The 57,432-nt window shown below is 60.9% G+C and carries 47 protein-coding genes (1 of these 47 only partly in view); 21 read left to right on the top strand and 26 right to left on the bottom strand.

Going from position 1 to position 57,432, the window contains the following annotated elements; all coding sequences use genetic code 11:
• The 6 genes from G5287_RS00235 to pdxY form a co-directional block, all read left to right on the top strand.
• A protein-coding gene (locus G5287_RS00235; protein WP_227342119.1) for a LysR family transcriptional regulator crosses the window boundary here: on the top strand, positions 1-704 show its 3' portion. It extends 196 nt beyond the left edge of the window; the window shows 704 of its 900 coding nt (coding positions 197-900); the start codon falls outside the window, past its left edge; it ends in the stop codon at positions 702-704.
• A 101-nt stretch (positions 705-805) separates the two neighbouring features.
• Entirely contained in the window at positions 806-2,086 is a 1,281-nt protein-coding gene (gene yjeH, locus G5287_RS00230; protein ID WP_158111217.1) for an L-methionine/branched-chain amino acid transporter, read from the top strand.
• A gap of 392 nt (positions 2,087-2,478) precedes the next feature.
• Positions 2,479-4,032 (top strand): lysine decarboxylation/transport transcriptional activator CadC, encoded by a 1,554-nt coding sequence (gene cadC / locus G5287_RS00225; RefSeq protein WP_158111218.1) that lies wholly within the window; start codon positions 2,479-2,481, stop codon positions 4,030-4,032.
• A 747-nt stretch (positions 4,033-4,779) separates the two neighbouring features.
• Complete coding sequence (cadB, locus tag G5287_RS00220; protein WP_005338486.1) at positions 4,780-6,114, top strand: cadaverine/lysine antiporter; 1,335 nt, start codon at positions 4,780-4,782, stop codon at positions 6,112-6,114.
• A 77-nt stretch (positions 6,115-6,191) separates the two neighbouring features.
• Complete coding sequence (locus G5287_RS00215; RefSeq protein ID WP_058059046.1) at positions 6,192-8,324, top strand: lysine decarboxylase CadA; 2,133 nt, start codon at positions 6,192-6,194, stop codon at positions 8,322-8,324.
• Between the two features lie 92 nt (positions 8,325-8,416).
• A complete protein-coding gene (pdxY, locus tag G5287_RS00210) occupies positions 8,417-9,277 on the top strand; it encodes a pyridoxal kinase PdxY (protein ID WP_421172080.1) in 861 nt (286 codons plus the stop codon).
• A gap of 76 nt (positions 9,278-9,353) precedes the next feature.
• Here the strand turns inward: pdxY and G5287_RS00205 are convergent, their stop codons facing one another.
• Positions 9,354-9,791 (bottom strand): PliI family lysozyme inhibitor of I-type lysozyme, encoded by a 438-nt coding sequence (locus G5287_RS00205; protein ID WP_058059044.1) that lies wholly within the window; start codon positions 9,789-9,791, stop codon positions 9,354-9,356.
• A gap of 58 nt (positions 9,792-9,849) precedes the next feature.
• Positions 9,850-11,883, bottom strand: coding sequence for a M13 family metallopeptidase (locus tag G5287_RS00200; RefSeq protein ID WP_421172079.1), 2,034 nt, complete (start codon positions 11,881-11,883; stop codon positions 9,850-9,852).
• A 180-nt stretch (positions 11,884-12,063) separates the two neighbouring features.
• On the opposite strand from G5287_RS00200, the gene tilS reads away from it, so the two are divergent.
• Complete coding sequence (gene tilS / locus G5287_RS00195) at positions 12,064-13,422, top strand: tRNA lysidine(34) synthetase TilS (RefSeq protein ID WP_421230602.1); 1,359 nt, start codon at positions 12,064-12,066, stop codon at positions 13,420-13,422.
• An 88-nt stretch (positions 13,423-13,510) separates the two neighbouring features.
• Here the strand turns inward: tilS and G5287_RS00190 are convergent, their stop codons facing one another.
• The gene (locus G5287_RS00190) at positions 13,511-14,413 is read right to left on the bottom strand and encodes a GGDEF domain-containing protein (RefSeq protein WP_064337057.1); all 903 of its coding nucleotides are present in this window, start codon (positions 14,411-14,413) and stop codon (positions 13,511-13,513) included.
• 118 nt (positions 14,414-14,531) lie between these two features.
• On the opposite strand from G5287_RS00190, the gene G5287_RS00185 reads away from it, so the two are divergent.
• Positions 14,532-16,484 carry a monovalent cation:proton antiporter family protein gene (locus tag G5287_RS00185; RefSeq protein WP_227342126.1) on the top strand — a complete coding sequence of 651 codons (1,953 nt, stop codon included), beginning with the start codon at positions 14,532-14,534 and terminating at the stop codon, positions 16,482-16,484.
• A gap of 28 nt (positions 16,485-16,512) precedes the next feature.
• On the opposite strand, the gene G5287_RS00180 is transcribed toward G5287_RS00185, so the two are convergent.
• From G5287_RS00180 to G5287_RS00165, 4 genes are all read right to left on the bottom strand, one after another.
• Positions 16,513-17,658: a patatin-like phospholipase family protein gene (locus G5287_RS00180; protein ID WP_005347843.1), complete on the bottom strand. Its 1,146-nt coding sequence runs from the start codon at positions 17,656-17,658 to the stop codon at positions 16,513-16,515.
• Positions 17,659-17,769: 111 nt separating this feature from the next.
• Entirely contained in the window at positions 17,770-18,648 is an 879-nt protein-coding gene (locus G5287_RS00175) for an alpha/beta hydrolase (RefSeq protein ID WP_421230601.1), read from the bottom strand.
• 82 nt (positions 18,649-18,730) lie between these two features.
• Positions 18,731-19,327 (bottom strand): TetR/AcrR family transcriptional regulator, encoded by a 597-nt coding sequence (locus G5287_RS00170; RefSeq protein WP_227342129.1) that lies wholly within the window; start codon positions 19,325-19,327, stop codon positions 18,731-18,733.
• A gap of 113 nt (positions 19,328-19,440) precedes the next feature.
• Positions 19,441-20,085: a response regulator gene (locus G5287_RS00165; protein ID WP_005347836.1), complete on the bottom strand. Its 645-nt coding sequence runs from the start codon at positions 20,083-20,085 to the stop codon at positions 19,441-19,443.
• A 170-nt stretch (positions 20,086-20,255) separates the two neighbouring features.
• Here G5287_RS00165 and G5287_RS00160 point away from each other — a divergent pair, with 170 nt between their 5' ends.
• The gene (locus G5287_RS00160) at positions 20,256-20,882 is read left to right on the top strand and encodes a glutathione S-transferase (protein WP_421230600.1); all 627 of its coding nucleotides are present in this window, start codon (positions 20,256-20,258) and stop codon (positions 20,880-20,882) included.
• Positions 20,883-20,957: 75 nt separating this feature from the next.
• Here G5287_RS00160 and G5287_RS00155 read toward each other — a convergent pair whose 3' ends face one another.
• The 5 genes from G5287_RS00155 to G5287_RS00135 all read right to left on the bottom strand — a co-directional run bounded on the left by G5287_RS00155 (position 20,958) and on the right by G5287_RS00135 (position 26,451).
• On the bottom strand, positions 20,958-23,069 hold the full coding sequence (locus G5287_RS00155) for an alpha-amylase (RefSeq protein WP_421230599.1): 2,112 nt from the start codon (positions 23,067-23,069) through the stop codon (positions 20,958-20,960).
• 227 nt (positions 23,070-23,296) lie between these two features.
• Positions 23,297-24,463, bottom strand: coding sequence for a hypothetical protein (locus G5287_RS00150; RefSeq protein ID WP_139432736.1), 1,167 nt, complete (start codon positions 24,461-24,463; stop codon positions 23,297-23,299).
• A complete protein-coding gene (locus G5287_RS00145) occupies positions 24,463-24,834 on the bottom strand; it encodes a GtrA family protein (protein ID WP_005338463.1) in 372 nt (123 codons plus the stop codon). Before G5287_RS00145 ends, G5287_RS00150 begins: the two co-directional genes overlap by 1 nt.
• The gene (locus G5287_RS00140) at positions 24,831-25,850 is read right to left on the bottom strand and encodes a glycosyltransferase family 2 protein (protein WP_219296042.1); all 1,020 of its coding nucleotides are present in this window, start codon (positions 25,848-25,850) and stop codon (positions 24,831-24,833) included. Before G5287_RS00140 ends, G5287_RS00145 begins: the two co-directional genes overlap by 4 nt.
• A 55-nt stretch (positions 25,851-25,905) precedes the next feature.
• Complete coding sequence (locus tag G5287_RS00135; RefSeq protein ID WP_041202288.1) at positions 25,906-26,451, bottom strand: hypothetical protein; 546 nt, start codon at positions 26,449-26,451, stop codon at positions 25,906-25,908.
• Between the two features lie 316 nt (positions 26,452-26,767).
• Between G5287_RS00135 and G5287_RS00130 the strand changes: the two genes are divergently transcribed.
• The 4 genes from G5287_RS00130 to G5287_RS00115 all read left to right on the top strand — a co-directional run bounded on the left by G5287_RS00130 (position 26,768) and on the right by G5287_RS00115 (position 30,119).
• The gene (locus G5287_RS00130; protein WP_040066665.1) at positions 26,768-27,532 is read left to right on the top strand and encodes a substrate-binding periplasmic protein; all 765 of its coding nucleotides are present in this window, start codon (positions 26,768-26,770) and stop codon (positions 27,530-27,532) included.
• Between the two features lie 92 nt (positions 27,533-27,624).
• On the top strand, positions 27,625-29,109 hold the full coding sequence (locus G5287_RS00125) for a L,D-transpeptidase family protein (protein ID WP_421230598.1): 1,485 nt from the start codon (positions 27,625-27,627) through the stop codon (positions 29,107-29,109).
• Positions 29,110-29,274: 165 nt separating this feature from the next.
• Positions 29,275-29,820, top strand: coding sequence for a DUF882 domain-containing protein (locus G5287_RS00120; RefSeq protein ID WP_033136140.1), 546 nt, complete (start codon positions 29,275-29,277; stop codon positions 29,818-29,820).
• A 47-nt stretch (positions 29,821-29,867) separates the two neighbouring features.
• The gene (locus G5287_RS00115) at positions 29,868-30,119 is read left to right on the top strand and encodes a DUF3862 domain-containing protein (protein ID WP_219594582.1); all 252 of its coding nucleotides are present in this window, start codon (positions 29,868-29,870) and stop codon (positions 30,117-30,119) included.
• Positions 30,120-30,204: 85 nt separating this feature from the next.
• On the opposite strand, the gene G5287_RS00110 is transcribed toward G5287_RS00115, so the two are convergent.
• Positions 30,205-30,819, bottom strand: coding sequence for a trimeric intracellular cation channel family protein (locus G5287_RS00110; protein ID WP_005338456.1), 615 nt, complete (start codon positions 30,817-30,819; stop codon positions 30,205-30,207).
• Between the two features lie 146 nt (positions 30,820-30,965).
• On the bottom strand, positions 30,966-31,730 hold the full coding sequence (gene cysZ / locus G5287_RS00105; RefSeq protein WP_421230597.1) for a sulfate transporter CysZ: 765 nt from the start codon (positions 31,728-31,730) through the stop codon (positions 30,966-30,968).
• A gap of 214 nt (positions 31,731-31,944) precedes the next feature.
• On the opposite strand from cysZ, the gene G5287_RS00100 reads away from it, so the two are divergent.
• From G5287_RS00100 to ligA, 3 genes are all read left to right on the top strand, one after another.
• The gene (locus tag G5287_RS00100; protein ID WP_263084402.1) at positions 31,945-35,319 is read left to right on the top strand and encodes an AAA family ATPase; all 3,375 of its coding nucleotides are present in this window, start codon (positions 31,945-31,947) and stop codon (positions 35,317-35,319) included.
• A gap of 15 nt (positions 35,320-35,334) precedes the next feature.
• Positions 35,335-36,504: a cell division protein ZipA gene (gene zipA, locus G5287_RS00095; RefSeq protein ID WP_206874796.1), complete on the top strand. Its 1,170-nt coding sequence runs from the start codon at positions 35,335-35,337 to the stop codon at positions 36,502-36,504.
• Between the two features lie 99 nt (positions 36,505-36,603).
• Positions 36,604-38,616 (top strand): NAD-dependent DNA ligase LigA, encoded by a 2,013-nt coding sequence (gene ligA / locus G5287_RS00090; protein WP_421230596.1) that lies wholly within the window; start codon positions 36,604-36,606, stop codon positions 38,614-38,616.
• A gap of 198 nt (positions 38,617-38,814) precedes the next feature.
• Here ligA and ygjK read toward each other — a convergent pair whose 3' ends face one another.
• The 4 genes from ygjK to G5287_RS00070 all read right to left on the bottom strand — a co-directional run bounded on the left by ygjK (position 38,815) and on the right by G5287_RS00070 (position 44,292).
• Positions 38,815-41,295 (bottom strand): alpha-glucosidase, encoded by a 2,481-nt coding sequence (gene ygjK, locus G5287_RS00085; RefSeq protein WP_421230595.1) that lies wholly within the window; start codon positions 41,293-41,295, stop codon positions 38,815-38,817.
• Between the two features lie 195 nt (positions 41,296-41,490).
• Positions 41,491-42,291: a helix-turn-helix transcriptional regulator gene (locus tag G5287_RS00080; RefSeq protein WP_042082583.1), complete on the bottom strand. Its 801-nt coding sequence runs from the start codon at positions 42,289-42,291 to the stop codon at positions 41,491-41,493.
• 11 nt (positions 42,292-42,302) lie between these two features.
• On the bottom strand, positions 42,303-42,839 hold the full coding sequence (locus G5287_RS00075; RefSeq protein WP_005353872.1) for a YbhB/YbcL family Raf kinase inhibitor-like protein: 537 nt from the start codon (positions 42,837-42,839) through the stop codon (positions 42,303-42,305).
• Between the two features lie 196 nt (positions 42,840-43,035).
• On the bottom strand, positions 43,036-44,292 hold the full coding sequence (locus G5287_RS00070; RefSeq protein WP_005334922.1) for an adenylosuccinate synthetase: 1,257 nt from the start codon (positions 44,290-44,292) through the stop codon (positions 43,036-43,038).
• Positions 44,293-44,462: 170 nt separating this feature from the next.
• Between G5287_RS00070 and G5287_RS00065 the strand changes: the two genes are divergently transcribed.
• Positions 44,463-45,377 (top strand): LysR family transcriptional regulator, encoded by a 915-nt coding sequence (locus G5287_RS00065; RefSeq protein ID WP_042658174.1) that lies wholly within the window; start codon positions 44,463-44,465, stop codon positions 45,375-45,377.
• A 104-nt stretch (positions 45,378-45,481) separates the two neighbouring features.
• Here G5287_RS00065 and G5287_RS00060 read toward each other — a convergent pair whose 3' ends face one another.
• Complete coding sequence (locus G5287_RS00060) at positions 45,482-46,894, bottom strand: TAXI family TRAP transporter solute-binding subunit (RefSeq protein ID WP_421230594.1); 1,413 nt, start codon at positions 46,892-46,894, stop codon at positions 45,482-45,484.
• 81 nt (positions 46,895-46,975) lie between these two features.
• The gene (locus G5287_RS00055) at positions 46,976-48,118 is read right to left on the bottom strand and encodes a MalY/PatB family protein (RefSeq protein WP_088868703.1); all 1,143 of its coding nucleotides are present in this window, start codon (positions 48,116-48,118) and stop codon (positions 46,976-46,978) included.
• A gap of 182 nt (positions 48,119-48,300) precedes the next feature.
• Between G5287_RS00055 and G5287_RS00050 the strand changes: the two genes are divergently transcribed.
• Positions 48,301-49,473 (top strand): MFS transporter, encoded by a 1,173-nt coding sequence (locus tag G5287_RS00050; protein WP_103250803.1) that lies wholly within the window; start codon positions 48,301-48,303, stop codon positions 49,471-49,473.
• Positions 49,474-49,487: 14 nt separating this feature from the next.
• Here G5287_RS00050 and G5287_RS00045 read toward each other — a convergent pair whose 3' ends face one another.
• On the bottom strand, positions 49,488-50,402 hold the full coding sequence (locus G5287_RS00045) for a LysR family transcriptional regulator (protein ID WP_374879154.1): 915 nt from the start codon (positions 50,400-50,402) through the stop codon (positions 49,488-49,490).
• Positions 50,403-50,534: 132 nt separating this feature from the next.
• A complete protein-coding gene (locus G5287_RS00040) occupies positions 50,535-51,290 on the bottom strand; it encodes a YciK family oxidoreductase (RefSeq protein ID WP_040069067.1) in 756 nt (251 codons plus the stop codon).
• A gap of 222 nt (positions 51,291-51,512) precedes the next feature.
• On the opposite strand from G5287_RS00040, the gene sohB reads away from it, so the two are divergent.
• Both sohB and G5287_RS00030 read left to right on the top strand, forming a co-directional pair.
• Positions 51,513-52,520 carry a protease SohB gene (sohB, locus tag G5287_RS00035; RefSeq protein ID WP_421172062.1) on the top strand — a complete coding sequence of 336 codons (1,008 nt, stop codon included), beginning with the start codon at positions 51,513-51,515 and terminating at the stop codon, positions 52,518-52,520.
• Between the two features lie 180 nt (positions 52,521-52,700).
• Positions 52,701-53,924, top strand: coding sequence for an MFS transporter (locus G5287_RS00030; RefSeq protein WP_421172061.1), 1,224 nt, complete (start codon positions 52,701-52,703; stop codon positions 53,922-53,924).
• Positions 53,925-53,960: 36 nt separating this feature from the next.
• Here the strand turns inward: G5287_RS00030 and G5287_RS00025 are convergent, their stop codons facing one another.
• Positions 53,961-54,314, bottom strand: a complete 354-nt coding sequence (locus G5287_RS00025; protein ID WP_005334901.1) for a DsrE/DsrF/TusD sulfur relay family protein — start codon at positions 54,312-54,314, stop codon at positions 53,961-53,963.
• Positions 54,315-54,472: 158 nt separating this feature from the next.
• Between G5287_RS00025 and G5287_RS00020 the strand changes: the two genes are divergently transcribed.
• Positions 54,473-54,868 carry a DUF1090 domain-containing protein gene (locus G5287_RS00020; protein WP_421172060.1) on the top strand — a complete coding sequence of 132 codons (396 nt, stop codon included), beginning with the start codon at positions 54,473-54,475 and terminating at the stop codon, positions 54,866-54,868.
• A gap of 168 nt (positions 54,869-55,036) precedes the next feature.
• On the opposite strand, the gene G5287_RS00015 is transcribed toward G5287_RS00020, so the two are convergent.
• The 3 genes from G5287_RS00015 to G5287_RS00005 all read right to left on the bottom strand — a co-directional run bounded on the left by G5287_RS00015 (position 55,037) and on the right by G5287_RS00005 (position 57,220).
• A complete protein-coding gene (locus tag G5287_RS00015) occupies positions 55,037-55,285 on the bottom strand; it encodes a YfhL family 4Fe-4S dicluster ferredoxin (RefSeq protein ID WP_005334896.1) in 249 nt (82 codons plus the stop codon).
• Between the two features lies 1 nt (position 55,286).
• Entirely contained in the window at positions 55,287-56,651 is a 1,365-nt protein-coding gene (gene yegQ / locus G5287_RS00010; protein WP_216953099.1) for a tRNA 5-hydroxyuridine modification protein YegQ, read from the bottom strand.
• 278 nt (positions 56,652-56,929) lie between these two features.
• Positions 56,930-57,220, bottom strand: a complete 291-nt coding sequence (locus G5287_RS00005) for a hypothetical protein (protein WP_227342151.1) — start codon at positions 57,218-57,220, stop codon at positions 56,930-56,932.
• Positions 57,221-57,432 lie beyond the last annotated feature (212 nt).

Raw genomic sequence — 57,432 nt, 5'->3', positions numbered from 1 at the left:
TCGCTCGCTGCCAGCGGGTACTGGAGGAGCTGGCACTGACCGAGTCGCTCACCCAGAACCTGCTGGCCGAGCCGGCCGGACGGCTGCGCATCGCCGCTCCCCTCAGCTTTGGCCACCACCGGCTGGTGCCGCTGCTGCCCGCTTTTCTCGACCGCTACCCCAAGCTGGATCTGGATCTGCAGCTCACCCCCCGCTGGGTCGATCTGGTGGAGGAGGGATTCGATGCCGCCATTCGCACCCTGCGCCCGCAGGATGAGGCATTCATTGCCCGTCCGCTGCTGACCCAGCACTACCGTCTCTGCGCGGCCCCCGACTACCTCAATCGCCACGGCGTACCCCGTCATCCGGCCGATCTCGCTCGCCACCAGTGCCTGCACGGCAACTGGGGGGAGCACGAGCGCTGGCAGTTTGTCGGGGGCGATGGTCAGAGCGAGGAGGTGCGGGTAGCCTCGCGCCTGCGCATCAATCACTGGCCAGCCTTGTTGACGGCTGCGCTCTCGGGGGCTGGCATCACCTTGCAGCCCGCCGAACAGGTGCGTGAGCATATCGCTGCGGGGCGTCTGCTGCCGCTGCTTGGTCGCTATCAGAGCCCGGCCAAGACCCTCTACTTCATCTATCCGGCGGCGCGGCGGCAGGTGCTCAAGATCACCCTGCTGGGGGATTTTCTGGCCGAATCTCTGCAAGCTGAGTCCGAGCCTGAATAAAAGGCTGCATATTTTCGCCGCCACGCTTAACCATCGTGCTTAACAAAGGGGCGGAGCAGGCCTAACATGGCGGGATGTTTTTCTAGTCGGGACAAAAGGATATGTCTGGGTTGAAAAAGGATCTCGGGCTCTGGCAGGGGATGGGGCTGCTCGCCACCTCGCTGCTCGGCACCGGGATCTTCGTGGTACCGGCGACTGCCGCCTCGCTGGCGGGCGGGGCCTCGCTCTGGGCCTGGTTGCTGCTGATTGCGCTGGTGCTGCCCATCGCCTTTACCTTCGCTCGCCTCGGCCGTCGCTATCCCCATGCGGGCGGCGCGCCGCACCTGATTGGCCTCGCCTTTGGCAACGGCGCCGAGCGCTTCTCCGCCTTCCTGTTTCTGGCTGTGCTGCCGGTGGGGCTGCCTGCCGCCCTGATGATTGCCGCCGGCTTCTGGCATGCCCTGTTCGAGATGGGGGAGTGGACCCTCTGGGCCATCCAGCTGCTGACCCTGCTCGGGGTATTCCTGCTGGGGCTGCGCGGGGCGCGCTCCTCCGGCAATCTGCAACTGCTGATTGCGCTCGCCATTTTGGGGCTCACCCTGCTGATCTGGTTCAAGGGGGAGGTGAGCTGGCGCGATGCGGCACGGCCGCTGCCGAGCGCGGATGAGTGGCCTCCTATGGCCACTGCGCTGGCGGTGATGTTCTGGTGTTTCGTCGGGCTGGAAGCCTTCGCCCATATGGGTGAGGAGTTCAAGCGGCCGGAGCGGGACTACCCCATCGCCCTGCTCGGCGGGGTGCTGCTGGCGGGGCTTATCTACTGGGTGCACTCGCTGGTGGTGCTCAAATATGGCCTCTACGGCGATGAGGCGAAAAACGCCACCGCCATCCCCTCCCTGCTGGCGCTGCTGTTCGGCCCCACCGCCAAGTGGCTGGTGGCGGTGCTCGGCTACCTCTCCTGTTTTGCCAGCATCAACATCTACATTCAGGGTTTTGCCCGGCTGATCTGGAGCATGGCGCGGGAAGGCAAGTTGCCCCCCTCGCTGGCCGTGCTCACCGCGCGCGGCGCGCCGCTGCGGGCGCTCGGTCTGGTGCTTGCCATCTGCCTGCTCTGCATCACCCTCATCATCTGGTTGCGACTGCCGCTCGATGAGCTGATCCGCTACGCCAACGGCAACTTCGTGCTGGTCTACCTGCTCTGCATGGCGGCGGGCTGGCGTCTGCTTGGCGGGGTGGGCAAGGGGCTGGCGGGGGTGAGCGTGCTGCTCTGTGCTCTGGTGCTGGTGGCGCTCGCCACTCAGGTGCTCTATGCGGTGGTGCTGAGTCTTGGCTACGGCGGCTTCTCGTTGTGGCGGCGTCATCTGCGCCGCAGTCGTCAGCAGGATGCGCTCCCGCTGGCGAAGTAACGTCTCCCCGATGGTCGAAGAAATGAGAAAGCCCTGATGTTCAGGGCTTTTTGATTGCGGCATATGGGATGTTCATATGAATACCAGTTGGCACGCTATTTGCTGAAAAGTGCGGTGTCGGATCAACTCAACGGCGATTTATAGCCAAAAAAAGTGGGATCCAGCTCCCGTTTTGCTTAAAGTGATCCCTTCCGATCCCGGTGGTCGGAATGCCCGCAAGGATGCCCTTCAGACGTAAACAGGATGGCCTGGCCAGACTGACTCTCAGAGATGTGATTGCTTCGGTTCTCTTTTTATCTGTCACCTGTGGTGATAGCGCCTTGTTCCGTTCAGTCAGCCCGGGTTTTGCGTCTCTCTCATCGTGCATTGTCACCATCTGCAGCGAGTGAATCATGAGCGAATCGGTTTTTGAGATCCACGACTGGACCCTGAGCGTTGACGACAACATGTTGTGTCGCCCCGACCGCGAGGTCTACCTCGAACCCAGACTGGTCAATCTGTTGCGGTTTCTTGCCCATAATGCCGGCACCGTGTTTGGCCGCGATGCCCTGATCAACGAGGTGTGGGATGGCGCCGAGGTGACCGATCAGGTTGTGACCCAGTCCATCTTCGAACTGCGCAAGATCCTCAAAGATGGTCGCACCGATGCGACCGACTATATCGTCACCGTACCCAAGCGCGGCTACAAGCTGGTGGCACCGGTGCGGCCGCTGCAGGTGGTTTCCGTGGTGATGGCGGACGAGCAACCCGTGCCCGCGGTCAATACCGCTCTCTCCGACAACCCGACGCTCTCCGATCTGAGCCCGCCCGCGGCTGATCAAGATGATGATGCACAGCCCAATGTCGCCCCTTTTCCCGCCGGGCCCCTGACCCGCGCCATCTCCACCCATGCCAAGGATGCTCGCAGCCGCTGGAAGATGGTGAGTTTCGATATCTTCGTTGCCATCGTGCTGATCGCTATTGTCAGCATGCTCAGCTACCAGCACACCAGTCCCCAGGTGCATGCCATGCTGGATCCCAATCTGCTGGTGTTCCGCTTCCACTCCGGCATGGATGACAACAACGAGAACGTGCGCCTCGCCGATGGCATTACCCGAGCCCTGATGGGGGAGGTGGCGGTGGCTACGCCGCTGCGGGTGCAGTACGGTGCCACCACTCTGATGGGGGGCATCATGCCTGGCAAGGAGCTGAGTGTGCGGGTCACCCGCCAGCCGCGCGGCACCTATCTCGATCTGGAGTATCGCAATATCAACACCAACCGGGTGCTGTTCAGCCATCAGTACCAGCTCAGTCGCCACAGTGTGCACGGCGTGTTGCAGGCGAGCAGCCAGGATCTGCTGCGCGCCCTCGACCAACCCGATGCCGAGCCGGGGATGGGCTGGCCGACCGATGATGCCTCCCTGATGGCGATGATGGAGGCGCAGTACTACATCAACAGCCGGGATCCGGTCGCCCTCAAGCGCGGCATCGATCTACTGGAGCAGGCGCTGATTGCCCATCCGGATCAGCCGCTGCTGTTGGCGGAGCGCTATCTGGCGGGCGAGGCGCTGGCCACCCTGGCGGGCAAATCCGAGAGCGAGCGGTTGCAGGGGATTGGCACCCATCTCGCCAGCGTGGTGCAAAACAGCGGCGCCCTGCCAGCCCGGGTGTGGGAGGCGTTGACCCTGCAGGCGATCCTCAACGGCCAGCAACAGCAGGCCAACTATCTGCTGGAGAAGGCGGCGAGTCGCGGCCGCTCGGTGCTCTATTACATACTGCAGGGCAAGCTGGCGGAGCTGGACGGTCGTCCCGAGGCGGCGGGGGATGCCTACAGTCAGGCCTTCCTGATGGAGGCGACCGAGCAGACCTATCTGCTCTGCCAGCAGCTCGGTTTCTACAGCAATATGGAGAGCCTCACTCCGGCTCTGTTCAATGCGCTGGGCCAGAGCAAGGTGAAGCTCTTCTAACACCGCAGTGTTGGTTTTCCCCCGGTCGGCGCGGTTGCCGACCTCATCCACAGGCTGCCTTCGGGCGGCCTGTGCGGTTTCTGCTTGTCTCAATCCTGCTTCTTTGCCACTGGGGATAGTCGCTCTGGTGCGGCCCGATTTATCCCCCGCAGCTCCCCACTTGCCTTTGTCTTGCCCGCGGCATTCGCGGCACTCGCGTTTGTTCGGCTTCACGCCGCGCACACAGCTTGTGACATCTGCTCATGGTTGGCGGCGGGATAAGCTGTCCGTCACGACCCATTTCTCATTGCTGACCGGTTATCGCCGTTGTGCTTTACCTCTGAGTTTGGATTGTGATGAGCCGAGCGAAGGGGAAAGCAGGAGGTGAGCGGCCACTCAGGGTGATGGTCAGCTGGGCGTTCGGATGGTTACAAGGGGAGGGGGCGCAATGGGAGCTGCTTTATCCCGGGTTTATCTGGCCAAAAATATCAAGACGGCGAGATAAGGGGGTTATCAAGGGGCAAGAATGGGGCAGAAGGATATCAAGGTTTTATCAAGACGGCTGTGTAATGTGATGTCAATGTACTGTTTTTAAATGGTTTTTATCAAAAGTGACGAGGCGGCGAAAAAAGTTGTCTCATATTTTTATCCGTTAGCTGGTCTTTATGTTTTCCGGGGATGAGAGGCCTAGTCTGTGCCCATTCTTTGGCGGGGCGTTCCGCCAAATGTGTATGTGACGACCCGACCTTTTATAGAACCGGAGATCTTATGTCCCTCGATACGAGCAAGAAGATTGGCCTTATCGCCTGTACAGGTGTGGTGGCCGGCAACATGATGGGGAGTGGCATCGCGCTGCTGCCTTCGGCACTGGCCACCATCGGCTCCATCTCTGTCTTTAGCTGGGCAATCTGTCTGGTAGGCGCCATGGGCCTCGCCTTCGTCTTCGCCCGCCTTGCTACCAAGAACCCGCAAGAGGGTGGCCCCATTGCTTACGCTGGCGAGATCTCTCCGGTGTTCGGTTTCCAGACCGGTGTGCTTTATTACCACGCCAACTGGATCGGTAACCTGGCAATCGCCATTACCGGCGTCTCCTACCTCTCGGTCTTCTTCCCCATTCTCAATAGCCCAATTCCGGCCGCCGCAGCCACCATCGCTGCCGTCTGGATCTTCACCTTCGTCAACCTGCTTGGCGGTAGCTGGGTGAGCCGACTCTGTACCCTGGGTCTGGTGCTGATCCTGCTGCCGGTTGTCGGTACTGCGGTGATGGGCTGGGGTCATTTTGATGCCACTGTCTACAGCCAGAACTGGAATACCACCAGCGGCAGCGATCTGCATGCGGTCATCAGCGCCGTGCTGATCTGCCTCTGGTCCTTCGTCGGTGTTGAATCTGCCGCCGTCTCTTCCGGCATGGTGAAGAACCCCAAGCGCACCGTACCGCTCGCTACCATGCTGGGTACCGGTATCGCGGGTGTTATCTACATCCTCTCTACCCAGGTGATCAGCGGCATGTTCCCGGCCGGTGAAGTGGCTGCTTCCGGCGCCCCGTTTGCCATGGCCTCTTCCGCCATCTTCGGTAGCTGGTCTGCACCATTCGTCTCTGCCTTCACCGCCCTGGCCTGCTTCACCTCGCTCGGTTCCTGGATGATGCTGGTGGGCGAGGCGGGCAAGCGTGCCGCCAACGACGGCAACTTCCCGAAAATCTACGGTGAAGTGGACAAGAACGGCGTGGCCAAGAAGGGTCTGATCCTGGGCTCCCTCAAGATGACTGCCCTGATGGTTGGCCTGACCGCCTTCACATCCCAGTCCGCCCACGCTGCCGATCTCTTCAACGTGCTGACCACAGATGCGGTGCTGCTGACCATGCTGCCCTACTTCTACTCCAGCATTAACCTGATCCGCTTTGAGGGCATGACCTCCCGCAGCATCGGCGCCATGATCTTCTCCGGTGTGGCCTGTGTCTTCTGTCTGGTGGCCCTGATGGGTGCCAAGGGTTCCAACCTTACCGCTACCTTCGTGGTGTCGCTCATCATCCTGATGTTCTACGCCAAAAAACAGGGTCTGCGTCAGCACGACGCCCTGCTGAGCGAACAGCCCAGCAACTAATTCCCCCTTTTATCTTCCGAGCGCTCTTCACTCACCATCCCTGATGGAGAGCGCCCCTTTACGTGTGGAGCATTACGATGAATATCATTGCCATCCTCAACCACCTGGGCGTTTTCTTTAAAGAAGAACCCATTCGCCAGCTGCAAGCCTCCCTCGAGCGCAAGGGTTTCGAGGTTGTTTATCCGGTCGATGTGGCCGACCTGCTGAAACTGATCGAGAAGAACCCCCGCGTTTGCGGCGCCATCTTCGATTGGGACAAATACTCTCTGGGCCTGTGCAAGGAGATCCACGATCGCAACGAGAAGCTGCCGATCTTCGCCTTTGCCAACGACCAGTCCACTCTGGACATTCACCTGACCGACCTGCGTCTGAACGTGCACTTCTTCGAGTACCGTCTTGGCATGGCCGATGACATCGCCCTCAAGATGGGTCAGGCCACTCAGGAGTATCAGGACGCCATCCTGCCGCCGTTCACCAAGGCACTGTTCAAGTATGTAGAAGAGGGTAAATACACCTTCTGTACTCCGGGTCACATGGGCGGTACCGCCTTCCAGATGAGCCCGGCCGGCAGCATCTTCTATGACTTCTACGGCCCGAACGCGTTCAAGGCTGACGTATCCATCTCCATGCCGGAGCTGGGCTCCCTGCTGGATCACTCAGGTCCGCACAAGGAAGCCGAAGAGTACATCGCCCGTACCTTCAACGCCGATCGCTCCTACATCGTTACCAACGGCACCTCCACTGCCAACAAGATCGTCGGCATGTACTCAGCGCCGGCCGGCAGCACTGTGCTGGTTGACCGCAACTGCCACAAGTCGCTCACTCACCTGATGATGATGAACGACGTGACGCCGATCTACTTCCGTCCGACCCGCAACGCCTACGGCATTCTGGGTGGTATCCCGCAGAGCGAATTCAGCCGCGACACCATCGCTGCCAAGGTCGCCGCGACACCGGGTGCCCAGGCTCCCCGTTACGCCGTGGTCACCAACTCCACCTATGATGGCCTGCTCTACAACACCGGCTTCATCAAGGAGGCGCTGGACACTCCTTACATCCACTTCGACAGTGCCTGGGTGCCTTACACCAACTTCAGCCCGATCTATGAAGGCAAGTGCGGCATGAGCGGCGAAGCGATGCCGGGCAAGGTGTTCTACGAAACCCAGTCCACCCACAAGCTGCTGGCGGCCTTCTCCCAGGCCTCGATGATCCACATCAAGGGTGACGTGGAGGAAGAGACTTTCAACGAAGCCTTCATGATGCACACCTCCACCTCGCCGCAGTACGGCATCGTGGCATCGACCGAGATCTCTGCTGCCATGATGCGTGGCAATACCGGCAAGCGTCTGATCAAGGACTCCATCGATCGCGCCATCTCCTTCCGCAAAGAGATCAAGCGTCTGCGTGATCAGAGCGAAGGCTGGTTCTTCGACGTATGGCAGCCGGACAACATCGATACCGTCGAGTGCTGGAAGCTGGATCCGAAAGATGACTGGCACGGCTTCAAGGACATCGATGACAACCACATGTACCTGGACCCTATCAAGGTCACTCTGCTGACCCCGGGTATGGGTCGTGACGGCCAACTGCTGGAGAAGGGCATCCCTGCCTCTCTGGTCTCCAAGTTCCTGGACGAGCGCGGCATCGTGGTCGAGAAGACCGGCCCCTACAACATGCTGTTCCTCTTCTCCATCGGTATCGATCAGTCCAAGGCGATGCAGCTGCTGCGCGCCCTGACCGAGTTCAAACGTGGTTATGACCTGAACCTGACCATCAAGAGCATACTGCCGAGCCTCTATCGTGAAGACCCGAGCTTCTACGAAGGGATGCGTATCCAGGAGCTGGCGCAGCGCATTCACGAGCTGACCAGCAAGTACCGTCTGCCGGAGCTGATGTTCAAGGCGTTCGACGTACTGCCGGAGATGAAGATGACTCCGCACGCCGCATGGCAGCAAGAGCTGGCCGGCAACGTGGTGGAAGTGCCGCTGCGTGACATGGTTGACCGCATCAGCGCCAACATGATCCTGCCGTACCCGCCGGGAGTTCCGTTGGTACTGCCGGGCGAGATGGTGACCCAGGATTCTCTGCCGGTGCTCGAGTTCCTCGAGATGCTGTGCGAGATCGGTGCCCACTACCCGGGCTTCGAGACCGACATCCACGGCCTCTATCGTCAGGCCGATGGCAGCTACACCGTCAAGGTGCTGCGTTAATCGACAGTGACAACCGTCGAAAGTGACAATAACGGGCCGCAAGGCCCGTTTTTCCCTCCGGAATTTCTCTTTTCTTGCGTGAGTCGCCAACCATGAAGCGAGTGCTCTCCATTCAATCCCATGTGGTCTTTGGCTGTGCCGGTAACAGTGCCGCCGTCTTTCCCATGCGTCGCCTTGGCATCGAGGTGTGGCCGATGAACACGGTGCAGTTCTCCAACCACACCCAGTACAGTGAGGGGTGGCAGGGGATGGTGATGCCCGGCGGTCATATCCGTCAGCTGGTAAACGGCCTGGCGGAGATCGGTGTGCTGGCTGAGTGCGATGCGATCTTGAGCGGCTACCTCGGCTCGGCCGAACAGGGGGAGGAGATCCTGGCTGCTGTGGCCCGGCTCAAGGCGCTCAATCCGGCCGCCCTCTATTTTTGTGACCCCGTGATGGGTCACCCCGACAAGGGGTGCATAGTGGCACCCGGCGTCGCCGATTTTCTGAAACATCGGGCACTGGCCTGCGCCGATATGCTGGCTCCCAATCTGCTGGAACTGGAACAGCTCACCGGCCGCGATATCCGCAATGTGCCGGAGGCCATCGAGGCGTGCCAGCAGCTGCGCGCGCAAGGGGTCAAGTTGGTGATGGTCAAGCATCTGGGCAAGGCCGGCTTTGCCATGGACCGCTTCGAGATGCTGCTGGTGTGCGAGGAGGGGACTTTTCACCTCTCCCGCCCGCTCTACCCTTTTGCTCGCCACCCCATCGGGGTGGGGGATCTGCTGAGCGCCACCATGCTGGCCAATCTGCTGGCCGGTTGTACCCCGGTCGCGGCGTTCGAGCTTACCAACGCCAGCGTGGATGCCGTGCTGGCTCGCACCTGGTTGGCGGGGGCCTACGAGCTGCAACTGGTGGCGGCCCAGCACGAGATGGCGCTGCCGCAGGTCTCCATTCGGGCGACCCGCCTCTGAGCTGTTTGCGCCAACAGCAAAAACAACAAAGCCCTGATCATCAGGGCTTTTTATATTTCAGAATCCGGGAGCGGGCTTAGTCTTGCGGGCTTTTGAGCGCCTTGACCACATCCTCTTTGGGCTCCAGCTCCTTGACCTGATTGAAGATCTCCAGCTCCCCTTGCGGGCTGACGGTGTAGGCATCGGCATCCTGATAGCTGCCGCTGCCGGCGCTCTCGATGATGACCACCAGCTCGGGCTGTTTGTCGCCATTCAAATCGACCAGTTTCAGCTCCCGGATAAAGCCGTTGCGGGCCATCACCTTGCCATCCTGAAACTCATCCAGTGGAAATTGGGCGTTCTGGCCCGAATAGAGCCGCACGTCATAGCTGCCGATGGAGGCGGGCTCACCGGCCCCCTGCTCCACCCGGATCACCTGCCCGGAGGGGAGGGTAAGTTGCTTGCTAAATCCCTCTTCGGCTTGTGCCGCCAGCGGCAGGGTCAGCAGCCCTGCCATCATCAATGCTCTGTTCATCTTGCAACCTCTTGCTGTCTGTTGAGTGCAGGCTCCCGGGGAGCCCGCCGTGATGCTGTTACCAGATCTTCACCCGCTTCTGGGGCGGCAGATAGAGCTTGTCCCCCGGCTGGATGTTGAATGCCTCGTAGAAGGCGGGAATGTTCGGCACCACGCCGTTGACCCGGTACTCTGGCGGCGAGTGGGGGTCGGAGCGCAGCAGCATCTGCATCAGCTCGGGGCGATACATCCCCTTCCACACCTGCGCCCAGCCGAGGAAGAAGCGCTGTTCGCCGGTGAAGCCATCCAGCACCGGCGCCTCCTTGCCATCCAGTGACAGCTCATAGGCTTTGTGGGCGATGGTGAGACCGCCCAGATCGCCGATGTTCTCCCCCAGGGTGAACTGGCCGTTGACGAACTGGCCGTTGATGGGCTCGAAGCGGTTGTACTGGGCCACCAGACGGCTGGTGCGGAATCGGAACTCCTTGAGATCCTGCGGCGTCCACCAGTCGCGCATCATGCCGTCACCATCGGATTTGGCCCCCTGATCATCAAAACCGTGGCCCATCTCGTGACCAATGACCCCGCCGATGGCGCCGTAGTTGACCGCATCATCCGCCGTCATGTCGAAGAAGGGGGGCTGCAAGATGGCCGCCGGGAAGACGATCTCGTTGTTGCTCGGGTTGTAGTAGGCGTTCACCGTTTGCGGCGACATGTGCCACTCGTCCCGGTCGACCGGTTTGCCGAGGCGCGCCAGACTGTCTGCGTATTCAAAGGCTTGCGAGCGTTGCAGGTTGCCCACCAGATCATCCGGTTTGATGGCGATGGCGCTGTAATCCTTCCACTTGTCGGGGTAGCCGATCTTGGGGCGGAACTTGGCCAGCTTCTCGAGGGCCTGCGCCTTGGTCTCGGGCGACATCCAGTCGAGCTCCTTGATGCTCTGGCCGTAGGCGGTGCGCAGGTTCTCCACCAGCTGCTCCATTCGCTCCTTGGCCGCAGGCGGGAAGTAGCGGGCCACATAGAGCTGGCCGACCGCTTCACCCAGATGATCGTTCAGCACCCCGAGCGCCCGCTCCCAGCTGGCGCGCTGCTTGGGCGTGCCGCTCAATGTGGTGCCGTAGAAGGCAAAGTTGGCGCGGTCGGTCTCGCTGTCGAGATAGGGGGCGTAGTCGGTCAACAGTTGCCACTTGAGGTAGGCCTGCCAGTCGGCGATGGGGGTCTGGGCCATCACCTGATCCAGCGCGCTAAGATAGGTCGGCTGACCGATAATGAGCTCCGGCTGGGAAGCAATGCCCGCGGCGTTCAGATAGGCCTGCCAGTCGAGGTGGGGGGCGAGCCGTGCCAGTTCGCTGGCGGGGCGCTTGTTGTAGTTCTTCTCCCGATCTCGCAGGGCGACGTTGTCCCACTGGATGGTGGCGAGCCGGGTTTCGAGGGCCAGAATCCGTTTGGCCTTGCCGCTCGGGTCAGATTCCCCGAGGCGGCTCAGCATGGCGGCGATATGCTGCTGGTACTTCTGGCGCAGGGCCTGACTGTCGGGATCCTGCTTGAGGTAGTAGTCCCGATCCGGCAGCCCCAATCCCCCCTGATAGAGGTAGACCGCATAGCGGTCGGGAGACTTGGCATCGGCGTCGATCCAGATGCCAAACGGCGCGCCGCCGCCCATGCGGCCACTTTGGGCAAAGGCGCGGGCCAGCGCGGCCTGATCACCGATCCGGTCGATATCGGCCAGCGCCGGTGCCAGCGGGGTGAGCCCCTTGGCGTCACGGCTAGCCTGATCCAGATAGCTGGCGTAGAGATCGCGGATCTGCTGGGTCGGCGTGCCGGTGGCGGCCTCCTGCTTGGCCAGCCCCTCGACCAGCACCCGCACATCGGCGAGGGATTTGTCCCGCAGCATGTAGAAGGCGCCATCGGCTGGGCGATCGTCGGGGATCTTGGCGGTGGCGAGCCACTTGCCATTGACGTAGCGGAAGAAGTCATCGCCGGGTTTGACCCGGGTGTCCATATTGGCCAGCGCCAGCCCGGAGTGTTTGGGGGAGTCTTGCGGTGCTTGACTGCAGCCAGCCAGCAGTGCCAGTCCAATCAGGCCGGCCAGTAAGCTCTTCTTATTGTTCATCTTGTTTGATTCCAATTCGGGTTGTTTGCTTCCCTGCCCATCTTCCTTGCTCCAACCGGTTGTGCGACCGCCTTGCGGCCAGCCTGGTGGAGAGGGCGGGCGAGCCTCACTCTAGCAGCAGGGTTGCAGCTTGATAAGCCCGACTCTGCTAAGATCGGCCGGTCCGTTTTGGGGAAGCCTATGATTTCTCATCTTTATTCTCGCTTTTGTCTGACTATGCCAGCGCCGGAAGGTTCCACCGGTCTGCTGGTGGCCTTCAGTGGCGGCCTCGACTCCACCCTGCTGCTGGTGCTGGCTGCGCAGTATGCTCGCGAGCACAGCCTGTCACTTCGCGCCCTGCACGTGCACCACGGCCTCAGTCCCCATGCCGATGAGTGGGTCGCTCATTGTGAAGCCGTGTGTCAGCAATTGGCGGTGGAGCTGCTGGTCGAGCGAGTGACTCTGGCCCGTGGCAATGGCGAGAGTCTGGAGGCGCAAGCCCGCACCGCCCGTTACCAGCGGCTGACCGCCCGGATGCGGGAGGGGGAGTGGCTGCTCACCGCCCACCATCAGGACGATCAGCTGGAGACCCTGCTGCTGGCCCTCAAGCGCGGCGCTGGTCTGCGTGGACTGGCGGGGATCCTGCCAAGCCAGCCCTTTGCCGGTGGCCTGTTGCTGCGTCCGCTGCTCGATATGAGTCGCGCCGAGCTGGCCGAGGCGGCGGCGAGCCTCCCCTTTGGCTGGGTGGAGGATGAGAGCAATCAGGATGTGAGCTATGACCGCAACTTTTTACGCCAGACGCTTATCCCCCAGCTCAAGGCGCGTTGGCCCGCCATGGCCCAGACCGCGGCGCGCAGCATGGCCCTGTGCGCCGAGCAGGAGGCGCTGCTGGACGAACTGGCAGAGAGTGACTGGCAGCTGGCGGGCGAGGAGGAGGCGCTCCATATCGGCCCGCTGCACGCCCTTTCACCCACCCGGCGCAACAACCTGCTGCGCTACTGGATCCGCCGTCAGGGGGGGGAGATGCCATCCCGTGAGCAGCTTGCCCGGCTCTGGCAGGAGGTAGCGCTGGCGCGCGGCGATGCCAATCCCCAGCTCAACTGGGGGCGCCAGAGCTGCCGCCGTTTTCAGGAGCGACTCTATCTGGTGAGCCCTGATCTGCAACCTTGCCATCAGGTGTTGCCGGTCACAGTGGGTGAGCCGCTGACCCTGCCGGACGGGTTGGGTGAGCTGGTGGTACGCATGGCGGAGCACGGCGAGGATCTGCTGCGTTCCCCCCGAGCGGATGAGCCTCTCTCGGTGCGTTTTCAGGTGGCGCCCGGGATCCCCCTCAAACCGGTGGGGCGAAGCGGCAGTCGGCGGATGAAGAAGCTGCTGCAGGAGTATGGCGTGCCTTCGTGGCAGCGAGGGCGCATTCCCATCCTCTACTATGGCGAGCAGGTGGCGGCGGTGGTGGGGCTCTTTGTCTGCGACGGTTATATGGCACAGAGTGCCGGGCTGGTTTGCCACTGGCAGGGAAACGGTGCCGCCCCCATCCTGCCCGAGCAGGATCTTGCCTGAGGTGATCTCGGTGTGAGGGAGGCTTAGCCCAAAAAAAGAAGCTCCGGTCACATGGCGCGCATGTGCCGGAGCAAAGAAGAGTTCGGGATTATTCGTTAGGGCTGGCCTTGCCTGCTTTCTTGCGGGCGTAGAGGTGACTGTCGGCCGCCTCGTAGAGGCTCGGCACATCGACCCCGGATTGCCAGCTGGCGGCGCCAAGGCTGCATCCGACCGAGAAGGTGCTGAGCTCCTTGTTGGTCATCAGCATGTGCTGCAGTCGCAGCCAGACCGGGCGCCACGCCTCGGGTTCGGCCGGTTGCAGCAGCAGGGCAAATTCATCTCCCCCGAGCCGGAAGGCTTGATCCGTGCTGCGAATGCACCCCTTGAGCAGCTGGGCGAAGCGACTCAGCACCAGATCCCCCACCGGATGACCCCAGGTATCATTGATCTGCTTGAAGCGATCGAGATCCAGCAGCACCAGCACCAGACCGTGGGGCTCGCGGCTGTGCTGTTCGATGGCGCGACCGATGGCCTCGTCAAAGTAGGAGCGGTTGCCAAGGCCGGTCAGGTGATCGAGCCGGACCAGCTGATCCAGTTTTTCCAGCCGCAGATAGAGGGGCAGCAGCAGGCAGAGCAGCTGATGGTATTGCATCAGTACCCGTTGCTGGCTGCCGCTCAGCGGATGTTCCAGCTCGTAGTGGAGCTGGCCGAGCAGCTGGCCGTGCTGGCCGCGCAGTTCGAACGGATAGTTGTGCAGGTTGAGGGTGGCCAGCGGCGGGTGCTGGATCAGCACATGGGGCTGGCCACAATCGAGGTAGAGACTGTGGATCCTGACAATTCTTGCCGCACGATCGGCAAAAGTTGTCAGCAGACCGCCGAGATCGCTCTGCCCCAACAACTGCTCGAGCAACTGGTTGCGTTCAACGCTGGGCAACGGCGTGAGCCGCTCCATCTGGCGAACCCACTGCTCGATGCCATGGCTAAAGCCATTAAGTGACGACGTATTTTCCATGGTCTTCCACCTGTAACACCTGACTACTGTCTCCTCCCTGCAATTGGCATGCCCAATATATCTTTCCTGCCCGCCAGATCGGCTGACTAAGCTTAAGTCGATAAAAGGAGAGGAAAATTTGTACACCGACCTGTTGATCCTGCTGTTCGCCGCCGTCCTGCTGGTGGCAACTTTCCGGCGCCTCGGCTTGCCGGTCATCCTTGCCTACCTGATTGCCGGCGTCTTGCTCGGCCCCCACGGGCTGGCGGTGATCACCGGTCAGTCGATCATGCAGACCATTGCCGAGCTCGGGATCGTCTTTCTGATGTTTTCGCTGGGGCTGGAGTTTTCCCTGCCGAAATTACTGGCGATGCGCCGGTTGGTACTGGGGGTCGGGATGTTGCAGGTGCTGCTCACGTCACTGCTCTTTTTCGCCATCGGCTGGTGGTGGGGGCTGGGTCTGGCCCAGTCGCTGGTGGTGGCGGGGACGTTGGCGCTCTCCTCCACGGCTGTGGTGATCAAGCAGCTCGGCGAGCAGAAGCAGCTCCATACCCGCCGCGCCCAGCTGGGGGTGAGCGTGCTGCTGTTTCAGGATCTGGCGGTGGTGCCCCTGCTGGTGATGATCCCGATCCTCGCCCAGCCGGAAGTGCAGGGGAGTGCGCTGGCCGCCGAGATCGCCTGGGCCACCCTCAAGGGGCTGTTTGCTCTATTCACCCTGTTGGCGGTGGGCAAGTGGTTGCTGCCGTTGTTGTTTCACGAGGTGGCGCGAGCCCGCTCCGACGAGTTGTTCGTGCTGAGTGCCCTGCTGGTGGCGCTGCTGGCTGCCTACATGACCCATTCGCTGGGGCTGTCGATGGCGCTGGGGGCATTTCTAGCGGGGATGATGCTGGGGGAGTCCCACTACCGTCATCAGCTTGAGGTAGACATCAAGCCCTTTCGCGACGTGTTGATGGGGCTCTTTTTTATCACTATCGGCATGGCCATGGAGTGGGAGCTGGTGGCGCGGGCTTGGTGGCAGGTACTGATCTGCGTGGTGCTGCTGGTGCTGTGCAAATCCCTGCTGGTGCTGCTGGCCGGGCGGCTGATGGGGGAGCGAAAGCGTGACAGCATGGCCGCCGGCATCATGCTCAGTCAGGTGGGGGAGTTCGGCTTCGTGTTGCTGGCGCTGGCGCTCCACCACGGCTTGCTGGATCAGCAACTGGTCTCCCTGCTGATCGGCATCGGCATCATCTCCATCGCCATGACCCCCTGGCTGGTGACCCAGGCCCATTCGCTGGCCCGCAGCCTGACCGATCCGGCGCTGCTGACCCGCTCCGAGGTGGCCCAGTCGGGCCTGAGCAAAAACCAGCATGTCATCATTGCCGGGTTTGGCCGGGCGGGGCAGACCTGCGCCCGCTTCCTCAAAATCGAAGAGATCCCCTTTCTGGCCCTCGATCTCGACCCCGAGCGGGTGAGCGAGGCCAAGCTGGCGGGGGAGCAGGTGGCCTTCGGCGATGCCAGCCGCCGCGATATTCTGCTGGCCGCCGGGCTGTTGCGGGCGCGGCTGGTGATCATCACCTTCGATGATCGTAAGCGGGTGGAGGCGATGCTGGCACTGATCCGCGAATTGGCGGGGGATCTCAAAGTGCTGGTGCGTACCCGGGATGACAGTTTTCTGGAGCAGTACAAGCAGGCGGGGGCCTTCGAGGTGATCCCCGAATCCCAGGAGGGGGCCCTGATGCTGGTCTCCCACCTGCTGCTCAATTGCGATATCCCCATCGGTCGGGTGATCCGCCGGATGGAGCTGGAGCGCAGCAGTCAGTATCGCTTTCTGCACGGCTTCTACTGGGGGGATCAGAGCGCCAGCAATCTGGAAGCGGATCAGCTGCTTGAACGTCTCCACCCGCTGTTTCTGCACGATCAGGCGTGGGCGGTAGGCCGTGAAGTGCGTGAGCTGCCGCTCGATGAGGTGCGGATCAAGGAGGTGCAGCGCGGCGATCAAAGTCTGGAACCCAGACCCGAGCTGGTGCTGGCAGCTGGCGATCGGCTGATCCTGTTTGGTACCGTGGTGGCGATGGAACAGGCGGAGCAGCGTTTGCTGGAGGGGCGCTGAGTCCCCTTGCACTCATCGGTTACCCCCTTTACTCCCGCTCTTTTGGTAGCCCTTCGATATCGAGGAAGGCGACGACCCGCTCCCGCTCCCTCAGGGTGTCCTGATAGCCCAGCTTGATCAGCTGCTGACAATAACCCGGATAGAACATCAAAAAGCTGGCCAGACTGCTGGTCTCATCCCCCTTCACACCCAGCACCCGCAACAGGCGGCGCAACTTTAGCGGCAGTTTGCGCAGGTAGGCCAGTGCGATGGTGTCGAGATCCTGACTCGGTTTCAGCACGCAGGTCTCCACCCGCTTCAGCTTGAGGCGATTGCGCTCCCGCTCAGGGATAAGATCCAGAGTCTGGTTGATGCGCCATAGCCGCTCCAGATCGGAGTTGAGGGTGTCGGTAAAGACCGTATCGAGCAGATGGCTGGCAATATTGGAGCTGGTGAGATGGCCGTGATGATGGGTCGGTGCCGAGTGGGCTGGCGGATCCAGGGTGATCAGCAGGATCCGCTCCGCCCCCAGATGGATGGCGGGGCTGAGCGGGCTCAGCTGGTGGATGGAACCGTCGCCGTAGAACTTCTCGCCGATCCGGGTGGCCGGAAAGACAAAGGGCAACGCCGAGGAGGCGAGCAGGTGCTCCGATGTAAGCACGGTGCGTACACCGCGCCGTCTGGCCCGCTCCCAAGGATGGTGGTCGGCTCGCCCCTGAAAGAAGGTGGTGGAGAGGCCGTCATCGTAATCCGACGCCGTGATGGCCAGCGCCTCCAGACTGCCGTAGAGGATGTTGTCATCGATGCGGTGATAGTCGATGAGCTGATCCAGCAGGCGGTGCAGCGGCGCGTTGTCAAAGAGGTGAAAGGCGTGGTTGGTGTGGGGATTGATCAGCCCCGCCGACCCCTCGTACATCAACCGCCACAGCAGGCGCCCGGGGTGAAAATCGAAGATGTGGTGAGTCTCGAAGCGGCGCCAGACCCACTCCAGCTTGCGTACCCCCAGATGGAAACAGGAGGCGTAGCAGGCGAGCGCGGTGACATTGATGGCCCCCGCCGAAGTGCCACACAGGATGGGAAAAGGGATGCCGAGATTGCGCGGGTAGAGCTCCGCAATCGCCTTGAGGGCACCGACCTGATAGGCGGCGCGAGCACCGCCACCGGTGAGCAACAACGCTGTATTGGGTCTGGCCATATGCTGGCGCCTTATTGTGTCCTGACAAGAATGTTCCCACTGACAAGTTAACTATAAGGCGCTGTATCAAATATAAAAACGGGCGCTCGCCCGTTTTTTCATGGCCCCATGTCAAAGGGCGCGGTGAGGATTTTCCGGCCGCGCCAGCTGATCGAAGGCGGCGAATACCGGAGCGCTGGCGAGGATGCGACCGTGGCCCAGTCCCCGGGTGCTCACCAGCCGGGTATGACCATCCTGACTGGCCCGCAAGGAATCGCCGTGCGGGGCAAATCTGTCCTCCTCGTCGTGCACGATCATCGCCGCGCCGCTGCGACTGGCGAGTCGGCCCAGCGGATCGACCGTGCTCAAGGGGTGCTGGTACTCCTGCTCAATCTCCTTGACCACCGCATCGAACAGCCGGATGGAGTAGCCGGAGCGTGCCACCATGCCGTAGAGCTGGGGCACATAGTCGAGCACCGGCGAAATCAACAGCAGCGGCAGGGTATCGATACCCGGCTGACGGCTGGAGAGGATGACGGCGCCCCCCATGCTGTGGGCGATGACCCCGTGCAGTGGGCCTGCTTCGCTGGCCAGCCTGGTTGCCAGCTCGTCGAAGGCACGTACGAAGCGGGGCAGGTGGCCTGTGTTGCCTGCGCTCTGGCCGTGGGCCGGATGATCGTAGGCAATGGCGGTGAAACCCTGCGCGGCGATATGGCTCATCAGCGGATAGAACTGGCTGGCGCTGCCGGACCAGCCGTGCATCAGCAGCCACAGTGGTCCCTGACCGAGCCGATAGCTCATCAATACCCCTTCGCTGGTATGGACGGCCTGCTTCACCAGACCGGCAGTTTCGTGGCCACCCCGCTGGTTGCGCTGGGGGGTGAGCAGCAACTTGCTAGCGGTACGCTTGGCATGGGTGGGGGCGAGTCTGTGGTGCAACCGGGTGCCTATCCCCAGCAGCCATTTGCTCGGGCTGAAGCGGCGGGTGTTGAAGTAGATCTTGCTGCTCATGGTCATCCTGTGGTTTTTATGTGCGAACGGTCGTGCTTTTTTATCGGTTTTTAAAAAGTCGTGTTGAACGGATGCCAAAACATCAGCGCCAGCTGCTCAGCAGAGCGTCCACCTCGGGCCAGAAGTGGTGGGCCGGATCCTGACACAGTTCGAGATCGTTGAACACCTGATCCGCCAGATAGAGGCCATAGAGGCGATAAACGGCGCGCCAGGGATCCATCTCCTGTCGCCACTCGCCTGCGGCCTGACCCTGTACCACCTGACGGGCCAGATAGTCGAGCCAGAAGCGCACCAGTTGCCGGGCGGCTTGCTGCACGGGGCTCTTTTGCTCATGGCCATCCTGCACCGAGGTCCAGGCGTCGAGGAACATGCAGCGTCCGGCAAAGCAGTGGTTCCACGCCTGCCAGGCGCGCAGCAGGGCGATCAGCTTGTCGTGCTGGCTCTGGTGCTCCTGCTGACGTACCGGCTGGATCACCCGCAGCCGAAACACCTCGGCGGCGTACTCCAGCACGGCGATCTGCAGATTGTCTCGGGATTGAAAGTGGCCAAACAGGCCGCTTTTGGACATCTCGCAGGCGCTGGCCAGCGAGCCGATGGTCAGGCTCTCCAGCCCTTGCTGGCTCGCTTGCTCAAAGGCTGTCTGCAAAATGTTTTCCCGGGTCAGGCGCCCTTTGCTCATCACTCTCTCCTCGTTGGCGCTGGCAGCATAAAGTACGATCGTGCTAATTGTCGAGCAACAAATAGCCAGCATGGCTGGCTATGTCGTCTCGCACGTGTCGCTATGCGCGGGGGTCAGTTCTCCTTGATATCGAGCTGTTGCAGGGCGATAACCGCCTGAGTGCGGTTTTTGACGCCCAGTTTTCTGAAGATGGCGGTGATATGGGCCTTGATGGTGGCTTCAGAGACGTTGAGCTCCCAGGCGATCTGTTTGTTGAGGCTGCCATCGCGCAGCATGATCAGCACTTTGTATTGCTGGGGGGTGAGGCTAGCCAGCTTGCTGGCGAAATCGGGGCCATCTTCCGATTCGGGATGGAGCGAGATGCCTTCCGGCACCCAGTTATCCCCCCCGATCACCGTATTGAGGGCATTGACCAGCTCCTTCATCGGCACCGATTTGGGAATGAAGCCGAGCGCCCCGAGCCGCAACACCTGCTGGATGATGGCCGCATCTTCCGAGGCGGAGACCACCACTATGGGCAGGTCGGGATATTGGCCGCGCAGGTGGGCCAGCCCCTCGAAGCCATTGGCTCCCGGCATCTTGAGATCGAGCAGCAACAGGTCGACCTCGGGGTGCTCGCCGAGCAGGCTGGTCAGGCTGTCGATGGAGTCCGCTTCCAGCAATTGGGCGTCGTTGATGGCCATGTGCACCGCTTGGTATAGGGCGCCCCGAAACAGGGGGTGGTCATCTGCGATGACGATGGTAAATTGGCTGTCCATATTTCGGTTAATGGCTCACATTGTTGCTAACTGATTGTTTTGAAAAATCAAACTAGCATCGCTCACCAAGAGGGTCAAACCCGCCGGTGCGCAAATGTGAAGCGACCATCGGATGTTTTGCCATCAGGGCAGATCGGCCGGTCGCAGGCAACTCATGCAGGAGGCAACAGATGGGATCCTTGGTATTGGCGGTGGGCACCGGCTCCACCTGGGCGATGCGGGCGGCACTGGTGCTCGCCATGAGCGGGCTGACGTGGCAGGAGCAGGTGTTCGATCTGGAGGATGCCAAGTCGCTGGCGCGGCTCAAGCGGTTGGCACCGGCCGGTCTGGTGCCCTGGCTCGAACACGATGGCGTGCGGGTTCACGACTCGCTGGCCATTGCCGAATATGTTCACGAGCTCTGTCCCGACCGCCAGCTCTATCCTGTTTCGCTGGCCGAGCGGGCACTGGCTCGCAGCCTCTGCGCCGAGTTGCATGCAGGATTTCGGCAGATCCGTTCTCTACTCCCCTTCTTTCTTGGGGCGCCAACCCGTATCGATCCCCCGGTGGAGGCGGTCGGTGAGCTGGCCCGTTTGCAGGAGATCTGGTCGCAGACGCGGGGCCCCTTCTACTTTGGCGAGGCGGGCATTGTCGATGCCTTCTATGCGGTGATGGCCTATCGGCTGGCCAGCTACGGCATCCTGTTGCCCGGTCTGGCGCGAGTCTATCAGCAGGCGCTGCTCTCTTGGCCTCTGTGGCAGGAGACCCTACTCAAGGCGCGGTTGCAGTGGCCGGTGGCGGCGCGCCAGTCACAGTGAGCCTTGGCAGATAGATAAACGAGAGAGGGGAGCCAGTGGCTCCCCTCTCTGTTGCTGGTATATATGGCCCAAGAGTTACTTCTGCCGACCGGCAAAGACCACCACCACCTTGTCATCCCCCTTCTCCCGCACGAAGGCGTAGGGGGTATCCGAGAGTTTCTGGTGGCTGCCAGCCGCAATGGCCGGATGTGCGGCGCGGAACTGGCCCAGTTGCTGCCAGTGCTTGACCAGCTCGGCCTTGTCTCCGCTGGCCAGCTCCTGCCAGTTCATGTCCGAGCGCAGCGCCTGATCGAACACCCCGCCATCCTTGGCCAGCCCGCGGCCGGACTCGTCGCCGTAGTAGAGCTGGATGCCGCCCGGCAGCAGCATAAAGCTGTTGGCGACCCGGCGCTGTAGCGGCACATCCTGATAGTCGCCAAAGAACAGCTTGGTGTCATGGGAGCTGATGTAGCTCAGCACGTTGAACTCGGGATCCTGATTGATACGGCTGGCGTAGCTGGCATAGGTGGGCTCGGCGCTGGCCATGCACTGGGCCTGGGGCAGGGCAAACTCGCGCTGATAGTCGAAGTTGATCAGGGAATCGAAACCGTTCTGATACCAGAAATCCTTGGCTACCCCGTGATCCCACACCTCGCCCACCATGTAGAAGGGCAGATCGTCGAGGGCCTTGCCCGGGTTGTTGGTCTTCCACTCCTTGAGTGCAGCGGTGCCCGCCTGCTTGAGCTTGGCCCACACTTCGGGTTCCAGATGCTTGACGGTGTCGGCGCGGAAGCCGTCGATGCCAAAGCGGCGCACCCAGTCGGTGTGCCAGGCGATCAGGTAGTCGCTCACGGTAGCGTCGGGCAGCGCCTTGGCGAGGGTATCCTTTTTCGCGGCCAGCAACGGCGGCAGCCCTACCGGTTTGGTCGATTCGGTGAGAAAGTCCGGCAGCCCCGCCACCGAGCCGGTGACATCGTCGGTGCCTGGCTGCGGGTAGCCGGGCAGACCGGCGCGCACCCAGTCACCGCTCCACCATTTGTTCCACGCGGGTGATTGATAGTCGATGAACTGGTTGTAGCCATGCCAGTTGAGGCCGCCGCTCGGGCGCCACTGGTTCCAGACGGTCGGCAGCTTGGCTGTGTTCTGGGCCAGCTCTGTGAGCCCCAAATCCTGCAAGTCGGCGAGGGTGGCGTAACCGGCGTGGTTCATCACCACGTCGAGGATGATCCGCATGCCGCGTTTGTGGGCCTCATCCACCAGGGTTTTCAGGCTCTCTTCATCGCCGTAGTTGGGGTCAATCTTGGTGAAGTCGAGCGCCCAGTAGCCGTGGTAGGCGTAGAAAGGGAAATTGCCCTGCTCGCCGCCACCAATGAAGCCGTGAACCTGCTCCACCATGGGGGTGATCCAGATGGCGTTCATGCCGAGGCTCTTGATGTAGTCGAGCTTCTCGGTCAGCCCCTTGAAGTCACCGCCATGCCAGGTGGCTACCTCATCCTGACCATCCTTCTGGCGGCCGAAGCTGTGGTCGTTGGCGGGATCGCCGTTGTTGAAGCGGTCGGTCAGCAGGAAATAGACGCTCGCCTGATCCCAGCTGAACGGTGCTGGCTTGGCTGCCTTGACCGGCTCGAGCAGCAGCAGGCCGCCGCTCTCTTTGCTCGGGCTCAGGGTCAGCTTGCCCTGTTTGACCACCGCCTCCTGTTTCGAGTAGGCATCCCTCAGTCGGGTACCCTCGGGCCAAACCCCTTTCAGGGATACCGTGACCGGGCCGCCATCCCAGCTGATGCAGGGCTCTTGTGGTGGCTGTCGTTTGAATTCGCTCTTCTTGGTCGCCCGCAGCACCTTGAGGCTGGGGGTATCCGGGTTGAAGGTGAACTGATACTCCCCGGCCAGCATCACCCGCAGGGTAAAGCTCTGATCCTTGCTGCATTTGTCCATGGGCTGGGCGGTGCCGAAGGGGAGCGGCTTGCTCTCGCTCGGGCCAAAGCTGGTACCGCAACTGTTGTCTGCGTCGCTGATGCGGATCTGGTGGCTCCCCTTGGCAAGAGGGTGAGTCAGCTCCACCGTGCCCTTGTCCAGCGCGATCGGGGCCGCCACCGGTTGACCATCTACATAGAGGCGAACCTCGGGGGCAGCTATCGCCTGTTGGATGAACAGAGGGGCGGCCAGCAGGGCGAGCCAGAGAGGGGATAAGTGATGAGCACGACGCATAAGCCATTCCTTGAGCAGGGCAGTTCGGACAAGGGCCCATTCTAGGAGCAGCAAAGCGCGCCTTGGATCGGCAAAATGCCGATTTGTGACATCAGTTCAAATGGTTACGTTTTCAAGCCGAGGAAAGTGTGACGGAGAGGAGATGGGACGCTCTGTCGATAAAAATAGCGGCCATAAAAATGCCGGTCAGGTGACCGGCATTTGGTGTGTTAGGCATTGTCGTCACATCAGACGGTGAAGAACTTGAAGTTGACGAAGGCCACCGCGATGAAGGAGGCAACCATGCCGCTGATGCAGAGCACTGCTGGGCGGATAGCGGGCCAGCGATGGGTCAGCAGAATGATGGCCAGCAGGGTCGGGTAGAGCCCGAACATGTAGCGTGGCATGGCGTTGAGGCCGGTCATCAGCGGGATGGTGCAGCAGATGAACATCAGGGTCGCTTCAGCCCAGCGCTTCTGGCTGAACAGGTAGCCGTTCAGACACCAGCCGAAGATCACCATGATGGAGAGGTAAGCCTTGCGGCCGCCCAGCTCGAAACCGCTCAGCCACCAATCCAGCGGGCTGTCCATGTAGCGACCCCAGGCCACCTGAATGTGCTTGAAGGCAAAGGCATCGCCGGTCAGGTGATAGAGGTAGACCATGTAGGCAAACAGGCCAAAGGGGATCATCCAGAGGGTGAAGACCACCTTGAAGGCGCGCTCGGTAAAGCGGAAAAATTCCCGCCAGCCGTAGGCCTGCAGCGCCAGGATCAGCACCGGGAAGACCATCATCACCCCCAGGTTGCGGGTGGCGGAGATACAGACCCCCAGCACGGCCACCATCAGCCACTGCTCCCGATAGGCGAACAGGAACATCCCCAGCATCAGCGCCATAAAGGTCGACTCGGTATAACCGGAGACGAAGTAGGCTGAGAAGGGGGAGAAGGCGAGCAGCCAGACGCCGAAGCGGGCGGTATCGTCCCCCAGCTTGAGCTGACGCAACACCAGCAGCATCAGCGGCAGGCTGGCGAAGAAAGAGATATTGGTAACAATGATGAGGCCGATCAGGCTCTCGACATTGAACAGGTTGGAGATGGCGCCGGAGACCATCGGGTAGAGCGGCATAAAGGCCCAGTTGGCCGCATTGCCCTTGCTCAGCCAGCGCGGGTAGAGATCGTATCCATTTTCGATGATGCGCTGGAACCAGACGCAGTCGAACTGACAATAGGCCTGCAGCGGGCCGATGTCGGGGGAGCCATAGAGCTGGACACCGAAGTAACCCATGCCATACAGCGCCACCCGGCTCAGCATGAAGGCGGCGATGATCATCAGCCAGTCACGACCGCTGATGCGCAGTGACGGGCGATAGGGGAGTGTAGCCCCGGTTAGCGGGGCAGTATTGGTCATATCATTCATCAGGCAAAAACCCAGACGCGAGAGAGAACGTAAGTGAGGACGGTAACGGTCAGGGTGGCGATGACCACCGGCAGCAGACCGGAGAGCCCCGCAAACAGCAGGCCGCTCAGGATCAGGTTACGCACCGCCAGCGAGAAGAGGGCGACCAGCAGAAACTTGCTGGCGGCTCCCTGCTTCTGGAAGGTGATGTAGCGGTGACCAAAGAAGGAGAACCAGAACGCGATGGCAAAAGCCAGCGTGGTAACCAGGTGCTCCGAGATGGTGGGCCAGGTATGAAACAGTGCGATGGAGGTGCCAAGGTCGACGAGGGTAGCCCCCCCGCCGACAAAACCGAAACGTACCAGCCGCCAGAATTCCTCGCGGGAGATCATTGCGGCGCCTGCTCCTGCTGCTCTTGCGGGTTGCTGTCAGCGCTCCGCGGTTTGGCCGTATCCTGCTTGGCATACTGGCCATAGACCCCTTCAATGAGGTAGACCGGGCGCTGTTTCACTTCCACGAACATGCGGCCGATGTACTCGCCGATGATGCCGAGCGACAGCAGCTGGATACCGCCGAGGAACAGCACTACAGACATCAGGGAGGCGTAACCGGGCACGTCGATGCCGAAGAAGACCACCTGGGTCACGATCTTGAGGATGTAGAGGAAGGCGACGAAGGAGACGCCGACACCCACATAGCTCCAGACCCGCAGCGGCCAGCTGGAGAAGCTGAGCAGACCGTCGAGGGCGAAGTTCCACAGTTTCCAGTAGTTGAATTTGGTTTCACCGGCGTGACGGGCCGGGCGCTCGTAGGGGACGCCAACGGCACGGAAACCGGCCCAGGCAAACAGCCCCTTCATAAAGCGGTTGCGCTCGGGCAGCAGCTTGATCGCCTCGACCACGCGACGGTCGATCAGGCGGAAGTCACCGGCGTTCTCCGGCAGCTTGGTGCTGGTGGAGAGGGCGTTGAAGAAGCGGTAGAAGCCACCGGCAGTCAGGCGCTTCATCGGGGTATCGGCACTGCGATCGACGCGGATGCCGTAGACGGTGTCATAGTCACCGGTCTGCCACAGTTTGACGAACTCCAGGATCAGGGCGGGCGGGTCTTGCAGATCCACGTCCATTGGCACGATGGCATCCCCTTTGGCCTGATGCAGACCGGCGGTCAAGGCGGCTTCTTTACCGAAGTTGCGTGCCAGGTTGACCAGGGTAACGCGCGGGTCACGGGCGATGGCCTGCTCGACCACTTCACGGGTGCGGTCACGACTGCCATCGTTGACGAATACAATTTCAAGCTGGTCTTTCAGCGGGGCCAGTTCGTTGTCTATCGCGTTGATGAAGGCATCGATGCTCTCTTCCTCGTTGTAAACGGGAACGACCAGAGAGAGTCGAAAATCTGGATGCGACATAAGAACGTCCTTATTTGGGATAGTTGTTTTTATAAAATGGTATTCGGGGCAAGGATCACTGGGCTACGGTCAAACGTACCGACTGCACATTGATGGGAGTAGGTGCCGAGAGCGCCAGAAAATTGGGGCGCTTGGGATCTGCCGTGAGTGAGTCGCCGGGCAGACTGAGGCGGATTTCGTTGATGCCCGCTTTGGCCAGTTTCACCGTGGTGGTGAAGTCGTGACCCAGCGCCACTTTCAACAGGGCACCGGCTTCCGGGCTGTTGATGCGGGCCTGTACGGTAAGCTGATCCGGATTGGCCGCCTGCTTGGGCAGCACAAAGTAGAGACCGCCCTGACCGCTGAGCAGGGTACCTTCATCGCTCGGCTTCTTGGCCCAGCCTTCGCTGGAGAGGAAGCGGCTCGGCTTGGTCAGATTGAGTTCGTTACCAGGCTGATAGGTCATGCTGGAGTTGTGTTCCCAGAAGCGGGTTTTGCCTTCCAGATAATAGAGTTTGTAGGCCAGGCTCACGTTGGGGTGAGCAGCCAGATAGAGGGTGTAAAGATAAAAACCGCTTAACGCCAGAATGGCAGTCAAAAAACCGAACTTTTTGTACGTCATATCACTCTCTATGCCTGACAGAATGGGTAGGCCGATGTCGCGCATATGCTAATCCAATTGCAAAAAAAGCATAGTGGATCACAAAAAAATATTTGGTCACATATTAACCCCTTTTTACCCCTGTTCCAAACGTTGCTGTTTCCCGGTTAAACAGGTCTCGCGGGGTGCAGGTTGCCAGTGGCGCTCCGGCGGAGCAATTGGCAAATAGACGTGCTTTGCTGCGTCATTTTCTAGCGGATGCGATAGTCATCTGGCCTCTATCGCCATTTTGCAGGGGGCGATTTATGATGACTCACTTATTCGTCAAGGATGACATATGAAGTGGATCTCTTGCTGTCTGTTGCTTGGATTATGGGCGCCAATGGCATTGGCCAAGGCCCTGTGTCCCGAGCCTATTCAGGTCGGTTACGATAACTGGCCCCCCTACCATTATTACGAAGCCGACTCACCGCAAGAGGTGCGCGGTTATGCAGCCGAGGTGCTGACGGCTGTGCTCACTTCCATGCACTGCAAGGTCAACTATGTGGAGCTGCCCTGGAAGCGGGTACTGCACGAAATGGAGCATGGCGAGATAGACATGGCGATGGAGGCGAATATCAATGATGAGCGCGCCCGTTATGCCTGGTTTTCCGACTCCTACAACCCGGGGCGCACCTTGCTGTGGATCCGCAAGGGCAGCCACTACCCCGAGCAGGAGCTGGCGAGCTGGCTGGCCAGTGGTTACTCCCTCGGTGTCACCAAAGAGTACTTCTATGGCGATGAAGTGATGTCGCTGCTCGCTCGCTATGCCAAACAGGTGAGTGCAGTGAGCGACCAGCAAAATTTTGAGAAGCTGGCCCGCGGGCGGATCGACGGTTTCCTCGGTGACATGTTGGCTACCCCCAGCGCCCTTAGCAAGGAGGGGATGAGCGGTTTGTTCACCAGTCACCCCATGGTGGTATCTGAATCGCCGAGCTTCTTTATGTTGGGCAAGCGCAGCTTTTCGCCGCAGTTCTTGCAACAATTCAATCAGGCGTTGGCGCGGTTCAAGGAGACAGATGCGTATGACATTATCTGGCAGCGTTATGCCCCCGGGCGCTAGCAAAGTATTGGCCGTTCACGCATCATGAGCGGCCTGAGCATCGGGTCTGCTTGTCAGGCCCGACAGAGTGAACAAACCGTTTTGAGGTACCCATGGGGATGAAGTATTGGCTGGCCCTTGCCAATCTGGTGTGGCTGGGATGTTTGCCCGCTGGCGCGGTACATGCGACCGAAGCACAAGTCGTAGTGGCGGCCAGTGAAACCGGGCACGACTGGTATCAGGGCAGTCAGGCCGAACAGGCCCGTGTCGAGCTGGAACAGCAGCTGCAAGAGGCTGTGCTTGCTCAGCTGCATCCCGATTTTTTCACGCTGTGGAAGCGCCTGCAGGCCACCCCAGCAGACAAGCGTGGCGCCATCTATGACGACATTTTTGCCAAGCTCAGTCGTTTCCAGCACGCCTGGCGGGGGATGGATCTGGTCTCGCGCGAGCAGATGAAGACCCTCAAGCTCGATTTGAACCGCCCTGTGGTGACCCAACCCAGCGATGATGACCTGCTCACCCAGGTGAAATCCCTGCGCCCTCAGGTGGCGGAATACGAGGCGGTGCGGGCCAAAGTGCACAAACTGCTGGCAATGCCGATGGCCAGCAAGTGGCCGACTCTCGATATGCCGACCCTGCGTGCCGGAGAGAGCTCCGCCGAGCTCGGCCAAATCCGCGCCATGCTCAACGAGCTGGGCGACAGTGCTCCGAGCCATGGTGATCAGATTTACGATGGTGATACCGAGCAGGCCATCAAACAGTTCCAGCGTCGTCATGGGCTCACCGCGGACGGTATCATCGGCCGTCAGACCCGCTCCTGGCTCAATACCGGCCCGCAAGTGCGTGCCAGCTTGCTGTTGCGCAACCTGTGGCGTCGTGATCTTGTGGATCAGCTGAGCAAGCCACGCTATGTGCTGGTCAATATTCCCGACTATCGGCTCAGCGTGGTGGAGTCCGGCAACGAGGTATTCACCAGCCGGGTTATTGTCGGCAAGGAGCAGCGGGCCACCCCCATTCTGGCCAGCGAAATTCGCTCCATCGTGCTCAACCCCTCCTGGCATGTGCCGCGCTCCATCCTGAGCAAGGACATCCTGCCCAAGTTGGGGCGCGATCCCGCCTATCTGAGTCGCGAGCAGTTCGAGGTGATCGACAGCGAGGGCAACCCGGTGCAGTTCACCGAAGAGGGGTGGCATCAGGCGCTGGACGCCGGTTTCCCCTATCGCCTGCGGCAAAAGCCGGGTGATCACAATGCCCTGGGACGCTACAAGTTCTACCTGCCCAACAATGACGCTATCTATCTGCACTCCACCCCGCGCAAGGCGCTGTTCGAGCAGGGGGCACGCGCCTTCAGTTCGGGCTGCATCCGGGTGGAACATGCGGACGATCTGGCCGAGCTGTTGCTGGCAGATTCCCGCTATCAGCCGGACAAGGTGGCCAATATCCTCAAGGAGAGCCAGACCAAATGGTTGCCGCTCACCACGCCGATCCCGGTCTTTACCGTCTATTGGAGCAGCTGGATCGACGAAAATGGTCGCCAGCAACTGCGCAACGACATCTACGGATTTGATCGGGTCAGCTTCCAGAGCCGCCTGCTGTGATCCCTGCCACAGAGTGAAAAGCCCGGCCTGTGCCGGGCTTTTCTATGGGCGATTGAGGTTTGACAGCTCCCACTGCCGGAGGGTAGTTTCAAGCGCCTGTATCACATTCAATCAGTGATCTTATTCAACTATTTTTCGCTTGAATCTGCGATGGACGAACCCCTTATGCTGGAACAAGAGATAAGTCGACGTCGCCTGTTGCTGGGAGCCGGTTGCCTGCTGGGCAGCTCGCTGATCTCCTTCCCTGCACTGGCCAGCCGCAGTACCACCGGGCGTGAACTCAGTTTCTTCAATCTCAATACCGGCGAGCGGGTGCGCGCCAGCTATTGGGAAAATGGCCACTATCTGAGCGACGGGTTGGCCGAGCTCAATCACATTTTCCGCGATTACCGGCGCAACGAAGTGTTCAACATCGACAAGAAGCTGTTTGATCAGCTGTTCCTGTTGCAGCACAAGCTGGGTCGGCGCAGCGAAATCCAGCTGATCTCCGGTTATCGGGCACCGGCCACCAATCGCCAGAAGCGTCACAAGAGCCGCGGCGTGGCCAAGCACAGTTACCACACCCTGGGGCAGGCGGTGGATGTGCGGATCCCCGGCGTTCAGCTGGCCCATCTGCGCAAGGCGGCCCTCAATCTCAAGGTGGGTGGGGTCGGCTACTATCCCCGTGACAACTTCGTTCACCTCGATACCGGCCCGGTTCGCAGCTGGTAAAGGGGTTGGCAAGCTGCCAAGCTCTTCCCACCAGTGAGGAGATAGCGATGAAAAAGATAGTGATTGGCGGCCTGATCGCCCTGTCGTTGACCGGTTGCAGCAAGCTCAACCGTGAAAATTATGACCAGTTGAAGATGGGGATGAGTTACGCCGAGGCCAGCACCATTCTGGGCAAGGCGGAGCGTTGTGATGATGCCTTGGGCACCACCAGCTGCCTTTGGGGCGGGGAAGGGAAGAACATCAAGATCCGCTTTATCGCCGACAAGGCGACCTTCTTCAGCTCGGAAGGGATTAACTGAGTCGCAGAACGTCCATGAAAAAAGCGCCACTCGGGCGCTTTTTTGTTGCTCGCAATCCAACCCCCCTCGCCAGAAGCTGGCGTACTCAGTGGGTGGCGTATTGATAGTTGAAGGTGGGCAGTCCCCACTTGAAGCGAACCGCCAGCAGCCGAAGTACAAAGCCAATTCCGATAGAACCGAACGCCGCCCAGTTGGTCGGCAAGCCCTGATCCAGCGCCAGACAGTAAAGCGCTGCGGTGATCAGCGAAATGGCTGCATAGAGCTCGCGACGAAACACCAGCGGAATGCGTTGGCAGAGCAGATCCCGCAGCACCCCGCCAAAGACCCCGGTCACCACCGCCATGATGCAGGCAATACCGGCGCCGTGGCCCATATCCAGCGCTCGGGCCGCACCGAAGATGGAGAAGACCACCAGCCCCAGGGCATCGAGGGCCATGAACAGCTTGCCGAGATAGCGCATCAGGGGGGCGGAGACCACACCCGCCATCGCGGCTGCGGCAACCAGCAGCACATATTCCGGATGTTCAATCCAGAGCAGCGGATAGTGGCCGAGCAGCACATCGCGGATGGTGCCACCACCGATGGCCGTCGCCGAGGCGATGATCACCACACCAAACAGATCCATCCGTCGCCGACCCGCGGCCAGCGCGCCGGTCATCCCTTCGGCCACCAGGCCCACCAAGAAGAGTGCATGTAACATGAGATATCCCAGGGAACGAGAAAGGCCAGAATCCTACCAACTCGTGTCATATGGGACAAGCTATCGAATGCATGCATTAATTTAATTCATGCTAAATGCAAAAAAAGCACCGTTTCGGGTGCCTTTTTCTAATCAATGTTCAAGGGTTAGCGCCCCAACTGCTCCTTGCGGTAGTGATCGACCCACATGGCGGTGGCGCCACAGATGGCGACTGGCATCACAAAGAGGTTCACCACCGGAATGGCGGAGAAGAGGGTCACCAAAGCGCCAAAGCTCAGGCACTTGCCGCGGCGCTGCTTCAAGGCATCGCGCATGGTGATGAAGCCGATCTTGTGGTTGTCGAACGGATAATCCACATACTGGATCGCCATCATCCAGGCGCTGAACAGGAACCAGAGCACCGGCGCCAGGGTCTGGCCAACCACAGGGATCAGAAACAGGATCAGGCAGCCGATGGCCTTGGGCAGGTAATACTTCAGCTTGGTCCATTCGCGGCCGAAGGTGCGTGGCACATCTTTGACGATATCCAGCATGCCGCTGTCATTGGCGGGCTGGCCGGTGAGGATCTGCTCCACCTTCTCCGCCAGCAGGCCGTTGAAGGGGGCGGCTACCCAGTTGGCAACCGAGCTGAAGATAAAGGAGAAGACCACCAGGATGGTGATGAGGGCGATGGGCCACAGCAGATAGTCCAGCCAGTCGAGCCAGGCGGGGATCTGCTGATGGAGCCAGGCGAACAGGTCGTCCAGTTGCAGTAGCAGGGCATAGAAGGCCCCGGCAAACAGCACGAAGTTGACCAGCAGGGGGATCAGCACAAAAGTGCGGATGCCCGGTTGGCGAATAAGGGAAAAACCGCGCAGAAAGTAATCTGCACCGCTGATTGAATCTTTGACCATATGGGGTGATTGGCTCATGTGAGCTCCATCTATGCATGGGAGAACTGCCAGCATATTACAAACAAGCCTTTGATTTGGTAAAGTCGCCGACTATTCCTTATTTCGTGCCGTGGCGACCAAAAATCGGGCATTGAATGGGGATGATGCCTGCATATTACAAACAAAGCCGGGTCTGGATTTGGTAAAGTCACCTGCCCGCATCCTCTTTATTTAGCCACTGATACAGGTCGCCATGCGTCTGAAACTGATCAAACTCGCCGGCTTCAAGTCGTTCGTCGAGCCGACCCGCATCGAACTGTCGGCAGACATGACCGCCGTGGTGGGCCCCAATGGCTGTGGCAAATCCAACGTCATCGACGCGGTGCGCTGGGTGTTGGGGGAGAGCTCCGCCCGTCATCTGCGCGGCGAGAACATGACCGATGTCATCTTCAACGGCTCTATCAATCGCAGTGCGCACGGGCGCGCCTCGGTCGAGCTGGTGTTCGACAATCCCCACAACCGGGTGCCCGGCGAGTTCGGCCGCTTTACCGAGATCTCGGTGCGCCGCGAAGTGCTGCGCGACGGCTCCAACCACTATCAGATCAACGGCCAGAAGTGCCGCCGCAAGGATGTGACCGACCTCTTCCTCGGCACCGGTCTTGGCCCCCGCAGCTACGCCATTATCGAGCAGGGCACTGTCAGCCGACTGGTGGAGTCGCGCCCGGCCGATCTCAAGCTCTTTATGGAAGAGGCCGCCGGGGTTTCCCGCTACAAGGAGCGGCGCCGCGAGACCGAGCAGCGCATTCGCCACACTCAGGAGAACCTGGAGCGCCTCGGCGATATTCGCGGCGAGCTGGGTTCGCGCCTTGACCACCTCAAAGCCCAGGCCGAAACGGCCGAGCGCTACAAACAGCTCAAGGGTCGTTCGCGCGCCGCTCGCGCCGAGCTGATTGGCTCCGAGTTGTGGGCGCTGGAGACGCGCCTTGGCGAGGCCAAAACCGAACTGGCGCAAGCCGAGCAGGCGCTGGCGGCGCTCGATGCCAAGCGCACCGCCGATGAGGGGCGCCACGTCACCCTGTCGGTCGCCAGACAAGAGGCGCAAGCCGAGCAGGCGAGCCGTCAGCAACAGATTTTTCTCGGCGGGCAGGCCATCGCCCGTCTCGAGCAACAGCAATTGCACCAGAGTGAACTGGGGCGCGACTGGCAGGCCCGTGCAGAGGCGCTGGGCGAGCGGATCGCCACCCGCAAGGCGCAGCTTGCCAGCCAGCAGGATCAACTGACCGAAGGGGTATTGCGCGCCGAGCAGGAGAGCGCCCGGCTGGAGCAGTGTGAGCAATTGCTCACCGAGCAGCAGGAGGCCCGCCAGCACGCCAGCGAGCAGCTGGAACAGGCCCGCTTGCGCCAGCAGCTGTGGCAGCAACAGTTGGCCGGGTTGCAGGGGCAGCTCAACCAGACCCGTACCCGGTTGGGTGGTCTGCAGGAGCTGCAGGCCAAGACCCGGCTGGCCCGCCTCAAGCTGGAAGATGAACTCGCTGGCCCCCTCGGCACAGAGGCCGACGATCTGCAACCGGCCCTCGATGCCCTGAGTGGTGAGCTGGAGCTGACGCGGGCGGCCAATGGCGAGCTGACCGAGCAGCTGGCACAGGCGGTCGACGCCCATGAACAACTCAAGCAGCAGCATGGCCAGCAGTTGAGCCTGCAACGGGAGCTGGAGGCGCGGCTGGCGACCCTGGATCAGATCCTCGGCGAACAGATGGAGGGGGCGACCCTGGCGGATCGACTGCAGGTTGCCCCCGAGTGGGCACAGGCACTCGACAAGGTGCTGGGTCGCTGGCTCACCGCAACGCCGGCGGACGAGTGCGATCTGATGCAAGAGGGGCTCTGGATTGGCCCGGCGCAACCGGCGGTTGCCGGTACGCTGGCGGCGCAACTGGGCGGCGAGCACATTCCTGCCTTCCTCAATGCCATCTGGCTGGTCGAGAGCCGGGAGGCCGCATTGGCCCGCCAGCCAAGCCTTGCGGCCGGTGAGTCGGTACTGACTCCTGCTGGCGACTGGCTGGGGCCAAACTGGGCAGATCTGGGGCAGGGCGCGGCGCTTGGCACCATGGCGCTGCTGGGTGAGCGTGAGCGGTTGCATACCGAGCAGGAGAAGGTTGCCGCGGGGCTGGCACAGCTGAGCGAGCAACTTGTGGCTGCCGATGCCCGGCGTGCCCAGCTTGCCAGTGCGCAGGAGTTGTCGCAGCGAACCTTGCGCGAGCAAGAGCAGAAATGGCAACAACTGCGCGAAGCCTGGAGTCTGCAACAGGGTCAGCGGCAGGAGCGGTTGCAGCGGCTCGGTCAGCTCGGCGAAGAGCTGATCCGGCTTGATCAGGAGCAGGCCGAAGAGGCAGAGCGACTGGCCAGCGCCCGCGAACAACTGGAACTCGATGAGGCGCGCCTTGCCGAGCTGCAGGAGCAGGGGGAGCCGCTGACGCAAGGGTTGCAGCTCGCGCAGGAGCTGCTGACTCGCTGCGAGCGGGCGGTCGACGAGGCCCGTGCGCGCCGCGAACAGCAACAAGCGACCTGCCAGCGTTTGCAACTGGAGTTGGGCAATCTGCGCCAACTCATTACCTTGGGCGAAGAGGAGTTGGCGAGGCTCGGACTGGAGCTGGCCGGGTTGAAAGGGCCGGATAGCGAGGCAGTGCCGGATCTGGCGCCCCTGCTGGCCGAGCAGCGCAATCTGGAGGCGCAGCAGCTTGCCTGCCATCAACGGCTTGCGGAGCTGGAGCGCCAGCTCGGTGAGCTGGAACAGGCCAGAAGTGCCGATCACAAGCAGCTGGTGACGTTGCAAGAGAAGCTGGCGACCCTACGTCTTGAGCGCGAACGCAACCTCACCCGTCGACAGGGGCTGCACGAGCAGTTCGAAGAGCTGGGGGTTCGACTGGTCGATCTCGATCAGGCGGTGCTCATCGCCGCTGATCGCAGCAAGTTGCGGCAGGAGATCCAGACCCTGGAGGGGCAAGTGGAGGCGCTCGGCGCCATCAACCTGGCGGCGCTGGAGGAGTACGAAGAGGCGAAAACCCGGGCAACCTATCTTGAAAATCAGTGTCAGGATCTCGAGCAAGCGCTGGAAACCTTGAGCCAAGCCATTAAAAGAATTGATAAAGAGACACAAATACGGTTCCGGGACACTTTCGATAAGGTCAACGAAGATTTAAAATCCCTGTTTCCGAAAGTGTTCGGTGGGGGCAGTGCCTGGCTTGAGCTCACCTCTGATGATCTTTTGGAGGCCGGAGTGAGCATCATGGCGAGACCTCCGGGTAAGAAGAATGCTACCATTGCCCTGCTTTCCGGGGGGGAGAAGGCGTTAACCGCGCTTGCGCTGGTTTTTGCCATCTTCAGACTCAACCCAGCACCTTTTTGTCTGCTGGATGAGGTGGATGCACCGCTCGATGAAGTGAACGTCGGTCGCTTCTGTTCTCTTGTCAAAGAGATGTCGAGCACAGTACAGTTCGTTTACATCAGTCATAATAAGGTCTCCATGGAGATGGCTGAGCAGCTGGTTGGCGTCACGATGCAAGAGCCCGGGGTTTCTCGCATTGTGTCGGTCGATATCGGTGAAGCCGTCGCTTTGGCTGAGCAAAACTAGAAAGAGAAGCAGCTAATGCAGGAATTGCGTTACATCTTGGTTGCCCTGGGCGGTATTGCTATTGCGGCATTGCTCATTCACGGGTTGTGGAGCAACAAAAAGAATCGTCAGGCACCGATCAAAGAGAAACCGATTGGACGGATGGACTCCAAGTCGCGGGATCGTGATAACGACGCCTTCGACAGCGATGGCATCGGCCAGGTACGTGTGGTCAGTGGTGGCCGTCGTGCCGAGCCCAAGCTGCGCAGTGAAGAGAGCCGCCAGCCGGAACTCGGTCGTCGCCCTGCCGTCCCCGCCTTTGATGATGAAGATGACGAGGACGATCTGCCGCCGCCCGTAGTGCGCAAGCCTGCTGCCCGCCCGGTTCCGCCGCCTCCTGTCTATGAAGAGGAGGAAGTGTTCGACGAACCGCTGCCCGAGGAGCTCGACGAGGCGCCCGCCGCGCCGGTGCGCAAACCTGCTCAGGTCAATCGTCGTACCCCGGTCTACCGTTCCCGTCCCCAGCGCGAGCCCATGATGCAGTCGCTGGATGACGAGCCGCTGGTCGAGCCCGCCTATGCGACCGCCCCGACCTTTGGTGCCCGTGCAGAGACAGTCCGTACCGCCGACACCGTTCGTGCCGAACCGGTGCGTGCTCCCGAGCCGGAATATCAGCCGCAGCCCCGTCATGTGGCTCCCGAGCCTGTTTATGAAGAGCCGGCCTATGTGGCACCTGCTCCTGTGGTGGAAGAGCCGCGCATGGCCCCCCAGCCGGTCGAGAAGATCTGGCAGGATGTCTATGTCATCAACCTGATGGGCCGTCCGGGTCACGACTTGCAAGGTGCAACCCTGCTCTCATCCCTGATGGCGCTGGGCTTCAAGTTTGGCGAGATGGATATCTTCCACCGTCACGAAGATGCCAATGGCAAGGGTGAAGTGCTCTTCTCCATGATCAACATGGTCAAGCCAGGCACCTTCAATCCGTACCGGATGGAACAGTTCACCACGCCGGGTGTCTCCCTGTTCATGCAACTGCCGCTGCGCAGCAATGCCGCGTTTGCCTTCGAGGACATGCTGCAAGCTGCCGATCAGCTGGCCAGCGATCTCGATGCCATGCTGACCGATATGGATCGCAGCCCGCTGAGCGACGAGACCATTGCCCGTTACCGTCATGAGCTGGCTGCCTACGAGGCCAGTCGCGACTAATACGCCATGCGGGTCGAGTGAAGAAAAAGTGCGGTACCCAGGTACCGCATTTTTGTTTCTACCCCGGCCGTATGTTCAATCACACTTCGAGACTTTTTCATGAGCGACACCCTCTCCCGCCACCGTCAATTGTGTGAACTGCTTACCGAATATGGTCACCAGTACTATGTGCTGGATAACCCCACAGTGCCGGATGCCGAATACGACCGTCTGATGCGCGAATTGATCGCACTGGAGGCTGACCACCCCGAGCTGAAAACCCCGGCTTCGCCGAGTGTGCGGGTCGGCGGTCAGCCGCTGACCGCCTTCAAACAGGTGCGCCACGAGATCCCCATGCTGAGTCTGGACAACGTCTTTAGCAGCGAAGAGCTGCAGGCGTTCGAACAACGGATGAGCGATCGCCTCAAGCGTGACGTGCGTTTCACCTTCTGCTGCGAGCCCAAGCTCGATGGCTTGGCGGTGAGCCTGCTCTATGTAAATGGCCAGCTGGTGCAGGCGGCCACCCGGGGCGATGGCGCCACCGGTGAGGAGATCACCGAGAACGTGCGCACCATCAAGGCCATTCCGCTCGCATTGCGGGGCACTGGCTGGCCAGAGCGGCTGGAGGTGCGTGGCGAAGTCTTTATGCCCAAGGCCGGTTTCGAGGCGATGAACGCCAAGGCACTGGCCGCAGGCGAGAAGGTGTTCGTCAACCCGCGTAACGCCGCCGCCGGCAGCCTGCGTCAGCTCGATTCACGTATCACTGCCAGCCGTCCCCTGAGCTTTTACGCCTACGGCGTCGGTGTCGGCGGCGAGCAACTCGGTGGCTCTCACTTTGGTCGCCTCAATCAGCTCAAAGAGTGGGGGCTGCCGCTTAGTCCCGAGGTGAAACTCAAAGAGGGGGCTGCCGGTTGTCTGGCGTTCCACGACGACATTCTGGCCCGCCGTGGCGAGCTGCCCTATGAGATCGACGGCGTGGTCTACAAGGTGGATGCTATCGCTCTGCAAGAGGAGCTCGGCTTTGTGGCACGCGCGCCGCGTTGGGCGACCGCCCACAAGTTCCCGGCGCAGGAAGAGATGACTCTGCTTGAGAACGTCGAGTTTCAGGTTGGCCGTACCGGCGCCGTGACGCCGGTGGCCAAGCTCAAACCGGTGTTTGTCGGCGGTGTGACTGTCTCCAACGCCACCTTGCACAACGCCGACGAGATAGAGCGCCTTGGCGTCATGGTCGGTGATACCGTGATCGTGCGCCGGGCAGGGGATGTGATCCCGCAGATCGTCGCCGTGGTGGAGGCGCAGCGCCCTGTTGATGCGCGCGAAATTCTATTCCCGACCGAGTGTCCGGTCTGTGGCTCTGCGGTCGAGCGGCTGGAAGGGGAAGCGGTTGCCCGCTGCTCCGGTGGCCTGTTCTGCGAGGCGCAGCGCAAGGAGGCGATCAAGCACTTCGCCGCCCGTCGCGCCATGGATGTGGACGGCCTTGGCGACAAGATTGTCGAGCAGCTGGTGGACAAGGGGCTGGTGAAGACCCCCGCCGATCTCTTCAGCCTCAATGCCATCCAGCTGGCCGGTCTTGAGCGGATGGGGCAAAAATCGGCCCTCAATCTGGTGGCTGCTATCGATGCTGCGCGCAGTACCACCCTGCCGCGCTTCCTGTTTGCCCTGGGGATCCGTGAAGTGGGGGAGGCGACTGCGCTCAACCTTGCCAACCACTTCCTCACCCTGGATGCCCTGCGCGCGGCCTCGGTGGAGCAACTGCTCGAAGTGGCGGACGTGGGTGATGTGGTGGCCAAGCATGTCTACTACTTCCTGCGTCAGCCCCACAACGTGGAGGTGCTGGAAGCCTTGCTGGCTGCCGGCATCCACTGGCCGGCCATCGAGAAGAAAGAGGCCGCGGAGCAACCCTTTGCCGGCAAGACCTTCGTGCTGACCGGCACCCTGACCACCTTGTCGCGCAACGACGCCAAGGCGGCATTGCAGGCGCTGGGGGCCAAGGTGGCGGGCTCTGTATCTGCCAAGACCGATGTGCTGGTCGCGGGGGAAGCGGCCGGTTCCAAGCTGGCCAAGGCACAGGAGCTTGGCATTACCATCTGGAGCGAAGAGGAGTTGCAGCAGGCGCTGCAAGGCCAGAGCTGAGTTCGTCTCTCTGATAAAAAAACAACCCGGTATTTGTGCCGGGTTGTTTTTTATTCCCCCGCTATCACCATTTTTTGCGGGGGTGCAGCAAGCGCCTGAGCAATATTTCCCGAGTGCTCAGTTTGCTCAATCAGTATGGCAACACTCTACAAGGCCACCTGATGCATCAAGCCGAAGGGGGGCATCCTCTCTCGAGGCTTATTCCTGTGGCTTGAGGAAGTTGCGATAGAGCATATAGAGGTGGGCCGAGCTCCAGCTGAAGTTGCTGGCCCCCTGCATGGCGCCGGTCTCCGGATTGTAGTTTTCGCGGATGGGGCCGCTGCCCGCCAGTCCTTCGGCATTGTTGAACAGCTTGTTGACCAGTGCCTCGGCATCGCTGCGATAGCCGTAGTTTTCGAGCCCCTTCACCCCGAAGTAGAACTGATCGAGCCATACCCGGCCGCGCCAGTAGATATTGGGGTCGTAGGCCGGGTTGGTCAGCGCGGCTGTGCCCAGCGGGATCTTTGTGTTGAACTCCTGGGCGTTGAGCATCACCTCGCGCACCCGTGCCGCTTTCTCCTTGTCGGCGACTTCTGCCCAGAGCGGGCTCCACCCTTCCGGGCCACGGCCGCGGGCGGTCAGCAATTTTCCGACGCAGCCGTTGCCGTCAGCAACATCCCCCTGAGCAATCTGACGATCGTAATAGAAGCCTGATGCCTCATCGAACATGCAGCTGTTGATGTAACCAGCCAGCTGGATCGCACCATCGCGGTAGCGGCTCGCGTCGTTCGGCTTGCCAAGCAGGTCGGCCATGTCGGCCAGAATGCGTTTCTCCTTGGCGAGGAAGGCGTTGAGCTCCACCGACTCCTGATCGATGGAGAAACCGATCAAATCGCCATTGTCCTGATGGTTTTCAAAGAAGGCGACGTTCCAGTCCTGACGCGCCTTGGCCAAATCTCCGCCATAGGTCTTGTCGGCATAGCGTTGCAGCTGGCCCGGTTCGATAAAGCCGAAGCGGGCTGCGTTGTCCATGCCTGACTCCCAACCGGCGCCGTGCTGGGCACCGATATCCATGTCGCTGTACCCGCCCACGTTCAACACCTGTTGATAGAGCGGCATACCGGCGCAGGCATACCAGTCATCCCCCTCACTGGTACAGCTGGAGAGATCCAGCCCGGCGGGAATACCGTTGGAGTACTGCACCTTGAAGGTGATATTGCCGTACTCGTCATTGTGCTCCACATGCTTGGTGGCGCCATATTCGATGATGCCGTTGCGGTTGTTGTCCCGCGCGCGGTACCACCAGTCGTGGTAGGCCTGCAGCTTGGGATACATCTCGGCGATAAAGGCCTTGTCCTTGGTAGCGTTGTAGATTTCCCAGATGGCCCAGGCGGAGAGGGGCGGCTTGGTGTCGCGCTCGTTCCAGTTGCCGCCATCGCCACCGCGATCCGCCAGCTTGTTGTAGAAGACGGCGTCGATCACCATGCCCGCATCCTGTGGTCGCACCGGATCATCCGGCTGTACTTGATAGTCATACATGGCGCGCACGTTGTTCTTGGCCACCTCAGGGTTGAAGTGTGCCATGGCATAGGCGTGCTTCCAGCTGTCCCAGGCCCAGACGCCGTCGAACCAGCGGGCGGTATTGGAGGGGGTTACCCCGTCGTGGAGGATGGCGCCAGCCGGGGAGCGCCAGTTGCCATTGAGGGTCTCCATCGCCTTGACGGCGATGCGACGCTCCGACTCGGGGATACCCTGATTGGAGAGACCCTTGGCAAGGTAGTCCTCCCAGCGGCGGATGGAGTCGGCAAAATAGCTGGCCGGGTTGGCCAGCAGGGCCTGACGGCTCTGCTGATGGCGGCTGGCGTCATCTGCGGAGTGGAGATAGCTCTGCAGGGTGTAGATATCCTCGCTCCCCTTGGCGGCCAGGGTAATGCTGGCGTCACTTTGGTATCCCAGTGTCTTCTGGTCGAGGGTGGTGCGACTTGGCAGGGTGCGGTCGATGCGATAGCGGGCGCTGCCGCTCTGCATGATGTTCCAGGTGCTGCGCAGTTTGCCGAACTGGAATTCGATTCCTTTGTCGCTCTCGCTGATGGTGCGAGTCCAGCCTGGATATTTGCTGGCAATCGTATCCTTGGCATCCCATTGATTGAGCAACTCGCCCTGCCAGTTGAGGTTGAGGGTGAGCGGTGTATCGGTCTGATTGATGAGTCGGGTGCGGATAAGAGCGGTGCGGGCATCGCCATAACGCAGCTCCAGCTCCAGCGTGAAGGGCTCGAACTCGAAGCGTTGCACCAGTGCACCGGGAATGGCGTACACCTCCTGCTTGCGGGCGCTGGTGAGCGGGAACGGGCGGCCGCTCGCATCGCTCAGGGTGAGCTTGTCCAGCTCGCTGGCAAAGAAGAGGCTGTACTCCTCGGAGATGACCATGGGGCCGGTAAAGCCCCCCCACTCCTTGTCGCTGGCAGGCAGCAGGAAACCGTGCCATGCCCCCAGATCGAGCAGCGGGTTGTATTTGAGGTTGGAGTAGCTGTCAAAGTCGCGGAATTGGGTCGGTGTTCCCCGACGGTCGATAACGTCCTTGTACTGGATGGCCTGCTCCGGTTTGGCGACTGTGCTGCTATCTGTCTGGTTATCGTTGCAGGCAGTCAGTCCGAACAGGGCGGTGCCGAGGGCTACCGAGAGTAAAGTTTTACGAAACATTTCTTGCTCCAATTCCGTTTATGTAGGTTAAAAGGAAGATTTTTTACGCTTATTTTTAGTGAAAAGGTGTTCGGTAGCCATTGTATGGCAAGGGAAAAGGGAGCGTTGGCGCGAGATCACACTCTGAAGAGGCGGCAATGTGAGCGGGATCACCGGGTTACATCAGGTTACACAAGATTGGCTTTAAGTAATATTTTACTTGCCGTTGCTCGCCAATCTGGCAGGGCAGGTGTGCAGGTATTGGTGGGGCGTCAGGCCAAACTCCTGTTTGAAGCGGGCGGCAAAGCGGCTGGGGGAGTCATAACCGCAGGCGAGGGCGACCTCCAGCGGGGTCAGGCCCTGTTGCAACAGGTTGAGGGCGTGGCTCATGCGCACCTGAGCCAGCAACTGGCGAAAGCTGCGACCTTCGGCGGCCAGCTTGCGCACCATGGAGGCGCGGCTCATGGAGAAGTGGGGGGCCACCGCCTCCAGGGTGTGGTCGATGCCGGGTTCCACCGCCAGGTAGCGGGCCAGCCGCTCTGCGAGGGTCATGGTGCTGGCGGGAAAGAGCAACCCGAGGGCGTTGGCGGCCCGCAGCTCGGCATAGAAGCCGCGCAGCAGTTCGGCCTGGGTCGCCTCGCTCAGTCCCCGTTCGGCCATGGTGCTGATGAGCTCAAAGCAGAAGGCGAGCCCGGGGGTGACCTTGACGGCAGGTTCCTCCAGATCGGCGTGGGAAGGGGCTGACTCGGCCAGCCATTCTGGTGGCGGCGGGGTGAGCAGCGTGATGGCGTGGGAGCGAAACTTGCCCTGCTCCGGCTGATTGACGAAGGTGAGCTGGTGGCCTGCCGGGATCAGCAGCCACCGCTCCCTGTCAAACGACAGACGTCGCTCGCGCCACCACAGTTGCTTGCTCCCCTGGGTGACCCAGATGAGGGTCGGGGCGTAGATGAGCACCCGGTGCAGGGGCTGCTGGCGGATCCCGAGATAGTGGCTCTGTTGCAGCAGGGGAGTGCTCATCCGGTTGGCTCCTAGGGGGTGACGAAGGTGGCGGTCAGGGTGGCCTTGCCGAGCGCCATGCTGTTGAGCATGTAGCCTACCATAGCCGGCGGGGTATCAGCCTTTACCTCGAGATCATGGGGCAGGGCCCAGGCGGTGAACTGATAGCGGTGCATGCCGTGACCTGCGGGCGGGCAGGGGCCGCCGTAACCCTGGCTGCCAAAGTCGGTGCGGATCTCCAATCCCTGCTTGAGCTTGCCGGAGGCATTGCTGGCCAGCTCGCTCTGGGTGGCAGGCAGGTTCACCACCAGCCAGTGCCACCAACCGCTGCCGGTAGGGGCATCGGGGTCATAGGCAGTGATAGCAACGCTTTTGGTGCCAGCCGGCAGATCCTGCCAGCTCAGCTGGGGCGAGTGGTTGTCGCCGCTGCAGCCAAAGCCGTTGAAGCTGAACTGTTTGTCCATCAACTGGCCTTCGTGAATATCCGTGCTCTTCAGGGTCATGGCAAAGGCTGGCATGGCCGTCAGGCAGAGCAGTGGCAACAGGGCACTCTGTTTGAGCAATTTCATCGGGTGACTCCTCGTGTGGTAACGGGTTCACTTTAGCGAGAGCAGGGTAGAATGTTATTGCAGAACGGCTCAATGTTAGCTCGGTTGGTGAGTTAATTGAGCCTTTTGGTGGTTTTATGGCAAGAAGGTAAACGGCAGCCATAAAAAAACCGGCATCAGGGATGCCGGTTTTTTGTTTGACGATGAGAGGTGCGGCTTAGCGCAGGATCATCTCGTCACGGCCCGGGCCGACGGAAACCATCGGAACCGGTACGCCGAGCAGCTCTTCGATACGCAGCACGTACTGCTGGGCCGCTTTGGGCAGCTCTTCGAAGGTGCGGCAGCCGGTGATGTCTTCGCTCCAGCTTTCCATCTGCTCGTAAACTGGCTTCAGGGCTGCGGTTTGCGGCCAAATCGGGTTCTCGGTGTGGGCACCTTCGTAAGCCACGCAGATCTTCAGATCCGGCAGACCGGTCAGGCAGTCCAGCTTGGTCAGTGCCACTTCGGTGGCGGCTTGCAGCTCGACACCGTTCTTGGTGGCGACGGCGTCGAAGTAACCGACATCACGGGGACGGCCGGTGGTGGCACCGAACTCGTTGGTGATCTTGCGGAACTCGTCCTGGTTCTCCATGGCGGTCAGCAGGGTGCCGGTACCGACAGAGGAGCTGAATGCCTTGGCCACAGCGATGACGCGCTCCGGGCGCAGACCCGGCAGACCGCCACCGATACCGGCGTAGGCGCCAGATACGTGGGAGGAGGTCACCCAAGGGTATTCGCCGTAGATCAGGTCACGGCCAGCGCCCAACTGCGCTTCGAACAGCAGGGTCTTGCCTTCGGCCTGCAGCGCTTTGAGCGGCATGCTGACGTTGCAGACGGCGTCGATCCAGGGTGCAGAGACTTCCAGCAGCCAGTCAGCCATCTCCTGGGCAGTCTGGGTGAATTCGAAGGAGGGGTAGATAGCCTTCATCTGCGGCAGTTTCCAGTCCAGCATGAACTGGATGCGCTCGACCAGTACGTCCGGCTGTTTCAGCCAGCCGACCAGGATCGCTTTTTTCATCACGCGATCGCCGTAGGCAGGAGCGATGCCCTGACGGGTGGAGCCATAGGCGCCGTCACCCAGACGTTGCTCTTCCAGGGTATCTTCCAGTGCGTGCAGCGGCAGGCAGAGGGTAGCGCGGTCAGAGATGGCCAGCTTCGGAGTCACGCCGGAGGCTTTGACTTCGTCGAGCTCGACGGTCAGTTTCTCGGGGCTGATCACCATGCCCGGGCCGAGGACAACCAGGCAATCCGGGTTGAATACGCCACTCGGAACCTGGTGCAGCTTGAAGGTGCCAAGGTCGTTGACCACGGTGTGGCCAGCGTTGTTGCCGCCCTGGAAGCGAATGCTGGCGCCAGCTTGACCTGCCAGATAATCCACGATGCGGCCTTTGCCTTCATCACCCCAGTTAGCACCTACGACTACGATAGACGACATGACTCTTTCTCCTAAGACGTTAGGCGTTCATCCTAGGAGCCTGATGCGGATTAGAAAAATTAATTATCTTTATAATTCCGATAAGAGAACCATATAATTATGGCCAATTAAGCGGCAAACCGTCCGATTTTGCCTGGCAAGCCCCGCACATCGCGGGTTGAGGGACTCTTATGCTGGATATTCACTGGCTGCAAACCTTTGTCACCCTGGCCCGATTGCAACATTTTGGCCAGACCGCCACCGAGCTGCACATGACCCAGCCCAATGTCAGCCTGCATATCAAGCGGCTGGAGCAGGCGACCCGGGTGCGGCTGATCGAGCGCAGTCCGTTTCGCCTGACGCAGGCGGGGGAGCGGCTGCTGCAAAGCGCCGAGCGCACCATTGCCGAGTTGCAGCTCTGCCAGTCCGATCTCAATGCCCTCAACCAGCTGAGTCAGGGGACGCTGGCCATCGCCGCCAGCGACATCATCTCCCGCCTGCTGCTTATCCAGCCGTTCCAGCGCTTCAAGCGGGAGTTCCCCGGCATCGACCTTACCCTGTTCAACACCACTTCGGATCAGGCCGCCGAGCTGGTCAAGGCGGGCAAGGCGGATCTGGGCTTCGTGATGGCGCAAAAGCGCAGCGAGCCGCTCTTCTATACCGAGCTGCAACAGGTAACCTGGTGCGCGCTGGGCCACGGCCTTGCCCGCTGGCAGGCGCGGGCGGTGGCGGGGGAGAGCGATCCCCTCGATGAGCCGACCCTGATCTTGCTCGGTCACGACACCCGCACCCGGGCGCTGATCGACCCATCCCTGCCGCTGTTGGCGTTACCCCCTTGCCGCATCATGGAGGTGGGCAGCGTGGACGCCCAGCTGGATTGGGCCGAGGCGGGCTTTGGTGTCGCCATCGTGCCGGACTTCTCCCTGCATCCGCGCCTCAACCTCACCGCGCCGGTCACCAGCCTCGGCGACTTTCCCGGGACCAGTCTGGGTTATGTGGTGCGTCAGAATCAGGTGTTGTCGCGGGCCATCAAGCAGTTGCTGCACTGGGTGGAGGAGGAGATCCAGAAGCCCAACCCCTATCTGACCCGGGTGATTGAGCCGTAGTGGTACGGCAAGGTGAGCAGGCCAATTGATTTCGCCACTGTCGAGCGCATATCAATAATCAGGGCAGCTGAGGCTGCCCTGATGCATTTGTGGGAGCTGACCATTCAGGGTTGCGGCGGCGTGACTGCGCTGGTGGCAGGGGAGGGTGACGTGTCGGCCTTATCCTGCGGTGGGGTTTCGTCAGCAACTGCGCTGCTGGCAGGCTGGGTTGTCTGCTCTTGCGGCGCAGTTGCCGCAGAGGCGCTTTGCGGCAACTGAGCTGGAACGGCAGCCGATGGTGCTGGCGCAGTTGACGCTGCGGCAGAGGGAGCAACTATTTCCCCCTCTGTGGTCGGCGTAGCAGTGAGCTCGGGGGTGACCTCAAGTGCCTCTTCGGGCAAGGGATTAACCTCTGTGGCTTCTGTTGCCACTGCGGCACTGCTGGTGGCGGTCGCGTCAGAGGGCGTAGTCGCCCCGCTGGTGGCACTCACCGGCTCTGTCGTGGGCGCCGCCTCCGAGGCCGATGGTGCCGGTGTTAACGGCTCCGGCGTCAGCTGTTCCGCGGTTAACTGCTCGGGGGGCAGTGGCAAGGGGGCTGGCGGTCGATCCGACATCCCCGCATGGAGGGGAAGCTCGGTTTGCGCCTGCAACTGCTCGGGGGTCACCTTGCTCAGGGCCGGATGCAGCCGGCTGAACTGTTTGACCCGGGCCAGCAGGGTATCTCGCACGGTACGGACGATGGGATCCGGCAGACTGGCCAGCGCCACCAGTTCGGCACTCATCCCGATATTGTTGATGGCGGTGGTCTGTCCCGGATAGAGGTTGGCGGCGATGCGGCTGCGCTGGTAATAGGGGTGTTGCTTGAGCAGCGTGTCGATCTGCTCCCCTTCGATGGGGATGAGGCGCACCTTGCAGCGGCTGATCAGGTCGCCGACCGCCAGACTGGGGTGACCGGCCACCACAAAAGCGGCATCCAGCGAGCCATCGCACAGCCCTTCCAGCGGTTCGCTGTCCGACTTGAGTTGATAGGCAGCAAACTGCCCGGGTTGCCATCCCATGGCTGCCATCAGGGCCTGGCTGGTGATCTGCTCACCGGCGCCCTTGTTGCCGGGATAGACCCGCTTCCCTTCGATATCTGCCAGGGTGGTGATGCCGCTATTGGGGGCGGCCAGCAGGGTCAACGATTCCTGATAGAGGCGAAACAGGCTGCGCAGCTCATTGTTGGCCCCCTGCCCGCTGAAGGGGCCGGTGCCGTGCAGGGCTTGGTGCAACACATCGGACTGCACCAGCGCCAGCTGTACGTCCCCCTTGTCGAGTGCCTTGAGGTTGGCCATCGAGCCACGGGTGCTCTGCACGGTGCAGCTGTCCCCATGCAGGGCATGGCCGGCATTGAGCACCCGGCAGATGGCGCCACCGGTCGGGTAGTAGACCCCATTGAGCGGGCCCGTTCCGATAGTCAGCGCCTGGCTGCCAAAGGAGAGCAGCGCAGAGAGTGCACAGAGGGGGAGCAGAAGGTGATGCAAGATCCGTAGAGACATAATTGACCGTTGACTGAGTTGACCGCTGGCTGGTGACACAGGGAAAAAGGGATGGGGCTTGCCCATCCCGTTGCTGGCTGATCAGGGCTTGTTATTGAGGATTGCCCGCTCCATCCGCGCCAGCGCGTCGGTCAGCCGTGCCCTGGTGCAGCCGAAGTTGAGCCGCACGAACTGACCGTCGCCAAACTGGGCGCCGGGGGAGAGACCAACGCCGGCCTGCTCGAAGAAGGCGATGGGATCGGCAAGGCCAAGGGCGCTCACATCGATCCAGGCCAGATACGTCGCCTGATGGTTGGCCAGCTTGACGCCGGGCCAGCGGGCAACCGCCTGCTGGATCAGGGCCAGATTGGCCGCCAGATAGTCGAGCTGCTCGGTCAGCCACTGTTCGCCACCCTCATAGGCCGCTTCGGCGGCGACAAAGCCCAGCAGGTTGACGTCGGCGCTGATGCCGCGCATCGCCTGCTGCAGCCTGAAGCGCAGACGGGCGTTGGGGATAATGGCGAAGGAGCAGCAGAGACCGGCGATATTGAAAGTCTTGCTCGGGGCCATCATCACCGCGCAGCGCTCGGCCGCTTGTGCACTGATGGCGCCGTAGGGAATGTGGCGGGCGTTTTTATCCAGCAGCAGATCGCAGTGGATTTCATCGGAGCAGATTACCAGATTGTGGCGCGCAGCGATGGCATCGATGGCCAGCAGCTCGTCACGGGTGAAGATGGTGCCGCCCGGGTTGTGGGGGTTGCAGAGCAGCAGCAGGTCTGCGGCGGGAGCCTGACGCTCCAGCTCTTCAAGATCCAGCACCCAACGACCGGCCTCTTCAATCATCGGCACGGTGAGTAGGGGGCGATCATTGAAGCCCGGCGCCTGCAGGAAGGGGTAGTAGACCGGCTTGGGGGTGATGATACCGCGGCCATGCTGGCTCCACGCCTTGCAGGCAAGGTTGAGCCCCGGCACCACACCGGGCAGGAATACCAGCCATTCGGGCTCGATGGTCCAGCCATAGCGGGTCGCCATCCGTTCGATAATGAGTTCGATCAGGCGCGGCGAGGGGCGTGAATAGCCGAAAATGCCGTGGGCGACCCGTTTGGTCAACGCCTCAATCACGGACGGGGGAGAGACAAAGTCGGTATCGGCAACCCACATGGGCAGCACATCCTGACCCTTGTACTTGTCCCATTTCAGGCTCATGGTGCCACTGCGGTCTACTTCCTGATCAAAATCAAACATGCGAACTCCTTGTGCTGGCAGGATGGGCTTTCACTCTACGGGGTCGCGGCTTCCCTCGCAAGGCGCACACCTGTTTATGCCATCCTTGAGCCCGCTCTTGATAGTGACATAAGATAGGCGCCGAATTTTCATACGGCTGCCGCCCGTTAGCCCGTATCGTCCCTCCAATCAGTGGTAACCCTATGAGCTTGTCGATAGCGGCGGTCAAACGCCCTGACCCCGTCTCTCTTTCATTTCTTGCCGTGACCTTTATGACCGGCGTCGCGGTGGCACTGCAGGTGCCTACCTTAAGTCTGTTTCTGGCCGAAGAGGTGCAGGTGCGCCCCTTTCTGGTCGGGCTCTTCTATACCATCAATGCTGTGGTGGGCATTCTGGTCAGCCAGTGGCTGGGCCATCGCTCCGACAACAAGGGGGATCGCAAGCGACTGATCCTGCGCTGCTGTTTTGCCGGAGTGGCGCTCTCCCTGCTGTTTGCCTGGAACCGCAACTACTGGCTGCTGGCGAGTCTGGGGGTCATGCTGGCGGCGCTGGCGGCCACTGCCAGTCCCCAGCTGTTTGCGCTGGCGCGGGAGTATTCTGACAGCCGCAACCGGCGGGCTGACATGTTCAGCTCGGTGATGCGGGCCCAGTTTTCGCTGGCCTGGGTCATAGGCCCGCCCATCGCCTTCGCGCTGGCCATCGGCTACGGTTTCGAGCTGATGTACCTGGCCTCGGCACTGGCCTACCTGCTCTGTGCGCTGGTAGTGTGGCGCTGGCTCCCCTCTCTCCCTTTGCCCAAGCTGGCCGAAGAGACAGAGCGGGTCAGCAGCTGGCGGGATCCGGCGGTGCGGGCGCTCTTTATCGCCTCAACCCTGATGTGGACCTGCAACAGCATGTACCTCATCAATATGCCGCTCTACATCACTCGCGAGCTCGGGATGGATGAGAAGCTTGCCGGTATCCTGATGGGCACGGCAGCGGCGCTGGAGATCCCCTTCATGCTGCTGGCGGGTTACTACACGGCGCGCTTTGGCAAGCGCCCCATGATGTTGCTGGCGGTGCTGGCTGGCGCGGCCTTTTACACAGGTCTGGTGACCCTCACCGACCAATACGCCCTGATCGCCTTGCAGCTGTTCAACGCCATCTTCATCGGTATCGTGGCGGGGATCGGCATGTCTTACTTTCAGGATCTGATGCCGGGGCGGGCCGGGGTGGCGACCACCCTGTTTGCCAACAGCATCCGCACCGGCTCCATCATGGCGGGGGCTATCGCCGGTGTGGTGGCGGAGGTGTGGAGTTTCCACGGGGTCTTTATGGTGGCGCTGGGATTGGCACTGGTGGCACTGGCCGCCAGCTGGCGGGTGCCCAACGTCTGACGGGGGGCTGGCTGTTATTTGTCGTGCCGGGGCTGGGCGTGCGGAAGCAGCGCTGATTCTCCCTGATATTCGTTGCGCAGGCAGCGCAGCAGCAGCTCGGTCGCAGGACCGAGAGATTCGGGGGAGAGGGTCAGCAGATAGGTGTAGAGGTGGCGCTCGTTGCCGCTCTCCAGATCCAGCTGTATGAGTGAACCTTCCGCCAGCTCCCGCTCAACCAGATGGCGCGGCAGCCAGGCATAGCCGAGGCCGAGGCGCAGCATGGCGAGCACTTCGTGGTAGTGGGTCGCCTTCCAGCCGGTGTCATCCGCATCGTTCCAGTCCACCGAGCGGTGAATAGGGGGATGGAGGCTGATCTGGTTGTGGCTGGTCAGCACGTCGCTGCGGATGGGCCCCTCCTCCTGTGCCAGCGGATGGCTGGCGGCGCAGAGGGGCAGCAGGCACACCTCGTCCAGCAGCAGACCGGTGCGATCGCCGGGCAGGTGCTCGGAGAGCATCAGATCCCCCGGTTGCAGGGCGTTGAAGTGGCAGTGAATGCGTTCGTGCAGGTTGACCCGGCAACCCCGGCTGCGGGGATAGAAGCTGGCCAGGGCCCGATAGAGGCGATCCCTTGGCTGCAGCGCCGAGACATAGAGGTTGATCTGCGGCTCCCATTGTCGCTCCAGGTTGTTGGCCAGATTTTCCAGCTCTTCCACCTGTTGGCTCAACTGACGGGCCCGCTTGAGGAAGATCTCGCCCGCCGGCGTCAGCACCGCCTTGCGGCCGCGCACCTCCAGCAAGGGCACCCCCAGACTCTGCTGCAACTTCGCAACCGCATGATTGAGGGAGGACTGGCTCTTGTTCAGCGCCTCGGCCGCCTGGGCGTAGCCGCCGCAGTCGACCACCGCCTGAAAGATCCGCCATTGCTCAAACGTGCTCTTGGGACGAAACATAGTTCAACCTGATTGGAGATAGGATGGTCAGTGGTTCGAACAGGGAGCCTGTGCCCCCTATTCAATTTAACCCCTGCCGCACAACACTCTGGGTATTTTATTGATTTATTTGGGCTGGGCCACGCAACTTGTTTATTTTGGCTGAGCCACAAAGGTCTGACCGGTTTTGCCGCGGCTGTCCGACCCCATCAGGTAGAGGTAGAGCGGCATCAGGTCGGCCGGAGTCTTGAGGTTCATGGGATCTTCCGCCGGGAAGGCGCTGGCGCGCATCTTGGTACGGGTACCGCCCGGGTTTAGGGTATTGACCCGCACACCGGTGTTCTCAAGCTCGTCAGCCAGCACTTCCATCATCCCCTCGATGGCGAATTTGGAGATGGCATAGGTGCCCCAGTAGGCGCGCCCTTTGCGCCCCACGCTGGAGGAGGTGTAGACGATGGAGGCATCGCCCTGCGTCTTGGCAGTCTGGCGCAGCAGCGGCAGCAGCGCCTGGGTCAGCAGGAATTCCGATTTGACGTTGACCTGCATCACCTCGTCCCACTCCTTCTCCTGAATGTGTTCAAACGGAGAGAGGGTGCCAAGCAGACCGGCGTTGAACAGCACGCCGTCGAGGCGGCCAAACTGCTGGGCGAAGGTTTCGGCCATGCCGCGGTAGTGGGCGGCGGTGGCCCCTTTCAGATCCACCGGCACGATGGCGGGCAGCGGATAACCGGCCGCTTCAATCTGGTCATACACGGCTTCGAGTTTGGCGCTGGTGCGGCCGAGCAGGATCACGGTGGCACCGTGAGCGGCGTAGGTGAGGGCGGCTTCGCGGCCGATCCCGTCGCCGGCACCGGTGACCAGAATGACTTTATCCTTGAGCAGATCGCGGGGCGCCTGATAATCGAGCATGACAACTCCTGTTAACAAATTCCGGCCATAAGTGCATGGCAATCGGCGCCAAGTGTACTGATCCGCGCGCCTGTTTGACCAGCCAGCGGCAAGAAAAATGTGAAGAAAATAGAGAGGTTGTGATGCTCGGGTTGGTTTTTCCTGGCACTGGCTGCGATTTTTTGCGCGCCTCCATCAAACTCCCTAGAATGTGACGAAAACCGATCCATTCTGGAGTCCATCGTGACATTTCTGACCGAATATGGCCTGTTTTTGGCCAAGACAGTGACCTTCCTGCTGGCCATCGGCGCCATCATCCTGATGATTGTGAGCACTCGCCAGCCGAAAGCGCGCAAGGGGGAGCTGGTGGTGACCGATCTCTCGAGCGAGCTGGAGCAGGGGCAATTTGCCCTCAAGAGCGCGCTCGTAAGCAAGGCCGAGCGCAAGGTGCTGGAAAAGCAGCAGAAAGAGGAGCAGAAAAAGCGCGCCAAGGCGGGTGATGAGCGCAGTCGCCTGTTTGTGCTCGATTTCAACGGTAGCATGGATGCCAAAGAGGTGGCCTCCCTGCGCGAGGAGGTGAGCGCGGTGATTGGCGTCGCCCAGCCCGGCGACGAGGTGCTGCTGCGACTCGAATCCGGTGGCGGCGTGGTGCATGGCTACGGCTTGGCCGCTTCCCAGTTGCAGCGACTGCGCGATCGTGACATCAAGCTAACCGTGGCTATCGACAAGGTGGCGGCGAGCGGTGGCTACATGATGGCCTGTGTGGCAGACAAGATCTTGGCTGCCCCCTTTGCCATCGTCGGCTCCATCGGGGTGATCGCCCAGCTGCCGAACTTCAACAAGTTGTTGAAAAAGCACGATATCGAATTCGAGATGCACACTGCCGGTCAGTACAAGCGCACCATCACCATGTTCGGCGAGAACGACGATCTGGGGCGCGAGAAGTTTCGTGAGGAGCTGTCGGCGATCCACGAGCGTTTCAAGGCCTTTGTGGCCGAACATCGCCCGCAACTCGATATCGATCAGGTCACGACCGGAGAGCACTGGCTGGCAAGTCAGGCCAAGGGGCTGGGGTTGGTGGATACCCTCTGCACCAGTGATGACTATCTGCTGGCACAGGCCAGCCACCACAAGGTGATCGGCATCAGCTATCGCAAGCCAAAAAGCCTGACCCAGAAGCTGGGGCAGCAGGGCGCGCAGGCGCTCGAGGCAGGACTTGGGCGGCTGTGGCAGCAGAGCCCCTGGCGCTAGCCCGAGGGAAATCCCGTGATAAAAAGGCCAGCCGATGCCCATCGGCTGGCCTTTTGGCATCCGGTTGCACCTTGCTGGTGAGCAAAGGTTGTTTCTATTGAGGCCCTCTGTTACAACTGAATGCTTTCCCCGTTTATGACAGGATCTTGTGGTAAGAGCTGCGGGGCATGGAGCATAGAGATGTCATGGAGCACCTTCAGGCAATTTACCCCGCTGGTCTGGATCGTCATTCTGGGTACCTTTATGGTGCGTACCAGCTACTACATGGTGTGGCCCTTCCTCTCCATTCTGCTCTATCGGGAGTATGACCTTTCGGCCACCTTGATCGGCCTGTTGCTGGGTGGCTCGATGGCCCTCTCTACCCTGGTCAGTTTTTACGGCGGCTGGCTCTCTGATTGCTTCGGGCGGCGCAGCATACTGCTGGCCGGTTGTCTGGTGGCGATGATCTGTTTCGGTCTGCTCGGTTTCTCCCATGCGGTGTTCTGGCTCGGGATAGGGGTGATGGGCAGCGGTCTCTCGTCGGGGCTCATCGATGCCCCCGGCAAGGCGCTGATGGCCGACAGTCTGGCCTCGGCCAAGGCGCGGGAGCTGGCACTGCACCTGCGCTATTTTCTGCTCAACCTGGGGGCGGCGCTGGGGCCGCTGCTCGGAGTGACCCTCGGGATCAACGCCCAGCAGGAGACCTTCCTGTTTCTGGTGGTGAGCTATCTGCTGTTGGCGCTGGCCTTTGGCTGGGGATTTCGCCGTGCTGGCAGCACAGGCAAGCCGGGGGCGGCTGGCCCCGGACTGCGGGATGCTATCAAGGTGTTGCTGGCGGATCGCGCCTTCCTGTTGCTGGTGATGGCCAATCTCCTGATGGTGCTGGTCTACTCCCAGTTTCACTCGCCGCTGGTGCAATACCTGACTCGGGCCGGGATGCCGCAGGTGGCCGAGCTGGTTGCCCTGCTGGTGGCGACCAATGCACTGACCGTGGTGCTGCTGCAGTTTCCGCTGCTGCGGTTGTTGTCACGCTGGCCGGTGCGGGTACGGCTTCATATCGGCATGGCGCTCTTTTTGGCTGCCCAATTGCTCTTCGCGCTGGGGGACCCGATGGTGCGCAGCCACTGGTTTGGCGCCGTGCTGCTGCTCAGCATCGGCGAGACCATCCTCTTCCCCCTGCTCAACGTGCTGATCGACCAGATGGCCCCCACCCACCTCAAGGGAAGCTACTTTGGTGCCAGCGCACTGGCCGGGTTGGGAGGGGCTGCCGGCGCCCTGCTGGGAGGCTGGATCCTCGAGCAGTGGAGCGGGCAGTTGCTCTATGCGCTGATGGCGCTGCTTTGTGTGGCGATCTTTGCGCTTTATGAAGCTGGCGCCCGACATCATGGTCGGCGAAGTGCCCGGCAGGAGTCGGTGGTAGGCTAACCGGGCTGACTTTGCCGCTGGCCAGCCCCTTATGGTTCAGAAGGTCAGCACCTTGTCGGCAGCCAGGGTCCATTGGGCCAGCATCGGCAGGGTGCCGACCTCAATGCCCTCGATCAGCGGCAGGGCGGTGATGCCACGGGCATCGGTGCAGGTCTTGCACAGGCGAATGGTGACGCCCTGGGCCAGCAGGATCTCCAGCATCTGGCGCAGGTTGTACCCCTCGGCCGGTGCCTGACCGGCCAGTGCTGCACTCACCGCATCTGACATCAGGAACAGCTTCAGGCTGGCACCACCCTGTTCGTTGAGGGCGATAGCTAGACGCAGGGCGTTGAACAGGGATTCGCTGCCATAGGGGGCACCGTTGGCAATGACCACAATTTGTTGATTCATAACAGACTCCCGATTGAAAAGAGCGCCATTGTAGAACCAACAGGGTGGCAATTGCGTGATGTTGCACAACTTCTGTCGCACCTTTTTCCCGCTTACTTGACCCTGCTACCGATCGAGGTTTTTATGGTCAGCTCGCAAACAAGACCGGATGAATCGAGATGTGGAAAGTATGGGGAGCCGGCTTGCTGCTGTTGGCGGGTCAGGTCTTTGGCAGTGAGGCGGTCGGTTGCAAGGCTCGTCTGCAGGCCGTCAACGACCAGCTGGTGTTTGCCAAAGCACACAACAACGCCGGGCAGATTGCCGGGCTGGAACAGGCCGCACGCAATATCAAGGCCAATTGTACCGATGAAGGTCTGCTCAAGGAGCAGAAAGAGCGGGTTAACAAGCTGCGTGGCAAGGTGGACGAGCGTCTGCTCGAGCTGCAGGAGGCGAGAGTCAGTGGCAAGCCGGACAAGATTGCCGACAAGCAGAGCAAATTGGAGCAGGCACAGACCGACTTGCTGACGGCGCAGCGGGAACTGGATGAATTGCACCGGTTGGTAAACAAAAAATAGCCATCATGGAGATGAGGGCGGGATCAAAAAAGGCCGGGATTTCCCGGCCTTGTTGCATTTACTGTCGGTGCATCTGTACAAACTTCTTCATCAGCAGCGCTGCGGTTTCATCATATGGACGGGCTCCCGGAGGATGCAGCCTGTGAGTTGTTGATGCTGATACCGAGGTTACTGCCGATGCATCCGCACAAACTTTTCCATCAGCTGATCTTCGGTTTCCACATGAGCGGGATCCCAGATGATGCAGTCGATAGGGCAGACACTGATACAGGTCGGCTTCTCATAGTGACCGACGCACTCGGTGCAGCGACTGGGGTCGATCTCGTAAATCTCCTCACCCAGGCTGATGGCCTGGTTCGGACACTCGGGATCACACATGTCACAGTTGATGCACTTGTCGGTGATGAGCAGTGCCATCTCAGGCGGCCGAGTGGGGCTGACGGGTATCCTGACGCTCACCGAGGTTGCGCAGCAGGATGCCGTAGTTCACGTCCACTTCCTTCGGCACCGGCACATAGACTACGTGGCCGTTGCCCGGTGCGGTGTCGATCAGCTCGCCCTTGCGGTTCTGCATCTGCTCCAGATTGAAGCTGAGGTTGCCCTGCGGGGTCATCAGCTCCAGGCTGTTGCCCACCAGGAACTTGTTCTTTACCTCGACCTCGACCATGTCACCGTTGCGACCGGTGATCTCGCCGACGAACTGCTGGGTGTCGGAGACGGAGTAGCCGTAGTCGTAGTTCTGGTATTCGCTGTGGTTGTGACGGCGCAGGAAGCCCTCGGTATAGCCGCGGTGGGCCAGATTTTCGAGGGTGCCCATCAGGCTGCGGTCGAACGGACGGCCTGCAACCGCATCGTCGATGGCCTTGCGATAGACCTGGGCGGTACGGGCGCAGTAATAGAAAGACTTGGTGCGCCCTTCGATTTTCAGCGAATGGACGCCCATCTTGGTCAGGCGCTCGACATGTTCGACGGCGCGCAGATCCTTGGAGTTCATGATGTAGGTGCCGTGCTCGTCCTCGAACGCGCTCATGTACTCGCCCGGGCGGTTGGACTCCTCCAGCAGCACCAGTGCATCGCTCGGCTTGCCGAGGCCCAGCGTCGGGTCAACTTTCTGCACGGCGATGGGCTCCTGACGGTGGACGATCTGGCCCACGTCATCTTCTTTACCTTCGTGAACCTTGTACTCCCAGCGGCAGGAGTTGGTGCAGGTGCCCTGGTTGGGGTCGCGCTTGTTGATATAGCCGGATAGCAGACAGCGGCCGGAGTAGGCCATGCACAGAGCGCCGTGAACGAAGACTTCCAACTCCATCTCCGGCACCTGCATGCGGATCTCCTCGATTTCGTCCAGCGACAGTTCGCGGGAGAGGATGACCCGAGTCAAGCCCATCTGATGCCAGAACTTCACCGTGGCCCAGTTGACCGCGTTGGCCTGCACCGAGAGGTGAATGGGCATATCAGGGAAAGCTTCGCGCATCATCATGATGAGACCGGGGTCTGACATGATCAGCGCATCCGGCTTCATCTCCACCACAGGGCGCATGTCGCGGATAAAGGTCTTGAGCTTGGAGTTGTGGGGCTGGATGTTGGCCACCACATAGAACTGCTTGCCCAGCGCATGGGCTTCGTTGATGCCCAGTTGCAGGTTCTCGTGATCGAATTCGTTGTTGCGTACCCGCAGGCTGTAGCGGGGCTGACCGGCATAGACGGCATCGGCACCATAGGCATAGGCGTAACGCATGTTCTTGAGGGAACCTGCGGGTGAGAGCAATTCTGGTTTAAACATGGCGGACTCTTTATATCTGATTGCAAATCAGGACGATGCCACCTGATGGCATCGTAGTGGTTGAGCTGCGGTGCAAGATGCCTTCCGAGAGGAGGGCTCAATGCAGCGCGACCCGATGACGGCATATCTGGGGTTATCGAAAGAAGATGCGCCGGATATTCGGGGTGCGAGATTGTACTCGCCCCCACGTCATCATGCAATTTGGCAGGAATATCATGCGAATGGAAAATCAGTTTTTGGGTAATCTGTGATGGTGGGTTAGCGATATTTGCCGATGTTCAATTATCCAGTGCGAGTTGAAAATCGGGAAACTGTTCGCTCATAAAATTGCGGGGGCTGTGGCCATTGCCTGCGCTGGCCAGCCATTCCCAATCCAGTTTTGGCGAGCCCGCTTTGAAGCGTTGATAGGCAACGCCCTGATGAATGGTCAGAAAGAGGGTCGTGGGGAGTCCCAGCTTGTTGCTGTAGCGCACCATCAGATCGCCCTGATAGTCGTTGCTGATTCTGATTTTGAGTGCCTGCAGTGTCAGACCTGTTGCGTGGCCATGCTCATCCCAGACTTCAAACATGATGTGAACACTCTGATGTTGATGATGCCACGATGAGCAAGGTGGGATGCAATTGCAACTGTCAAATCTGACAAGGGCGGAAAGTGTTAGTGGGCAAGAAAGCGAAAACCCGGCGCAAGGCCGGGCTTTCTTAATGATGGTGGAGGGAGAAGGATTCGAACCTTCGAAGGCAGAGCCGTCAGATTTACAGTCTGATCCCTTTGGCCGCTCGG

The sequence above is a fragment of the Aeromonas sp. 603079 genome (genome assembly GCF_049172135.1).
Lineage (GTDB): Bacteria > Pseudomonadota > Gammaproteobacteria > Enterobacterales > Aeromonadaceae > Aeromonas > Aeromonas veronii.
The sequence above is the reverse complement of the archived record's forward strand: the minus strand, read 5'-3'. Positions and strand labels throughout refer to the sequence as shown.

What these genes read in the sequence shown, in the direction of transcription:
- yjeH (WP_158111217.1), top strand. Translation starts at nt 806, where the DNA reads ATGTCTGGGTTGAAAAAGGATCTCGGGCTCTGGCAGGGGATGGGGCTG.
- cadC (WP_158111218.1), top strand. Translation starts at nt 2,479, where the DNA reads ATGAGCGAATCGGTTTTTGAGATCCACGACTGGACCCTGAGCGTTGAC.
- cadB (WP_005338486.1), top strand. Translation starts at nt 4,780, where the DNA reads ATGTCCCTCGATACGAGCAAGAAGATTGGCCTTATCGCCTGTACAGGT.
- G5287_RS00215 (WP_058059046.1), top strand. Translation starts at nt 6,192, where the DNA reads ATGAATATCATTGCCATCCTCAACCACCTGGGCGTTTTCTTTAAAGAA.
- pdxY (WP_421172080.1), top strand. Translation starts at nt 8,417, where the DNA reads ATGAAGCGAGTGCTCTCCATTCAATCCCATGTGGTCTTTGGCTGTGCC.
- G5287_RS00205 (WP_058059044.1), bottom strand. Translation starts at nt 9,791, where the DNA reads ATGAACAGAGCATTGATGATGGCAGGGCTGCTGACCCTGCCGCTGGCG.
- G5287_RS00200 (WP_421172079.1), bottom strand. Translation starts at nt 11,883, where the DNA reads ATGAACAATAAGAAGAGCTTACTGGCCGGCCTGATTGGACTGGCACTG.
- tilS (WP_421230602.1), top strand. Translation starts at nt 12,064, where the DNA reads ATGATTTCTCATCTTTATTCTCGCTTTTGTCTGACTATGCCAGCGCCG.
- G5287_RS00190 (WP_064337057.1), bottom strand. Translation starts at nt 14,413, where the DNA reads ATGGAAAATACGTCGTCACTTAATGGCTTTAGCCATGGCATCGAGCAG.
- G5287_RS00180 (WP_005347843.1), bottom strand. Translation starts at nt 17,658, where the DNA reads ATGGCCAGACCCAATACAGCGTTGTTGCTCACCGGTGGCGGTGCTCGC.
- G5287_RS00175 (WP_421230601.1), bottom strand. Translation starts at nt 18,648, where the DNA reads ATGAGCAGCAAGATCTACTTCAACACCCGCCGCTTCAGCCCGAGCAAA.
- G5287_RS00170 (WP_227342129.1), bottom strand. Translation starts at nt 19,327, where the DNA reads ATGAGCAAAGGGCGCCTGACCCGGGAAAACATTTTGCAGACAGCCTTT.
- G5287_RS00165 (WP_005347836.1), bottom strand. Translation starts at nt 20,085, where the DNA reads ATGGACAGCCAATTTACCATCGTCATCGCAGATGACCACCCCCTGTTT.
- G5287_RS00160 (WP_421230600.1), top strand. Translation starts at nt 20,256, where the DNA reads ATGGGATCCTTGGTATTGGCGGTGGGCACCGGCTCCACCTGGGCGATG.
- G5287_RS00155 (WP_421230599.1), bottom strand. Translation starts at nt 23,069, where the DNA reads ATGCGTCGTGCTCATCACTTATCCCCTCTCTGGCTCGCCCTGCTGGCC.
- G5287_RS00150 (WP_139432736.1), bottom strand. Translation starts at nt 24,463, where the DNA reads ATGAATGATATGACCAATACTGCCCCGCTAACCGGGGCTACACTCCCC.
- G5287_RS00145 (WP_005338463.1), bottom strand. Translation starts at nt 24,834, where the DNA reads ATGATCTCCCGCGAGGAATTCTGGCGGCTGGTACGTTTCGGTTTTGTC.
- G5287_RS00140 (WP_219296042.1), bottom strand. Translation starts at nt 25,850, where the DNA reads ATGTCGCATCCAGATTTTCGACTCTCTCTGGTCGTTCCCGTTTACAAC.
- G5287_RS00135 (WP_041202288.1), bottom strand. Translation starts at nt 26,451, where the DNA reads ATGACGTACAAAAAGTTCGGTTTTTTGACTGCCATTCTGGCGTTAAGC.
- G5287_RS00130 (WP_040066665.1), top strand. Translation starts at nt 26,768, where the DNA reads ATGAAGTGGATCTCTTGCTGTCTGTTGCTTGGATTATGGGCGCCAATG.
- G5287_RS00125 (WP_421230598.1), top strand. Translation starts at nt 27,625, where the DNA reads ATGGGGATGAAGTATTGGCTGGCCCTTGCCAATCTGGTGTGGCTGGGA.
- G5287_RS00120 (WP_033136140.1), top strand. Translation starts at nt 29,275, where the DNA reads ATGCTGGAACAAGAGATAAGTCGACGTCGCCTGTTGCTGGGAGCCGGT.
- G5287_RS00115 (WP_219594582.1), top strand. Translation starts at nt 29,868, where the DNA reads ATGAAAAAGATAGTGATTGGCGGCCTGATCGCCCTGTCGTTGACCGGT.
- G5287_RS00110 (WP_005338456.1), bottom strand. Translation starts at nt 30,819, where the DNA reads ATGTTACATGCACTCTTCTTGGTGGGCCTGGTGGCCGAAGGGATGACC.
- cysZ (WP_421230597.1), bottom strand. Translation starts at nt 31,730, where the DNA reads ATGAGCCAATCACCCCATATGGTCAAAGATTCAATCAGCGGTGCAGAT.
- G5287_RS00100 (WP_263084402.1), top strand. Translation starts at nt 31,945, where the DNA reads ATGCGTCTGAAACTGATCAAACTCGCCGGCTTCAAGTCGTTCGTCGAG.
- zipA (WP_206874796.1), top strand. Translation starts at nt 35,335, where the DNA reads ATGCAGGAATTGCGTTACATCTTGGTTGCCCTGGGCGGTATTGCTATT.
- ligA (WP_421230596.1), top strand. Translation starts at nt 36,604, where the DNA reads ATGAGCGACACCCTCTCCCGCCACCGTCAATTGTGTGAACTGCTTACC.
- ygjK (WP_421230595.1), bottom strand. Translation starts at nt 41,295, where the DNA reads ATGTTTCGTAAAACTTTACTCTCGGTAGCCCTCGGCACCGCCCTGTTC.
- G5287_RS00080 (WP_042082583.1), bottom strand. Translation starts at nt 42,291, where the DNA reads ATGAGCACTCCCCTGCTGCAACAGAGCCACTATCTCGGGATCCGCCAG.
- G5287_RS00075 (WP_005353872.1), bottom strand. Translation starts at nt 42,839, where the DNA reads ATGAAATTGCTCAAACAGAGTGCCCTGTTGCCACTGCTCTGCCTGACG.
- G5287_RS00070 (WP_005334922.1), bottom strand. Translation starts at nt 44,292, where the DNA reads ATGTCGTCTATCGTAGTCGTAGGTGCTAACTGGGGTGATGAAGGCAAA.
- G5287_RS00065 (WP_042658174.1), top strand. Translation starts at nt 44,463, where the DNA reads ATGCTGGATATTCACTGGCTGCAAACCTTTGTCACCCTGGCCCGATTG.
- G5287_RS00060 (WP_421230594.1), bottom strand. Translation starts at nt 46,894, where the DNA reads ATGTCTCTACGGATCTTGCATCACCTTCTGCTCCCCCTCTGTGCACTC.
- G5287_RS00055 (WP_088868703.1), bottom strand. Translation starts at nt 48,118, where the DNA reads ATGTTTGATTTTGATCAGGAAGTAGACCGCAGTGGCACCATGAGCCTG.
- G5287_RS00050 (WP_103250803.1), top strand. Translation starts at nt 48,301, where the DNA reads ATGAGCTTGTCGATAGCGGCGGTCAAACGCCCTGACCCCGTCTCTCTT.
- G5287_RS00045 (WP_374879154.1), bottom strand. Translation starts at nt 50,402, where the DNA reads ATGTTTCGTCCCAAGAGCACGTTTGAGCAATGGCGGATCTTTCAGGCG.
- G5287_RS00040 (WP_040069067.1), bottom strand. Translation starts at nt 51,290, where the DNA reads ATGCTCGATTATCAGGCGCCCCGCGATCTGCTCAAGGATAAAGTCATT.
- G5287_RS00030 (WP_421172061.1), top strand. Translation starts at nt 52,701, where the DNA reads ATGTCATGGAGCACCTTCAGGCAATTTACCCCGCTGGTCTGGATCGTC.
- G5287_RS00025 (WP_005334901.1), bottom strand. Translation starts at nt 54,314, where the DNA reads ATGAATCAACAAATTGTGGTCATTGCCAACGGTGCCCCCTATGGCAGC.
- G5287_RS00020 (WP_421172060.1), top strand. Translation starts at nt 54,473, where the DNA reads ATGTGGAAAGTATGGGGAGCCGGCTTGCTGCTGTTGGCGGGTCAGGTC.
- G5287_RS00015 (WP_005334896.1), bottom strand. Translation starts at nt 55,285, where the DNA reads ATGGCACTGCTCATCACCGACAAGTGCATCAACTGTGACATGTGTGAT.
- yegQ (WP_216953099.1), bottom strand. Translation starts at nt 56,651, where the DNA reads ATGTTTAAACCAGAATTGCTCTCACCCGCAGGTTCCCTCAAGAACATG.
- G5287_RS00005 (WP_227342151.1), bottom strand. Translation starts at nt 57,220, where the DNA reads ATGTTTGAAGTCTGGGATGAGCATGGCCACGCAACAGGTCTGACACTG.